33 protein-coding genes, 1 tRNA gene and 1 pseudogene (1 of these 35 cut by a window edge) are annotated in these 40,818 nt (G+C 44.4%); 19 read left to right on the forward strand and 16 right to left on the reverse strand.

Annotated features, from left to right (window positions below):
• The 4 genes from O9334_RS08980 to O9334_RS08995 form a co-directional block, all read right to left on the reverse strand.
• Positions 1-304, reverse strand: partial view of a hypothetical protein gene (locus O9334_RS08980; protein WP_238567909.1) — the 5' portion only. It extends 119 nt beyond the left edge of the window; only the first 304 of its 423 coding nucleotides appear in the window; it begins with the start codon at positions 302-304; its stop codon lies off the left edge, out of view.
• A 47-nt stretch (positions 305-351) separates the two neighbouring features.
• On the reverse strand, positions 352-2,013 hold the full coding sequence (locus tag O9334_RS08985; protein ID WP_287999910.1) for a purple acid phosphatase family protein: 1,662 nt from the start codon (positions 2,011-2,013) through the stop codon (positions 352-354).
• Between the two features lie 76 nt (positions 2,014-2,089).
• Positions 2,090-3,832, reverse strand: a complete 1,743-nt coding sequence (locus O9334_RS08990; RefSeq protein ID WP_045362621.1) for an ABC transporter ATP-binding protein — start codon at positions 3,830-3,832, stop codon at positions 2,090-2,092.
• Positions 3,833-3,903: 71 nt separating this feature from the next.
• The gene (locus tag O9334_RS08995; protein WP_190380135.1) at positions 3,904-4,041 is read right to left on the reverse strand and encodes a hypothetical protein; all 138 of its coding nucleotides are present in this window, start codon (positions 4,039-4,041) and stop codon (positions 3,904-3,906) included.
• An 856-nt stretch (positions 4,042-4,897) separates the two neighbouring features.
• Here O9334_RS08995 and O9334_RS09000 point away from each other — a divergent pair.
• From O9334_RS09000 to O9334_RS09015, 4 genes are all read left to right on the forward strand, one after another.
• The gene (locus O9334_RS09000; protein ID WP_287999913.1) at positions 4,898-6,220 is read left to right on the forward strand and encodes a CmpA/NrtA family ABC transporter substrate-binding protein; all 1,323 of its coding nucleotides are present in this window, start codon (positions 4,898-4,900) and stop codon (positions 6,218-6,220) included.
• Positions 6,221-6,407: 187 nt separating this feature from the next.
• Positions 6,408-7,235, forward strand: a complete 828-nt coding sequence (gene ntrB, locus O9334_RS09005; protein WP_045362625.1) for a nitrate ABC transporter permease — start codon at positions 6,408-6,410, stop codon at positions 7,233-7,235.
• Positions 7,236-7,490: 255 nt separating this feature from the next.
• Positions 7,491-9,497: an ABC transporter ATP-binding/substrate-binding protein gene (locus O9334_RS09010; RefSeq protein WP_190380138.1), complete on the forward strand. Its 2,007-nt coding sequence runs from the start codon at positions 7,491-7,493 to the stop codon at positions 9,495-9,497.
• Positions 9,498-9,748: 251 nt separating this feature from the next.
• A complete protein-coding gene (locus tag O9334_RS09015) occupies positions 9,749-10,747 on the forward strand; it encodes a nitrate ABC transporter ATP-binding protein (RefSeq protein ID WP_287999916.1) in 999 nt (332 codons plus the stop codon).
• 346 nt (positions 10,748-11,093) lie between these two features.
• On the opposite strand, the gene O9334_RS09020 is transcribed toward O9334_RS09015, so the two are convergent.
• Positions 11,094-11,720 (reverse strand): DUF2301 domain-containing membrane protein, encoded by a 627-nt coding sequence (locus tag O9334_RS09020; RefSeq protein ID WP_287999918.1) that lies wholly within the window; start codon positions 11,718-11,720, stop codon positions 11,094-11,096.
• Between the two features lie 244 nt (positions 11,721-11,964).
• Here O9334_RS09020 and thiO point away from each other — a divergent pair, with 244 nt between their 5' ends.
• Complete coding sequence (gene thiO / locus O9334_RS09025; protein ID WP_190380141.1) at positions 11,965-13,899, forward strand: glycine oxidase ThiO; 1,935 nt, start codon at positions 11,965-11,967, stop codon at positions 13,897-13,899.
• 80 nt (positions 13,900-13,979) lie between these two features.
• On the opposite strand, the gene O9334_RS09030 is transcribed toward thiO, so the two are convergent.
• The 4 genes from O9334_RS09030 to cofG all read right to left on the reverse strand — a co-directional run bounded on the left by O9334_RS09030 (position 13,980) and on the right by cofG (position 19,433).
• Positions 13,980-15,515 carry a TolC family protein gene (locus tag O9334_RS09030; protein ID WP_287999921.1) on the reverse strand — a complete coding sequence of 512 codons (1,536 nt, stop codon included), beginning with the start codon at positions 15,513-15,515 and terminating at the stop codon, positions 13,980-13,982.
• A 68-nt stretch (positions 15,516-15,583) separates the two neighbouring features.
• Positions 15,584-17,125: a gamma-glutamyltransferase gene (gene ggt / locus O9334_RS09035; RefSeq protein WP_287999922.1), complete on the reverse strand. Its 1,542-nt coding sequence runs from the start codon at positions 17,123-17,125 to the stop codon at positions 15,584-15,586.
• Positions 17,126-17,261: 136 nt separating this feature from the next.
• Entirely contained in the window at positions 17,262-18,293 is a 1,032-nt protein-coding gene (gene lpxD, locus O9334_RS09040; RefSeq protein WP_045362645.1) for a UDP-3-O-(3-hydroxymyristoyl)glucosamine N-acyltransferase, read from the reverse strand.
• Between the two features lie 252 nt (positions 18,294-18,545).
• Positions 18,546-19,433, reverse strand: a complete 888-nt coding sequence (gene cofG / locus O9334_RS09045) for a 7,8-didemethyl-8-hydroxy-5-deazariboflavin synthase subunit CofG (RefSeq protein WP_045362648.1) — start codon at positions 19,431-19,433, stop codon at positions 18,546-18,548.
• A 112-nt stretch (positions 19,434-19,545) separates the two neighbouring features.
• Here cofG and O9334_RS09050 point away from each other — a divergent pair, with 112 nt between their 5' ends.
• The gene (locus O9334_RS09050; protein ID WP_045362651.1) at positions 19,546-21,210 is read left to right on the forward strand and encodes a transglutaminase domain-containing protein; all 1,665 of its coding nucleotides are present in this window, start codon (positions 19,546-19,548) and stop codon (positions 21,208-21,210) included.
• On the opposite strand, the gene O9334_RS09055 is transcribed toward O9334_RS09050, so the two are convergent.
• Both O9334_RS09055 and O9334_RS09060 read right to left on the reverse strand, forming a co-directional pair.
• On the reverse strand, positions 21,207-21,473 hold the full coding sequence (locus tag O9334_RS09055) for a hypothetical protein (protein ID WP_045362654.1): 267 nt from the start codon (positions 21,471-21,473) through the stop codon (positions 21,207-21,209). The two genes, O9334_RS09050 and O9334_RS09055, sit on opposite strands and share 4 nt — an antisense overlap.
• Positions 21,474-21,641: 168 nt before the next feature.
• Positions 21,642-21,714 (reverse strand) — tRNA-His (locus O9334_RS09060).
• Between the two features lie 103 nt (positions 21,715-21,817).
• On the opposite strand from O9334_RS09060, the gene O9334_RS09065 reads away from it, so the two are divergent.
• Complete coding sequence (locus tag O9334_RS09065) at positions 21,818-22,204, forward strand: DUF4359 domain-containing protein (RefSeq protein ID WP_045362657.1); 387 nt, start codon at positions 21,818-21,820, stop codon at positions 22,202-22,204.
• 362 nt (positions 22,205-22,566) lie between these two features.
• Here O9334_RS09065 and O9334_RS09070 read toward each other — a convergent pair whose 3' ends face one another.
• Complete coding sequence (locus O9334_RS09070; protein ID WP_045362659.1) at positions 22,567-24,174, reverse strand: MFS transporter; 1,608 nt, start codon at positions 24,172-24,174, stop codon at positions 22,567-22,569.
• 161 nt (positions 24,175-24,335) lie between these two features.
• On the opposite strand from O9334_RS09070, the gene O9334_RS09075 reads away from it, so the two are divergent.
• From O9334_RS09075 to O9334_RS09090, 4 genes and pseudogenes are all read left to right on the forward strand, one after another.
• A complete protein-coding gene (locus tag O9334_RS09075) occupies positions 24,336-24,527 on the forward strand; it encodes a hypothetical protein (protein WP_190380500.1) in 192 nt (63 codons plus the stop codon).
• A 315-nt stretch (positions 24,528-24,842) separates the two neighbouring features.
• Positions 24,843-25,946: a glycosyltransferase family 4 protein gene (locus O9334_RS09080; protein WP_080754364.1), complete on the forward strand. Its 1,104-nt coding sequence runs from the start codon at positions 24,843-24,845 to the stop codon at positions 25,944-25,946.
• Between the two features lie 55 nt (positions 25,947-26,001).
• A pseudogene (locus O9334_RS09085) lies at positions 26,002-26,160 on the forward strand (RNA-guided endonuclease TnpB family protein); the annotation flags it as partial.
• Between the two features lie 135 nt (positions 26,161-26,295).
• A complete protein-coding gene (locus tag O9334_RS09090; protein ID WP_287999927.1) occupies positions 26,296-26,727 on the forward strand; it encodes an NUDIX domain-containing protein in 432 nt (143 codons plus the stop codon).
• A gap of 60 nt (positions 26,728-26,787) precedes the next feature.
• Here the strand turns inward: O9334_RS09090 and O9334_RS09095 are convergent, their stop codons facing one another.
• Positions 26,788-28,005 carry an ABC transporter permease gene (locus O9334_RS09095; protein WP_287999929.1) on the reverse strand — a complete coding sequence of 406 codons (1,218 nt, stop codon included), beginning with the start codon at positions 28,003-28,005 and terminating at the stop codon, positions 26,788-26,790.
• Positions 28,006-28,203: 198 nt separating this feature from the next.
• Positions 28,204-29,688 (reverse strand): efflux RND transporter periplasmic adaptor subunit, encoded by a 1,485-nt coding sequence (locus tag O9334_RS09100; RefSeq protein WP_045362669.1) that lies wholly within the window; start codon positions 29,686-29,688, stop codon positions 28,204-28,206.
• On the opposite strand from O9334_RS09100, the gene O9334_RS09105 reads away from it, so the two are divergent.
• Together O9334_RS09105 and O9334_RS09110 are read left to right on the forward strand one after the other, a co-directional pair.
• A complete protein-coding gene (locus tag O9334_RS09105) occupies positions 29,630-29,776 on the forward strand; it encodes a hypothetical protein (RefSeq protein WP_172456657.1) in 147 nt (48 codons plus the stop codon). The genes O9334_RS09100 and O9334_RS09105 overlap by 59 nt on opposite strands.
• Before the next feature lie 34 nt (positions 29,777-29,810).
• The gene (locus O9334_RS09110; RefSeq protein ID WP_045362672.1) at positions 29,811-30,692 is read left to right on the forward strand and encodes a tetratricopeptide repeat protein; all 882 of its coding nucleotides are present in this window, start codon (positions 29,811-29,813) and stop codon (positions 30,690-30,692) included.
• Positions 30,693-30,868: 176 nt separating this feature from the next.
• Here the strand turns inward: O9334_RS09110 and O9334_RS09115 are convergent, their stop codons facing one another.
• Positions 30,869-32,056 (reverse strand): glycosyltransferase, encoded by a 1,188-nt coding sequence (locus tag O9334_RS09115; RefSeq protein WP_287999932.1) that lies wholly within the window; start codon positions 32,054-32,056, stop codon positions 30,869-30,871.
• A gap of 151 nt (positions 32,057-32,207) precedes the next feature.
• On the opposite strand from O9334_RS09115, the gene O9334_RS09120 reads away from it, so the two are divergent.
• The 4 genes from O9334_RS09120 to O9334_RS09135 all read left to right on the forward strand — a co-directional run bounded on the left by O9334_RS09120 (position 32,208) and on the right by O9334_RS09135 (position 35,506).
• The gene (locus tag O9334_RS09120) at positions 32,208-33,431 is read left to right on the forward strand and encodes an NAD(P)/FAD-dependent oxidoreductase (protein ID WP_045362677.1); all 1,224 of its coding nucleotides are present in this window, start codon (positions 32,208-32,210) and stop codon (positions 33,429-33,431) included.
• A gap of 69 nt (positions 33,432-33,500) precedes the next feature.
• A complete protein-coding gene (locus tag O9334_RS09125; RefSeq protein WP_190380501.1) occupies positions 33,501-34,664 on the forward strand; it encodes an S-layer homology domain-containing protein in 1,164 nt (387 codons plus the stop codon).
• Positions 34,665-35,006: 342 nt separating this feature from the next.
• Positions 35,007-35,234, forward strand: coding sequence for a hypothetical protein (locus O9334_RS09130; RefSeq protein ID WP_002735837.1), 228 nt, complete (start codon positions 35,007-35,009; stop codon positions 35,232-35,234).
• Complete coding sequence (locus O9334_RS09135; RefSeq protein ID WP_004161552.1) at positions 35,231-35,506, forward strand: ParE family toxin-like protein; 276 nt, start codon at positions 35,231-35,233, stop codon at positions 35,504-35,506. The genes O9334_RS09130 and O9334_RS09135 overlap by 4 nt, the downstream gene beginning before the upstream one ends.
• Before the next feature lie 495 nt (positions 35,507-36,001).
• Here O9334_RS09135 and dusB read toward each other — a convergent pair whose 3' ends face one another.
• The gene (gene dusB / locus O9334_RS09140; protein WP_045362757.1) at positions 36,002-37,009 is read right to left on the reverse strand and encodes a tRNA dihydrouridine synthase DusB; all 1,008 of its coding nucleotides are present in this window, start codon (positions 37,007-37,009) and stop codon (positions 36,002-36,004) included.
• Between the two features lie 199 nt (positions 37,010-37,208).
• Between dusB and O9334_RS09145 the strand changes: the two genes are divergently transcribed.
• Together O9334_RS09145 and O9334_RS09150 are read left to right on the forward strand one after the other, a co-directional pair.
• Entirely contained in the window at positions 37,209-38,783 is a 1,575-nt protein-coding gene (locus O9334_RS09145) for a glucose-6-phosphate isomerase (protein WP_287999936.1), read from the forward strand.
• A 216-nt stretch (positions 38,784-38,999) separates the two neighbouring features.
• Positions 39,000-40,214 (forward strand): ABC transporter permease, encoded by a 1,215-nt coding sequence (locus O9334_RS09150; RefSeq protein WP_287999938.1) that lies wholly within the window; start codon positions 39,000-39,002, stop codon positions 40,212-40,214.
• Positions 40,215-40,818 lie beyond the last annotated feature (604 nt).

Below are 40,818 nucleotides of genomic sequence, written 5' to 3' on the forward strand. Positions count from 1 at the left end.
TAATTCCCCAACTTTCTCGATTAAATCGGGATTTTTTTGGGGTTAATACTGCTTGGGATTGAATTGTTCCTTCAATTTTAGCCGTGATAATTTTGATTTGCGTGATTTCTTTCTGTAGGTTAATAAATTGCTGGTTATTTTCTTCTCTCAGGCTTTCTAGTTGTTGGCGATTATCTTCCTTTAGCGCGTCAATTTGCTCGCGGGTTTCTTCTCGCAGGGAAATCATTTGCTTGCGGGTTTCTTCTCGCATTGCCGAGAGTAAGTCTTTCAATTCTTGAATATCATTGCTAGTAACAGTAGTCATACAATTAACCCCAAGAGAATCTATTTAACCAGCACTCTTTAATTCTATTATACTTCACCTATGCTAAAAAGGGAAAATTCATCAAATTTAATTACCTCGGAGTCAGGATAGCGAGTATCAAAACGATAACTGCTCACGGTTCCTTTTTCTGTATCTAAAATGCTAAAAACCGTTACATCATTACTGGCAATATAGGGTAAAGGTTGATTAACCCAATCCACTAGAGGAGCAATATTCGGGATAATTGCTTCTAATCCATTGGGATTACCGATGGCCGCATAATTTCTATCGAGAGGTACAGGACGTTTTTTATCCCCTAAATGAGCGCCATAACTATTACCAACGTTAGAAGATTCGAGAAAATTCATACCGTTAGGACTAAGAAAACGATTCCATAAATGAGAATGACCATAAAAAACCAAATTAACCTTGGCTGATGCTAATAAAGGAATTAGATCACGAATAATATAATCATTTTCTTGGGGATAATCATAACGTACTGATCTAACTTTTTCCGTGGCATCCCGTTGAATTGTCGGCACGGGATCGGTGTAGGGTGGAACGATATTGACCCCTAGGCTATGGGGAGGATGATGAAACATAACTACTTTATATTTAGCCTCTTGAAATTCTCGACTATTTAACTCTTTTTCTAACCATTGATATTGAGGACTATCCTGAGCAATTGGCTCAAAAATATGCTGACCATAACCCCAGCGTTCCGGTCTATCTAAATCTATTTGATTTTCGTAATATCTTCCCCTTGCACTGGCTTCTAAATTGGGATTTCTCCAGATATTAGTAACATATAAAACTACTAAACGAACATCGCCAAAGGTGAGAGAATAATATTTATTTTGAGGCAAAGAAAAAATTTCTTCGTAGGTTTCTGTGTTGAAAGCATGATTTTTTAACCAGTTTTCATTAATTGCTGCTGTATCCTCTGCTAGTTGTTTAGCGATCAACTGAGGAATAGCATCTTCAAACTGTTCATTTAAACCTGTAGAATTAGAAAATCTGCCCATAACTTCATGATTACCAATAGCAGGAAATAAGGGCGCATTTTGAATAATTTCTCCCCCCTTATAAATAGTCTGAATACCATTCTTTGTCAGAGTATAATTAGCACGACCTTGTAAACAGGGAAAGAATGCCCCACCGCGACTATCATCAAACCATTCGGAAGCTCGATCGGGTATATTAACTAAATCTCCTGCTAAAAAAACTGCATCCACATGTCCAATAGTTTCGCTAACTTTTTGCAAATTAGCGGCAGTCATGGGCATTAATTGATGATCGGAAGTGAGCAGAATTTTGAGATTAGTTCCTTTTTTTGGTCTTGGTGTAAGGGTATAAATATCACTTCTAATCGCTGTATTTTCCTGAAAACTGGTGACTTGATAGGGAATCCTTTCCCCAGGATTTAAATCAGTAATTTCGGCCTGATGTCGCCAGATTTCTCGCTCGCTTAAAGATTGATAAGCTTCAAGGGTTCTCGATTTGGCATCTTCTCTAACTCTAGTTAATTTGCTAGTACGAGCGAGGGCAATTTTCTCTAGTTTTTCCCCGTAGCGCACCTGATGACCAGTGCCAAAAAATTCCGTAAACCAAACCACTTGTATTGATGTTTCGGTGGGTAATTGTAAAAAAGGTTCGGTTAAAAGTTGATTCTTGTTCATTGTCGCTAAAAGATAACTGCTGTACTGCATTTAAACAGTCCTGACGAGTAATTGAGATAGTTCCCAGCTTAACTGGCAATAACTAGCAGATTCGCCATTTTATCGGCTAATGTAAAACCTTAGACTCTAACTGCTGCTGTTGCCAGAGATTTTGATAGACCCCAGGTATTGCGATTAACTCCTCGTGGGTTCCCATCTGGACAATTTCTCCGCGATCCATGACAAAAATGCGATCGGCAGTGGCAGCGGCCGATAATTGATGGGAGATAAAAATCACGGTTTTTTGGCTTTCTTGTCTGAGATTTTCCAAAATAGCCGTGGCTGTTTGATTATCGACGCTAGATAGGGCATCATCGAGGATTAAAATCGGCGCTTGGATGGCTAAAGCGCGCGCTAAAGAGGCCCGTTGACGTTGACCCCCGGAAAGAGTAATCCCACGTTCTCCCACTAAAGTTCCGTATTTTTGCGGGAAATTCTCGATTTCCTCCTCAATTCTCGCTTGTTTGGCCGCCGATGCCACTGCCGGAAAATTCAGCAGCGGATCGCCGTAACGGATATTATCTTCAATGGTGGTACTAAATAAAAAACTTTCTTGGGGAACATAAGCGATCGCTTTTCGTAGATCTTCAAGGGCAATTCGAGTGACATCTTGATCATCAATAAATAACTGTCCCTCGGCAATATCCAAAAGACGGGGAATAGCGTTAGCAAGGGTAGATTTTCCTGATCCGATCGCACCGACGACCGCTACCGTTTCTCCCGGATTAATGGTAAAAGAAAGAGATTTTAAGGCTGGTTCCTTAGCATCAGGATAGAAAAAAGTCAAGGCTTTGGCGGTAATTTTTCCTTGAATATTTTTTAGGTGAATACAATCGGCATTGTCTTTAATTTTAGCCTCAGCTAACAGGATAGTTTCTAGGCGATCGATACTCACTTCTCCCTGTTGGTAGGCCGTAATAGTGAAACCTAATAAAGCAGTGGGAAAAACTAATCTTTCCGCCAAAATTAACAGAGCAATAAAGTCCCCAATGGTGATATTATCCGATATAATTTGTCTAGTACCGAGGGCAAGCAACGCCAATAAACTCACATAGGATAAAGCTTCAATCAGGGGAAAAAGAAAATTACGAGTCTGGACTAAATCTAAATTAGCCTGTAATAATTTGCGATTTCTTTGTTTAAATGCTAGGCGCTCGTTACCTTCTTGGGCATAGATTTTAATCAGAGTAATACCACTCATATCCTCTTGAATTAAATCGCTCAGATGCGAGAGTTTTTCTTGTACTTTTTTCTGTTGCCGCTGCAGACGACCACTAAATAACTGCACAGCAATTAACATCAAAGGATAGACAGAAATAGCGGCGATTGAAAGGGGAATATGAATCGCTAACATTACGGGCAAAGTTAACCCATAGGCAAAAAAAGTATTGGCTAAACTGAGTAAAGCAAAACCCACCAGACGACGCACATTATCCACATCGCTAGTGGCACGGTTGATTAAATCTCCTGAAGTTTGCCGAGAAAAATAGGCAGGTTCAAGGGTTAATAAATGCTGAAAGATTTTTTGTTTAAGATCGAACTCTACCTGACGACCGATCCCGAATAATAACACTCTAGATATCATGCGGATAAACCACATAATCGAGGCTAAAGCGACAATTAAAGTCAGATAATAAATGATTTTTTGGAAATCAAAGGATTTACTCAAATCATCGATGCTATCCCGGATTAAAAGCGGTATGTAAACACCCAAAAGATTAACAATAAGCAAAGCAACTACCCCCCCAGTTACTATTTGCAAATGGGGACGTAGATAATTTGCTAGTTTTTTAATGCGAGAATAAGCCATATTCAGTTATCAGTTATCGGTAAGCAGTTAGAACAGGGAACAGGTAAAAGGGGGAATAGCCCCCCAAGATTTTATTTTTTCTCCTTGTCCTGATTTGGTGGCGGTTTAACATTAGAACCACCCTGGGGCGGTTTACCGGGTGGTTTATCAATTTTAGGTTGATAGCCGTGCTTAAATTTATCATATCGTCTTTCTTGTTTGTCCGACATTTAAGTTATCTCTGTTTGATCCTGCTAAAATTCAATATAGCGAATTTCCTCTGCATTAATCAAAATAAGCTGCCCGCGCATCTAAATTAGTCTAGGTCGATAAGGGAACACCAGAACACCGGAACACTGGAACAGTAAGGGTTATCTGCTTTTTAGCTAACTTAATAATGCCCAGTTTAAATTCGTCTTAGCTTATCTTCAATAGTTAAAACTACCCCTTCTAATTCGGCGACTTCATCTAATAAAAGGGAAGCATCGATCGATAATAATATTCTTTTGTCCTTGGCAAGTTCCAAAGCATAACAGAGATTGTCTCAAGCTGGTAGCATCGCTAATACTTGCGGGGATTTTTCAGTAATCGGTAAATAGTAACCAGTAATCATTGAACTGCAAACTCAAATCCGATAACTGAGTCAAGATAGCTAAAAATCCCCATCGCCCTACCATGCGTTTCAGACAAATTTTTATGCTTTTATTACATGGCTGGCAATATTTTGTAACAATCTATACGAATTTTCCCGTTGAAGACTGTAAATTTAAGTTAATTGCTTCGGTGATAACCCTGAAATAAACTGATCTTTCTAGCCCAGATGACTAAAAACCGACTCTATACATCGAATCCTCAAAACTGTTATGCTTCCGGAAAAAATCTCTTAGACAAAAACTATTGCTAAATCTCCCTAGATGGAGAAGCAAAAGCGATCGAGAGATACAAATAATTAAAGCACCCTTACTGAATCAACAGTTACTTGCAAGAAATTTTCTCGGTTATCACCGCAGTCAGTTAGGGTAAATAATGAGAATTTTTCACCGTTTCATCACCTTTGTTTAGTTTCTAATCACGATTTTTTAGTCCATGAGTAAACTTTCCAGACGTAGATTTATCTTCACTGCCGGGGCAACTGCCGTAGGAACAGCAATTCTCCACGGTTGCGCCACTCCCAATAATACCGCGACCAGTCCCTCCCCGGCCGGCAGTCCTGCAGCTTCCCCCGTTGCCAGTGGAGAAACTCCCGAAGTCACCACCGCTAAACTAGGTTTTATTGCCCTCACCGACGCTGCCCCCTTAATTATCGCCAAAGAAAAAGGTTTATTCGCTAAACACGGGATGCCCGATGTGCAAGTGATGAAACAAGCCTCCTGGGCGGCAACCCGGGATAACCTCGAATTAGGTTCGGCGGGTAACGGTATCGATGGGGCGCATATTTTATCCCCCATACCCTACCTAATGACCTTGGGCAAAATCACCAAACAGCCCGTACCAATGTATATTCTGGCGCGTTTGAATACCAACGGTCAAGCGATTTCCATTTCTAATGAATACATGGATCTAAAAGTTGCCCTCGATAGCGGTGTACTGAAAGAATCCTTCGCTAAAGCTAAATCTGCGGGCAAAGAAGTTAAAGCCGCCGTAACTTTCCCCGGTGGTACTCACGATCTCTGGATGCGCTATTGGTTAGCCGCCGGCGGCATCGATCCGAATAAAGATCTATCCCTAATTGTTGTTCCTCCACCACAAATGGTGGCTAACATGAAAGTCGGCACGATGCAAGCTTTCTGTGTGGGGGAACCTTGGAACGCCCAATTAGTTAACAAAAAACTCGGTTATTCAGCCCTGATTACTGGGGAATTGTGGAAGGATCACCCCGAAAAAGCCTTCGCTTTACGCGCCGATTGGGTGGATAAAAATCCCAAAGCGGCAAAAGCTTTAACTATGGCTGTTCTAGAAGCGCAGCAATGGTGCAATGATCCCGCTAATGTTAAGGAAATGTGCGAGATTATTTCAGGACGGGAATGGCTGAAAATTGACCCCGCCGATATCTTGGGCAGAATGCAGGGTAATATCGATTTCGGTGATGGTCGCAAAATCGAAAATAGCCCCGTAGCCATGAAATTCTGGGCTGATAACGCTTCCTATCCCTACAAGAGTCATGATACTTGGTTTGTGACTGAAGACATCCGTTGGGGCTATATTCCCGCCGATACGGACATCAAAGCTTTAGTTGATAAGGTTAACCGGGAAGATATCTGGAGGGAAGCCGCTAAAGCCCTCAATGTTCCCGCCGACCAAATTCCCGCTACCCCTTCTCGCGGTGTGGAAACTTTCTTTGATGGCGTTACTTTTGACCCCGAAAATCCCACCGCTTACCTGAAATCTCTCAAGATTAAAAAGGTTTAAATCAGTGAGCAGTAATCAGTAATCAGTAATCAGTAAACCGTCAACAGTTAAAGATGATTTTCTGATCACTGGTAATTAATAACTGATAACTGAAATTCTTGGGGAGCAAGCCAAGATCAATGCTGATAACTGAACCACTGACCACTCCACCACTGATAACTGAACCACTGATAACTGATAACTGATTATGGCTGTTTCTATTTCTCGTCGTTCTCAAAGTCCAAAATGGGTAAAAGACCTGCAAAAAAAATTACCCAAACTAGCAACTTCGGCGATTGCTTTATTAATTTTCCTTGCCATCTGGCAAATTCTCTGTTTTAGCCCCGATGCTCCCCTTCCTAGTCCCACCAAAGTGGTTAGCGATACCTGGGAATTAATTATTAATCCCTTCTTCAATAATGGTGGCACGGATGTGGGGTTATTCTGGCAAATTTTCGCCAGTTTACAACGGGTGGCCGTCGGTTTTACCCTTGCCGCTATTGTCGGTATCGCTGCGGGTATTTTAATCGGTAGCAACGCTCTAATTTATGATGCGATCGATCCGATTTTCCAAATCCTGCGTACCGTTCCCCCCCTAGCTTGGCTACCCATCTCCCTCGCCGCTTTTCGTAATAACGAACCTAGTGCCATATTTGTAATTTTTATTACAGCAATTTGGCCAATTATTATTAACACAGCCGTGGGAGTACAGCAGGTTCCCCAAGACTATAAAAACGTCTCTAGAGTGCTAAAATTATCAAAAATTGAATACTTTTTTAATATTCTTTTTCCCGCCACTGTTCCCTACGTTTTCACGGGATTAAGAATCGGTATCGGTTTATCTTGGTTGGCGATTGTAGCGGCGGAAATGCTGATCGGTGGCGTGGGAATTGGCTTCTTTATCTGGGATGCTTGGAATAGTTCCATGATCAGTGAAATTATCCTCGCCCTGATTTATGTGGGTATTGTTGGTTTCTTACTCGATCGCCTCATGGCCTACATCGCTAAATTAGTTGTACCCGAAGAAAATAAATAAGTTTAATTGTTACAAGTAAATAAAAGTGGGTGAGGTTCAAAACTAAATTATTAGCCACCCAACCCACCTCACCCCCGATAACAAGGGCCGAATCTAAAACCTAATTTGTTAAGCTAAAAGCTTTGATCTACCTAGTTTCTAACCTTCTTGTTAGATAGGAGAATTGCCAGATTCTTTCTTTTGCCTCTTGCCTGTTGCCTCTTGCCTTCAGAAGCTGATAACTGATAACTAATAACTAATAACTGATAACTGAAAATGTCTGCATTTATTGAAGTCGATCACATTGATAAGGTTTTCCCTCTCCCCGATGGCCGTCAATATATTGCCCTAAAAAATATCGATCTCAGCGTTACTCAAGGGGAATTTATCTCTTTAATCGGTCACTCCGGTTGCGGGAAATCTACCCTCTTAAATATGGTCGCCGGACTCGATCGCCCCACGGTGGGAGGGGTGATTTTAGAGGGAAGAGAAATTAAAGGCCCCGGCCCCGATCGCATGGTGGTCTTCCAGAATTATTCTCTGCTGCCTTGGTTAACCGTCCGGGAAAATATCGCCCTAGGAGTTAACCGTGTCCTGCGTCATCTGCCGGCTGCTGAACGCAAAAGTGTCATCGAACATAGTATCGATATGGTACACCTGCGCCATGCCGCCAACAAACGACCGGGAGAATTATCGGGAGGCATGAAACAACGGGTAGCGATCGCCCGCGCCCTAGCCCTACGGCCAAAAGTCCTGCTACTCGATGAACCCTTTGGGGCGCTGGATGCGTTAACCAGAGGCAATTTACAGGAACGTTTGATGGAAATCGTCGAAGAAAGCCACGTTACCTGTATCATGGTCACGCATGATGTGGATGAGGCCCTATTACTATCCGATCGAGTGGTGATGTTAACCACTGGTCCAGAGGCCCATATCGGTCAGATTCTCGATGTTCCCATTCCCCGGCCCCGGCATCGTTTAGAAGTAGTTAATCACCCTAGTTACTACGCCCTCCGTAACGAGATCGTTTATTTCCTCAACCAACAGAAGCGATCGAAGAAAGTCGGTCAACCCACCGGACCGGTGACGGTGATCGGCCAAGCTACCCGACTGAAAACCAATCCCACCATCGGTTTTATCCCCCTCACCGATTGCGCCCCGATTATTATTGCCAAAGAGAAAGGCTTCTTCGCCGAGGAAGGATTAGAGGATGTTATCCTGCAACGGGAACCCAACTGGAAAGCGCTCGCCCAAGGAGTGGCTACCGGTCGTCTCGATGCAGCCCAGATGGTGGCGGGAATGCCCCTGAGCATGACCATTGGGGCCGGCAATAAGCCCTCTGTCCCCGTGATTAGCGCTTTGGTACTCAGTCGCAACGGTAACGCCATCACCCTCAGCAATAAATACAGGGAATTGGGGGTAGAAAAACTGGAGGACTTGAAGGATGCCCTCCTGCAAAGTCCCGATAAAATCGCCACTTTCGGCATGGTTCACCCCGCCTCCATGCACAATCTACTGTTACGCTACTGGTTAGCTAGTGGCGGCATCGATCCCGATAGTGATGTCAATTTAGCCGTAATTCCGCCGCCTCAGATGGTTTCCCTACTAAAAGCGGGTAATATCGACGGTTATTGTGTGGGGGAACCCTGGAACTCCTACGCCGTTCAGGAAAAATTAGGCTACGTTATCGCCACCGATCTTGATATTTGGCCCGGACACCAGGAAAAAGTCCTCGGAGTCAAGGAAACTTGGGCGGCGAAACATCCCGAAACCCATATCGCCATGGTGAAAGCTTTAATTAAAGCCTGTGAATACTGCGATGATCGGCGTAATCGAGAAGAAATCGTCAATATTCTCAGTCAGCCCCAGTATGTGGGCGTGGATAGCGCAATTATTCGCCCCGGTTTCCTCGATGGTTACGATCGCGGTTTAGGAACTGCCCCCGAACCCCTATTCCGATTTAATCAGTTTTACGTCGATCAAGCTAACTGTCCGGGCCGGAGTGAGGCCCTATGGACCCTAACTCAGCTTGCCCGTTGGGGTTACGCACCTTTCCCCCGCAACTGGGTGGAAGTGATTGAACGCGTCCGTCGTCCCGATCTGTTTGGTGAAGCTTGCCGGTCCCTGGGCCTTCCCGATTTGGAACCCGATCGCCACAGTTTTGCCCTCTTTGATCATCTTATTTTCAGTCCCGACGATCCGATCGGCTATCTGGAACGTTTCTCGATCCGTCGCGATTATCGCGTCTCAGAAGTTCTCCTCGATGATCCCGTCGCTAATTAAGGTTGGCTGAATAAATCTAAAAACCTTGTTGGGTAAAACTTTTAGACTTTTTGGCAATCAAAAAGTACCAGATATGGGAGTGATCGGGGGGAAAATTCAGGGACTTTTTCCCTGAAAATTAGGTAATTGACCAGATGAAAATCGCTAAAACCCTAAACCCCACACCCTGTCCCCACGAAAAACTTTTTCAGCAGACCCGAATTAATGGTTGTGGTGGGCAAAGCCCACCTTAAAATAAATCTAGGACGAATATGCAAACTTTTACCGATAAGACCGTGAATTCCAGCACCACCACCCAGCCTTTTTTATTAGTTAGTAATGTTGCCAAAGAATACCCCACTCAAGCAGGGGTTTACACCGTTTTAGACGGTGTGGAGCTGCAAGTTAATGAGGGGGAATTTGTCTGCATTATCGGTCACTCCGGCTGCGGTAAATCGACCCTTTTAAATATGGTAGCGGGGTTTTCTTCTCCTAGTCGTGGGCAAGTGCTGCTACAGGATAAAGAGGTTAAGGAACCAGGGCCAGACCGGATGATGGTATTCCAAAATTATTCGCTTTTGCCCTGGAAAACCGCCTTTGAGAACGTTTATATCGGGGTTAATTCGGTTTATCCCGAAAAATCTCAGGCTGAGAAGGTGAAGATCGTGGAAGAAAATCTATCCTTAGTGGGATTGACAGAAGCAGCCCAGAAAAAACCCCCTCAATTATCGGGAGGTATGAAACAACGGGTAGCGATCGCCCGCGCCCTGGCCATTCGTCCCCAAGTCCTCATCCTCGATGAACCCTTTGGGGCCCTAGATGCGATCACTAAAGAGGAATTACAGGAAGAATTGCTGAAAATCTGGCAAGAACACCAGTTAACCGTGTTGATGATTACCCACGATATCGATGAGGCTTTGTTCTTGTGCGATCGCTTGGTGATGATGACCAACGGCCCAAGCGCCAAAATCGGTGAGGTGTTAAAGATGCCTTTTGCCCGTCCCCGGGTTCGTTCCCAAATTACCGAGGATCCCCGTTACTACGAACTTCGCAATGAAGCCCTCGATTTCCTCTACAATCGTTTTGCCCATTCGGAGGATCCCAACGAGGATGCCCCCGAACAACCCCCCACAGAAAATCTCGTGGGTAAAATTGTTACTGCTATCGGTGGGATAGCCTTACTCGCTTTTGTCGGTTTTAGTCTAATACAAATGTTCACCAGCAAGACTCCCAATACTGCTAATCCGGCTACCATCGAGGACTCCAGATAAGTAACAGTTATCAGTTATCAGTTATCAGATTTGAGTTTTAAGTGATACTAAATCCGCTGAGTATAGGCTACATATCAGGACAGGCAATAGGCAGAAGGCAATAGGCAAAAGGGAGAATGAATAATCAGTCTTTAATAACCGGATTTAGTATGACAGTCTTAAATAGAAGTTTCCTACTGTCTTTTCACTGATTACTGCTTATTGATTACTGACCAAGGATAAACCAGAAAGAGACAAAAAACAAAAAGGTGAAAACTGATCCCACAAAAGACAAGAGAGGCATTTAGATAAGCGGGCAGCCGACTTAATTTTCCGAATATTTTCCGATTAATCTCTGGAGAGTTCGTCAATGATTAAGATGTTCAAAGACGGATTTATCACCGATATCGTTGGGGAGAGGTTGGCTTAACTTTCCCAGGGCAAAGATAACGAATAAAGTCGCCCAGAGAATTAATAGCCCCTTTTCCCAATTTAAGGGCAATATCCCCAAAAGATGACCGAGTAAAAGGGCGGGAACTAGAGGGGTTAAAAACTTGGTTTCTAGACGATTAAAACAAAAGGCTTCTTTGAAATAAATCCCCGTGAGACTAGCAAAAATAAAGCCCACACCCAATAAACTCACCGGATGGTGATAGACAAATTCTAGGGGAGAAAGCTGATAATAAAAGCTTAAAATTAGGGAAGTAATCGCCCCGATTAGCCAAAAAACTTGCAGGAGACGATGAAGGGGAATTAAATAAATATGGATAGTCAATAAACTGATGCCTAACCCCAGACAAAAACCAATGTATAAAAGGTTGGTCAGGGGCAATAATTGCGGTCGGCTGAGAACTATAATTGTAGCGACAGCGAAACTAAAAGCCGCTAAATTTAACCCCAGACGGTAGAGATGCACCCCTAGGCGATCGCTATCCGTAATCGTAAACTCTCCGAATTGACCTTGATAAACTCGATCGACAGCAGGGGAAGTCATTATGCTCTAAAGAAAAAGGGAAGCTTAGAAAAGATTGACTACAAATCATCTTAAGCTTAAATTATGCCAGTATCCTCACTTCTCCCCTCTCTCGGCTGACTAATTGCGAGTTTAGTAGTCAATCAAGCTAAAAATTATGATTAATTGGGATAAAAAAAATATATATGTTATTTTACTACGTCTTTCTTGTTTTAACTTCTGATTCCTTGTCATTTCAGTAATTCTCTTTGGTGCCAGAGACTTTATGAACTCAACTAGCGAAATTTTGATCGTGGGCGGTGGTATCATCGGATTAGCGATCGCCGTCGATTTGCAATTGCGCGGGGCAAAAGTTACCCTCCTAGTTCGAGATATAGCTCAGGCCGCTAGTCGTGCGGCCGCGGGAATGTTAGCCCCCCACGCAGAAGGGATTCCCCCAGGTCCGTTTCTCGATCTTTGTCGGCAATCGCGCTGGCTATATCCAGAATGGACTCGCAAAATCGAGGATTTAACGGGGATAAACAGCGGTTACTATCCCTGTGGTATTCTTGCTCCCGTTTACGAGCTAGATCAGCCCGTTACTACCGAGGAAGTTAATAAAATTTGGTTAGACAGCAATGCAGTTCACCTCTACCAACCCGGACTAGGTAAAGATGTGGTCGGTGGTTGGTGGTATCCCGACGATGGACAAGTGGACAACCGGCAGCTAGTGACTGCGCTGCAACAAGCGGCCGAAAATTTAGGGGTAGAAATTCGCCAAGGGGTAGAAGTCCACGCCATACAACAAAAGCAGGGAAAAGTCAAGAGTATTTATACCTCAATTGGGGAATTAGAAGCAAAAATTTACATTTTAGCGGCCGGATCCTGGGCCAGTCAACTTTTACCCCTCCCTATCCATCCCGTCAAAGGTCAAATGGCTGCGGTAAAAATGCCCCCTAACCAGACCTTAGCTAGGATTTTATTCGGTCCGCAAACCTATCTAGTTCCCCGTCGTAATGGTCGTTTAATTATCGGGGCCACTTCCGAAAAAGTGGCCTGGCAAACTGGCAATACACCCCAAGGACTGCAAACCCTTTTTGAACGCGCCACCCGTCTCTATCCCCCTTTAGCTGACTGGGAAATCGAGGAAATGTGGTGGGGATTCCGTCCGGGTACAGCCGATGAATTGCCCATTTTAGGCCGCAGTAGCTGTGATAACCTGATTTTAGCCACCGGTCACTATCGCAATGGCATTTTACTCGCCCCTGTCACTGCTTCCTTAATCGCTGACCTGGTGATTAATGACAAAGTTAATCCCATTTTGACCCATTTTAGCGGCGATCGCTTTAAGCGACCATCACCCCTTACTATTCCACATAATATGTCCTTAACTATTATTGAAAATCAACCCCAGGCGCTTTTATCGCTCCAGAATGATAGTCTCACCATTGCCGGGAAAACTTTTCACTCCCGCTTGATGACTGGGACTGGCAAATATGCCAATCTGACCACTATGCAGGAAAGTATTAGTGCCAGTGAATGTCAGATTGTCACCGTTGCCGTTAGACGAGTACAAACGAACGCACCCGGCCATGAGGGATTAGCAGAGGCGATTGATTGGTCGAAAATCTGGATGTTACCCAACACTGCCGGTTGTCAAACGGCCGAAGAAGCGATTCGCGTGGCTCGTTTAGGGCGAGAAATGGCCAAATTATTGGGACAGGAAGACAATAACTTTATTAAACTCGAAGTTATTCCCGATCCTAAATATTTATTACCCGATCCGATCGGAACTTTGCAAGCGGCCGAACAATTAGTTAAAGAGGGTTTTGCCGTACTGCCCTATATTAACGCCGATCCTCTCTTAGCCAAACGTTTAGAGGAAGCCGGCTGCGCCACGGTTATGCCGCTAGGATCGCCGATCGGATCGGGACAGGGGCTGAAAAATGAGGCAAATATCGCGATTATCATCGAATCGGCCAAAATTCCCGTGGTGGTAGATGCCGGGATCGGTACACCCTCAGAAGCAGCCCGGGCCCTGGAAATGGGGGCCGATGCCTTATTAATTAACAGTGCGATCGCTATGGCGGCCAATCCGGCTATGATGGCCCAAGCCATGGGAATGGCGGCAAAAGCGGGACGTTTAGCCTATTTAGCGGGAAGAATGCCGATTAAGTCATCTGCTAGTCCTAGTTCCCCCCTGACGGGAACGATCGCCTAACCCGGTGATCTATCAAAACTCGTTAAAATAGGGGAGATTTGCCTATCTCCCCCCACACCACACCTCGATAAATCCCACAATTAACGCACTTCAAACAAACGATTATCCGGTAAATTACTAATCGCTCGCTGGAGACTATTCAAGGATCTATTGTAATCGACGATCGCCTGTAGATAACGGCTTCTGGCATCGGTTAAATCCCGTTGGGAGTTGATCACATCCGTTTGGGTTCCCACACCCGCCTGAAAGCGTAAACGGGCTAATCGCAGACTTTCCGTGGCCGATTCAATGCTTTTTTGCGAAGTTTTGATGTTTTCTTGGTTAGAAATCAAACTATAGTAGGATTCCTCCACTTGAAGGCGAATTTCATTGCGACGGAGGGAGAATTCCGTATCGGCGCGATCGATATTTCTTTCCGCTTGACGAGCGCGAGCAAAAGCACGACCACCATCAAAGAAAGTCCAACGAATCCGGCCACCGACGCTAAAACCATCGCCAAAACCAGCTTCATCACTGAGATCGTTGAGGACATTATACTGACCCAAAAGGTCCACTTGGGGAATCACCGCCGAAATGGCGATCGAGCGGTCTTCTGCGCTAATTTCCCGTTGTAAGAGTTGTTGTTCTAATTCTGCGCGATTTTTGTAGGCTAAAACGATACTATCATCAAGACTCAAGCCCCAAGTTCCCGCCTCGCGAATCTCATCGGCAGCGGTTAACTCAATGTGTTGGCCGACACTCAATATCTGTGCCAGTCGCCGTCGGGAAATACGCTGGTTAGAAATCGCCCGGGTTAAGTCTTGGTTAGCGTTAGCGAGGTCAACTTCCGCCTGTAGGACAGCAAATCGGGTTCCTAGTCCCGCTTGCTCCAATAATTGAGCATCGCGTAAACTTTGACTAGCATCTTCGATCGAGGCTTGGGCGATCGCTACCTGAGCGTCACCCCTTTGTAATTCATAATAGGCATCGGTGGCATCAAAACGAGTTTGTTCCGAGACTCGTTCCACCTCTAATTCCTGTTGCCGGATCACTTTTTCGGCCCTTTTGATCTGGGCTGCCCGTTCACCCCCTGTATAAACCCCATAGACAATCCGAACACTACCCTGAAGGGTGGTACTGTCTTCGGGTGTAACTGCTGGGATTCCCTGTTGACGGGCTAACTCATTCTGTCTTTGGGCAGCTGCCGATTGATCTTGAGTGAGACTGGTTTCCGCTTGGGCCGTGGGTAATAAAGCCGCCTGTTGTTCCTTTAATTGGGCGCGAGCGATTTCTAAATCGACCCGGGCTGTCTGTAAGGTCTGATTATTTTTTAAAGCTAATTCGATCGCTTGATTTAAGGTGATCGGTTGTACTACCCTAATATTCACCTCATCTGGTTTGGTGGGAAAAATTAGCGGATTGCCACTAGGATTAAGATAATTAGGGGCTTTGGGATCCGCTTCCGTGGTTGCCGGTGCCGCCGATGGACCGGGTAATTGAGAAACTGGATTGACAGTAGGTTGGGGTTTCTTCAATAAATCGGCAGCGGACTGAGTTTGTGCCTTAACCGAGGATTCAGCCAAGAAAATCAACCCAAGCACCGCACTCACGGTAATACCATAACGCAAGAGCAACATGAGTATCTCGAAAGTAAACAGTAAACGATAAGAAGTAAATAAGCTCACACCACTATGTTGGCCGATTACTAATTACTAATCACTAATCCTACTCCATCCCGACGCGGATCGCCCGTAGCGGTTAATTCCCCCCGATCATTCACGAACACCCCATGCACACCCCCAAAAAACATATTTTGTTCTTGCCACCGGGATACTTGAGTATTTGCGGGTAAAACCAGATTTTCGAGCATATTCTCCCGATCTTCTAGAGGTTCAATTCCTAATTGTTGATTTTCCCAGTGTATGCGCGAGGCAGCAATCGCATCGGGTAAAGATTGCCGAAAATCGATTAAATTGCTAATAACTTGCAAAATAGCGGTGCGAATGCGATTGGAACCCCCAGAACCGAGAACAAATCGCGGCTTTCCTTCCTCTAAAATCATCGTCGGGGACATCATTGAGGATAAACGACGATCAACGGGCCAATTGTGAAAACCAAAGGGATTTAAGTCCGCTTCCCCGATCATATTATTGAGCATAATTCCCGTCCCTGGCACGGTATAAGCCGAGCCTTCGCCGTTGGAAAAGGTGGCACTGGCGGCATTGCCCTCTTGATCGATAACGCTAATATGGGTGGTACTGCCCCATTTATTGGGATATTTGCCTAAAAATTCTGGCGAGAGGAACTTATCTTCGATTCCCTCCTGATGGATAAAATTATCGTAGCCTTGGGCGCGCGCTTGATTGGTTAAGGCCATCACTTCCGTTAAAATTTGCAGATGTTTGGCTCCTAGATGCTCTAAAGCCGATAAATTGACTGTTTCCAGTAATTTTAGGGCAAAAGCTAGGAGAATTCCTCCAGAACTAGGAGGCGGATTAGTCAGGATTTCGTAACCACGATATTGGGTTTTTAGGGGTTTTCTCTCAATGACTTGATAGTGATTTAAGTCTTCGAGAGTAAGATAACCGCCCTCCTGCATATCCTTGGCGATTTGGTGGGCGATTTCTCCCTCATAAAAGTCTTTTACGCCTTTTTTGCTTAATTCCTCTAGGGTGTTGGCAAAATCCCTCATCACACAGCGATCGCCAGCTTCTAATAATTGTCCCTGGGGAGCATAGACTTTTAAACCCTCTCTATCTTTGAGCAGGATCGAAGCGAGTAAACCCAGGCAAAAGCCGTTATATTGGCTCAAAATGTAGCCTTGTCGAGCATATTCGATCGCTGGCTCCGCTACCACGGCAAAGGGCAATTTTCCCAGTTTTTTCTGCACTGTTTCCAATCCTCGTAACGCCCCGGTCGTAGCGATCGCACCTCGGCCAATGTGAAAATCTTGACTAGCACCCCCAAAATTGATCGCCACTGGGTAAAAGTCGATATTTGTCAAGGATTTTTTAGATTTGGGAGTTTGACAGAAAAAATCAAAAAGGGTATTGACTTTTTCCTTGGTATGTGCTAGTAAAAAACCGCCGCCCCCCGCGGAAGCGAGGGTAAATTCGACCACGAAAGCCGCTAAGATCGAGCCAACAATCCCATCGAAGGCATTGCCGCCCATTTCTAAGATTAATTGTCCAGCTTCGGCAGTTTTTGGATGTCCTGCGGCGATAGCGCCCTTGGTTTTGCCAGTCACTTTGATCGGGGTGTGGGGTGTGGGGTGTGGGGTGTGGGGAAGTGGGGAAGTGGGGAAGTGGGGAGAAGGGAGAATAAATAGAAATAATCTCCTGAATCCTGCCTCCTGCCTCCTGCCTTCTGCCTCCTGAATAGGGCTATTTTTTTAATTGCTTAACCGCTTGATAGATTTCGGGTAAACGCTTGTAAGCGGCTGCTACCTTGAGGAATAGTTTATGAGGCATAGCAGGAGAGCCAGAAACCACTTCTCCTGCTCCGATATCGTTGTGAATGCCAGTTTGGGCGGTTGCGATCGCACCGTCACCGATTACTGCTTGATTGGCAATGCCCACCTGTCCCGCTAAAATAACGCGATTGCCCACTTTTACGCCTCCTGCCATGCCCACCTGTCCTGCTAGGGCGCAAGCTTGGCCAATTTGGCAATTATGGGCAATATGGACGAGATTATCGATCTTAGTCTGGCTACCGATGCGGGTTTCTCCCACTGCCGGGCGATCCACGGCGCTATTACAGCCAATTTCTACCCCATCTTCTAAGACCACGATACCCGATTGTTCCATCTTAAACCAGCCTTCGGGAACTGGCACAAAACCGAAGCCCTCGGCACCGATAACAGCGCCACTGTGGATAACGCAATCATTGCCGATTTGTACCCGTTCATGGATGGTACAGTTAGCGTGGAGAATTGTGCGATCGCCAATATGCACCCCGGGGTAAATAACGGCGTTAGGATGAATGCACACCCCATCACCGAGGGTGACATTGGCTTCTACCACGGCATGGGCCCCGATGGCGACTTTATGGCCGATTTTAGCCGATGGATGCACCACGGCGGTGGCGTGAATGTAGGGTTGGGGCTGAAAGGGTTGATAGAATAATTTGATGGCGTGGGCGAATAAAAGTCGGGGATTGGCACTAGCTAACCAAGCGATGCCGCGTTCGTCGGCCTGTTGTTGTAGATTGCTATCCAGGGGCAGAATTAGGGCAGTAGCGTCAGTTTTGGCGACAAAGGAAGCAAATTTTCCCCCTTCGATATAGCTAATGGTATCGACTAGGGCGGTTTCGATGGGAGTTATGGCTTTAATTTGGGGATTTCTGTCGGGATAGGCGGTCAAACTCTGGGATTGCACTAAAGGGCTTAATTTTTGGGCAATTTCACTAAATTTCATAAATATATATGGCGATCAAGATAGGGCTTATCATAGGATAGTCTAAGGCTATACCGATAATCTTGTCGTTATTATAGTCAAAAAAGTTGCTGGTTTTTTAGGAAATTATTCTTGAGTTTGATCGGGATATTATGCTGGGATAAATAGGGTTTTTGAGCAAGTTTTGTCTTGAGATTTATATTTAATATCAAGCTGTTTTTGCTACCGATGATGATTTGAAACTAGATTATAGCGATACTTTACCATTTCCTCTTACTTATAAACCGGTAGGCGCGCCTTTAATTCCCAGCCATAAATTGCTAAAAATTCCTTTAATTTATCGGGGTGTAAATGGAGGTAATCGGGATTAACTTCATCGATAATGCCAATACCGCCTAAATCCCGCGCTCCTGCCGCTAAACAATCCAAGAGAAAAAGAGGATCGGGTACTAGATTCGGGGGAATTTGAATGACAATATCTGGGGGCAAAATTTCCCTGGCTTGCCTAACCAGAGCGGGCAGTTTTTGCAGATCAAAAGGATTATTTTGCCACTGTTCTCTTTTGCCCGGATTATAGGGTTGTAGGATCACTTCTTGAATATGTCCCCAACGTTGATGAAGAGCGGCAATAGTTTCTAAGGTTACTAAGCGATCGCATTCCGTTTCACCAATTCCTAATAATAACCCCGTGGTAAAAGTAATTCCTAATTCTCCCGCCCATTGTAACTGTTCTAAGCGCAGGGATGGCACTTTACTGGGGGCATGACGATGGACAGTATTTAATAAAGTCACCGTCATTTGTTCTAACATTATGCCCATAGATAGATTGACATTTTTGAGTTTTTCCATCTCGGCAAAAGTTAAAATCCCCGCATTGGTATGGGGATAAAAACCCATATTTAAAGCCAATTCTGCTAAATTATAAATATGCCGAAACCATAACTCTCGATTGGCGGCTAAAGGATGAACTTCGCCGCTAAGAATTAAAATTTCCGTAATTTCCGAACCCTGCAAAGCAGTTAAAATCTCTTTTGCCTTGTCTAGACTTAACCAGCCATCAGTGCCTAAATCCCTGCGAAAATTACAATAACTGCAACGATTGAAACACTCGTAGGTAGGTACAAGGGTATGAGAGGGACTATAGGTGACAATTCTTGACATTTTTTTCAGAATTGGAGTTCATTACGAGCATTCAAGGGCGATAAAATTTGCTATCGTGGGAAGAATTGCTGTTTTATTCACTTAAAAACGCCTTCCCTTTTCGCTTCCTCCTATGATTTTCGATCCTGCCAGTCTTCCCTCCCATCGTCAAACGATTCGCCCGATTAGCGCCACAGCCCTGCACGGAATTGTATTTCAAGATAACAAATTAATCGCTATCGACGCAAAAAACGGCTATTTATACCAAATTGCCCTCGATACTGGTCATACAACCGTACTTAATTCCCATCGCTGGCAAGAATTCGTCGGGACGACGGGATTGGCAATCGATGATCAAAATAACCTCTGGTTTACTACTCGCGAAAATCTCTACTGCTGCACTCTCGAAGATTTTACCCCGAAATTTTTTACCCGTCTTCCCTACACCGCTAACGGAGTCGCCGTAACCAGTAACACAATTTATGTCACTTGTCAACGTTCTGGACAAATCTTTATATTTGATCGCCAATCGGGACAGGAAATTACTCGTTTGTACGCGCCGGGTATCGGCATCGAAAATATCACCATTCGCGGGGAAGAACTTTGGTTAACGGATACCCTAGAACAAACGGTTTACTGTCTTGATCGCGCCACGGGAGAACAGCTTTTTAGCATGATAACTCCTTTTGAATCACCGACGGGATTAGCATTTTATCGCGATGCAAACAGTGGCAAGGATATCTTATATGTGGCCTATGCTTTCCAAGAACCCTTTATCCGCGATAATCCCAATTCCGAACAGGTTTACGAACTTAGTTATCGTCCGCGTACTTTTGTCCATCCTCTATATTTTCACCACGATCCCGCTAAAAAATACACCCTTTCTAACGGTTATCTGATTGAATTATCCTACGTCGAGGAATTAGAACCTCTCTATAATATCGAATTAAAAGATGTGGAATGGCGCATCGCTTTACCCTTGGAAACACCGCGGCAAAAAATTCGCAGCGTCGAAGCGGTGGGATTGCCTTTTATTGAAGAAATTCAGGACGGGCAGCGGGTGGCAGTATTTAAGTTTGAGCAAATAACCAGCAAACAACGTCATATTTTTGGTTGGAAAGTAGTATTAGAAGTGTGGGGTATTAAATATCAAATTACTCCCAAAGATTGCGAAGATTTACCCACCTTACCCGCCGATTTTCCCGATCGCTATTTGATCGATAATGATGATCTGGCTATGAATACAGAAATTATCCTCAATGCTGCCGAAGAAGCGATCGGTCGGGAAACCAATCTACTCAGAAAAGTTTATAGTATTCGTAATTACGTCTATGATCAGCTTTCCTACGGCATCAAACCCAACATCGACACCCCCGATATTGCCCTGCGGCGCGGAGTGGGTTCCTGTGGCGAATATGTGGGTTTATTATTGGCTTTGTGTCGTCTCAATGGTATTGCCTGTCGCACGGTAGGACGCTATAAATGCCCACCCCATCCCCTTGAACGTAATTTACCCCTCGAACCGGATTACAATCACGTCTGGATGGAATTTTATCTTCCCTCTATCGGTTGGGTTCCCATGGAGTCCAATCCCGATGATATTTTTGAAGGTGGTCCCTATCCCAATCGTTTCTTTATGGGTTTAGCTTGGTATCACACGGAAATTGCCAAAGATATCCCCTTTGAACGAATGCTAAGTGAAGGACAACCGGTGTTAAAAACCCAAGTTCCCATCGGCGATTTAGCGATTAATCACGTTCAATTCATCATTCTTGAGGAATTAGCCCCAAAAGACTAGAATTCTGACCCATCATCTAGGATGCCCATTTCTCTATCTCTGGCTTCTTTGAGTTCTTTGACCATTTGCAAACTCGCACCCACACAGAAGCCCAGGGCTGCCCCGGCACCGGTCAAATAACGTCTATAGATGATTTGATAGTTATAGGGATTTTTATAGTTGACTTGGCTGGGATTGCGTTCAATGCGGCTAATGCCATAACCGATACCTGCCCCAACTAAAGCGGTGACTAGGCCTGAAAATAGAACTAGACGAAAGTTCATGATCTTATCTCCCGATCGACTCTGACTTTAGATTATCGCTGAAAGTTAGTTAATGGCAAGCGATCGCAATAATTTGTTAAGTAGTCGTGCCAAATTAATTTCCATTTTTGAGATCGGAGACAGGAGACTCCGGGTAACTACCTAGCGGATGGGAGTAGTTCATAAGAGGGCGAACGAGGGGACTCGAACCCCCGAGTGGTGGAACCACAATCCACTGCCTTAACCACTTGGCTACGCTCGCCGCACACCTTCCCTAGTATAGCACAAAACGAATGGTTGGCAACAGGTTTTTTATCCTCAATTCGGGCTATGGTTAGGGTAAGTGAGTGATGATTTGAGAGCTTATGAAATTGGCACGGTTAGGGGGAGTGGTGGTAGGAGTGGTTTTAGGGGGAATTGCGGGGATATTGCTGACAACTAACCCCAATCGTCAAGATTACGAACAATACGCTTCCCAGAGGTTAACTAGCTATCTTAGGGATAATGTCTGCGCTCGGGCGCAAGCTTCCCTCGATGTGCAACCTCTCTTGCGGGGTTACTGTAAAATGTTGGTGGATACGGGTCAACCTTTTTTACAAGAAGCGATCGCCAGTAAGACTACTAGAAAGAATTTTCTCATTTTCAGTGTTTATCAAACGGAATTATGGTTCCCTCCCCCTTTACCTAGTTACCACTTCAGCAGCGTCGGTTTTTTGAATAAATTATACATCTACGAAGCTTTAGAACTGTAATCAGGCAATGGGTGTGGGGATTTTTAAAACCTAGACCCAAACTAACTTTTGGATAAGATGCACAGTTGGCATTCATAAGTATCTAAGCACAATTAATTACACATCTAAGCCACTACTCCGTCAGACTTCTGATGTGAGGAAACAGTGAACTGAAAACTCAAATCCGATCCCTAATAGCTGTATCCCGTCTCCTGACGACCGTCTCCTGTCTCCCGTCTCCTGACGACCGTCTCCTGACGACCGTCTCCGTTCGGACCTCGGCGTGAGCTTTTGTCGAACGCAAAAGCTCACGGCCGAAGCCTGTCTCCTGTCTCGACTAGGAAATTAATTTTGCACGACTACTTAGCTTGATTCAGCAAGGCCTACTTTTCTTCTTGTCTTCTTGCTGCTAATTGGTCTAAAATTTCGGCGTGAACTTGGCGAGTAATTGGATAAAAATAGGCAAGAATTAAGCTAATGATCAGGAAAAATGCTGGTAAAGGGGCAATTGCTAGGCGAATTGCTATTAAAGCACTATCTGGCTGCACGGGAATTGCTTCTCCTGGGATTCTCGGTTTAAAACCCGATGTTTCTAGGGCAATACCGACAAGAAATAACCCCAAAGCTAAACCAATTTTTTGCAGAAGTACCATGAAAGCATAAAAAATCCCTTCTCGACGTTTTCCTGTTTCTAATTCGTCTAATTCAATCACATCAGGAACCATTGACCAAGGAATTAAATAGGCCACAGATACGCCAAATCCCGCCAAAACTGCCAAAGCATACATCAAAGTTATTTCTCCTGGTTGGAGCAAAAATAAACCGATTTGGGCAATAATCCAGACTGTCATCCCTAAAAAATAGACTATCTTTTTGTCTAATTTCTGACTAACTGCTTGCCAGAAAAATAACATCACTAAAGCTGTTCCCTGCACTGCTAAAGCGACTAAACCCGATGCTGCTTCCGATAGTCTCATGTAGCTGACGACGTAGTAAACCAAAATCGAGGCGGTTAATTGTACTCCTAACCAGGCACAAAGATAGATGCCAATAACGTATAAAAAGGGACGATTACCAAAAACTATTTTTAATTGTTCTTTCAGGGGAATAGTTTCGGTATTATTATCCGCTTCTCTCTGTTTAATTGCTGCGCTATCCTTGAGATGATTTTCAGTTTTGCCATAGTAAAGGGTTAACCCCGAAACTATCCCTTCTATTCCTAATAAAATTGTGGAAATAGCGATAAAGTCCCAGGGATTTACCCCAATTTTTCCCAGTCCATAGACCAAGGCAAGCGCACCGATAACTATACAAGCAATTGCCAAAACTTTTTTCTGAGGGGGATTGAGAATCGCTTTTGCTCCTCGTTCTTGCAAAACCAAAGCGCACCAAATAACTGCTATAATCGACATTAAAGCACAAACTACACCTAACAATAAAAAAGCTTGATGGAGATCGTTGGCATAGGACGATGAGACGAGAATATAGAGAATTAATGAGAGAATGCTGCCCCCGATAGAAAAGGCAAAACGAAAACTATTTAAGCGGGTTCTCTCATTATAATCATGGGTTAATTCAGGGGTGAGTGCCTGGTAGGGAAGATTGACTACTGTATAGGTTAAATTAAAGATAATGCCGATCAAAATATAATATAAAAATAACCATAATTGGTTATTAGTCGGGATTAACCACAGTAAAAAATAGCTAATTCCGAAGGGAATTGACCCCAATAACATCCATGGTAAGCGACGACCCCAAATAGTACGAGTTCGATCGCTCCACATGCCAATAATCGGATCGTTAATAGCGTCGAAAATTCTCACCACCATCAGCACACTACCAGCTAATCCTGCCGATAATCCTGCCACATCAGTGAGGAAAAATAGCAGGTAAAATACAGAGATATTAGCAGTTATAGCCGGTCCTAAATCGCCAGCACCATAGGCGATTTTTGTGGTTAAATTCAGTCTTTCAGAAGTTAAATGAGCCATAAAAGCAATTACAGAGATTAAAATAAGCTTAACCGTTCTCGGGGCATTTGTAACCTTTGCTAGAGCAGTTGAGGAAGTTTAATTTTTTTTGTCTCTAGTAATTCCTGAAAATATCTAGCATTAAAAGGGGAAGATTCCTCGATCACACTGGGGACAAAGAAATGGCTTTATCTGTGGCATCTGGGAAAATTCTGACTATTTCCCCGTCCTTCACTTTTTATCTATCTCCTTGGCCAGCATTATCAGCTAAACTGAGTAATATCAGTTATTTTAGCTATCAGCATCGGAATTATCCTGATTCTGGCAGTTATACTCAAGAACAGCGACCAGATTGTTCTTTTTCGGACTGTTAGCGGTTAGGATCTATTAAGTACCTGAGCAAAATTAATTACACATCCAAGCCGTCAGCAGTTACTCCGTCAGCTTTTTGCTGTGATCAGTAAACAGTGAGCTAAAAACTCAAATCTGATCCCTGATAACTGTCTCCCGTCTCCCGACGACCGTCTCCCGACGACCGTCTCCTGACGACCGTCTCGACTAGGAAATTAATTTTGCATGACTACTTACTTGGGGGACGATCGAGATAGATCAAGAAAGTGCAATAGTACAGATAAGAGATCAGGGAAAATTTTTTCGCCCAACCTAAACCTTTTTGACGCTGACGTTCTATCATGTCTCATATCTTCCTATTTTTAGAGATTTTTGCCCAAGAAGGCGGTATTCAATCGTATATCAAGGATGTTCTGCAAGCTTATCTCACTTTGCCCGGTTCCGAGGCGGCCGAGGTTTTTTTGCTGCGGGATGCCACTGATTGTCCTAATCCTTTCAAAAATCAAGGTATTACCTTTTATTACCTGAAAAATAAATCAGCAACTCTCGGACGCATCCAATTAGCCCTTAAGTTTTTAGTTTCTCTCCTCCGGAAACGTCCCCAACGGGTTTTTTGTGGTCATATAAATTTAGCCCCCCTCACCCGTCTTTACTGTCAAGCTTTAGGCATACCCTACACCGTCCTCACCTACGGCAAAGAAGTCTGGGAACCTTTAGCAAATTCCCAAAAACAGGCCTTGCAAGCGGCCGAATCGATCTGGACAATTAGCCGTTACAGTCGCGATCTTATGTGTGAGGCTAACGCTATTGATCCCAAAAAAGTAGCAATTCTCCCCTGTGTGGTGGATGAGGAAAAGTTTAATTTAGGTGAAAAGTCCTTGACATTAATCAAGAAATATGATATAGAAAATGCCAAAGTTTTATTAACAGTGGCCCGGTTGTGGTCGGGGGATATCTATAAAGGGGTAGATGTGACCATTCGGGCCCTGCCGACAATTCTAGAGACTTATCCCGAAGTAAAATATCTAGTCATTGGACGGGGGGACGATCGCCCGAGATTAGAAGCTTTAACCAAGCAGTTAGGAGTGGATAAACAGGTAATTTTCGCCGGTTTTGTCCCCACGGAGGAATTAGCCGACCATTATCGTTTAGCCAATGCTTACGTTATGCCCTCCCGGGAAGGATTCGGGATTGTTTACCTAGAAGCGATGGCCTGTGGTATTCCCGTGATTTCTGGAGATGAGGACGGTTCAGCAGAGCCGCTGCAGGATGGTTTAGTGGGGTGGCGTGTTCCCTATCGAGATGCCGAAAAGGTGGCTAAAGCTTGTCTAGAAATTTTGCCCGGTCAGGATCAACGTTGTCACCCGCAATGGTTGCGTCAACAAACTGTAACTAAATTCGGCAAAAAGACTTTACGGGCAAAATTACTCGATTGGTTGTAAGCAAGCGTATCCTAATTTTACACAACCGGGCAAGATGTCTGTTAAGATAAACGGCGTGGCAACTTTAACTCTCACACTTAAACTTCCTTTTTATCGGTTAAACCAGTGCCAAGCACAAGAATTTGAGCGACTAACTGAGTTGAATAAGGGTATGACTAATCAACTTCTAGAAACCCCTAAAACAGATAAAAGAAAGTGGGATGCCCCCACTTTCTTCCTGAGTATAAATACTTAAGTTTAAATAGAAGGTATGAATGCCAACTGTACATCGTATCCAAAAGTCAGTTTGGGTTTAGGGTTTAAAAATCCCACAAAAGAAGATTCAGAGATCAAATCAGCAACGCCAAAGATGACAACCTATCGCAATCCTGCTCCCACTGTTGATATTATCATCGAACTGATCGACTCGCCCCACCGTCCGATCGTACTAATTGAGAGAAAAAATCCGCCCTTTGGTTGGGCAATTCCGGGGGGATTCGTGGACTACGGTGAATCGGTGGAAACGGCGGCCATTCGGGAAGCTTACGAGGAAATCAGTTTACAGGTGCAGTTAATCGAGCAATTTCACGTCTATTCCGATCCTAACCGCGATCCGCGTCAACACACCATTAGTATTGTTTTTATCGCCACGGCAAAAGGCAAACCGATCGCTGCCGATGATGCCAAAAAAGTCGGGGTTTTTCATCTCTGGGAATTCCCCCAACCTTTATGCTTTGATCACGATCGCATTCTCAATGATTATCGTCGTTATCGGGACTATAAAATCCGTCCCACACATTAAACCCCAACTTAGCTATAAAAGCAATCCTTGCCAAAAAAGTCCCCGAAAAAACTTAAAAAATTATACACTTCTGAGGGCGACAATCGGTTCTAATTTAGAGGCACGATAGGCGGGAAAAACGCCAAAAAAGAGACCAATACCCGTGGAAACGCTCAAAGACAGGGCGACGGCGCTGGCGGAAACAGTGGCAGCCAGGGGAGAGAAACTGGAGACGAGAACGATCGCTCCTGCACCGAAGAGAATACCCAGCGCGCCGCCGGCGATGGAAACGAGAGTTGATTCAATCAGGAATTGTAAGAGAATATCCTGTTCTCTGGCTCCGATCGCTTTTCTTAGTCCGATTTCCCCGGTTCTTTCCGAAACCGAAACCAGCATAATATTCATCACCCCGATACCACCGACAATCAGGGAAATACCGGCGATTAGAGCCAAAAGTAGGGTTAGTCCCTGGGTAATCGTGCCGAAGATTTCGATCATCTGTTTAGCAGTTTCGACGCGAAAATCATCCTCAGCGACGATTTTATGGCGTAAACGCAGGAGATTCTGGATTTGGAACTTAGCGGCGCGGATTTCCTCCCCCGATCGCGCGGTGAGACTAATCCAACTCAACTCGACACCGTAGGGTCCGGTTTTGCCCACCAGTTGCGAGTTCATGGTACTAAGGGGAATAATCAGCATTTCATCCTGATTATTGCCAAAAAAGGAGCCTTTCGCCTCTAAAATCCCGATCACCTCAAAACTGAGATTTTTGATCCGCAGCTGTTGACCGAGGGGATTTTGGGTGGGGAAAAGTTGCGCCGCCACTTCAGTGCCGATCACCGTTACCCGTTTGTTGCGGGCTAGATCGATATTATTGATAAAACGACCTTTTTCCAGGGTAAAATTGCGGACAGAAGCGTATTCTGGGGTGCTTCCCGTGACTAGAGCCGTCATGTTGCGATTACGATAGGAAATCAGGAAACGAGCGTTTATTTCCGGGGCGACTTCAGCGACGGTGGGAACCTGTTCGGCGATCGCCTGAGCATCGGCTAAAACCAAGGTTTTCGGTAAATTAACAGTGGTATTGCGTGCTTGTCGCGACCCCGGCACCACAAAAATGGTATTGGGTCCCAAGTTAGCAAACTGGTCATTGGCTAAGGTTTGCGCCCCTTGGCCAATACCGATCATGGCCACCACCGAAGCGTTACCGATGATAATTCCTAACATAGTCAGGCCGCTACGCACTTTATTGGCCCCTAGGGTGGAGACGGCCATTTTTAAACTTTCGATGATAAACATATCAGTTATCAGTTATCAGTTATCAGTTATCAGTTATCAGTTATCAGTTATCAGTTATCGGTTATCAGTTATCAGTTATCAGTTATCGGTTAGATAGTTGTAGGGTTTTGGGGTATTAGTTGAATTCCCCCATTCCCCCATTTCCCGAATCCTGACCTAGCATAAAAAAGACAATTTAGGAATACTTGTTAAAGAAAATTATTGAGATTTTTTATTAGTTTTCGAGGTATCTTCGGCCCCTTCGGGGAGATCGATAAAGACCTTTTCTCCGGCTTCCAAACCTGATAAAATTTGGGTTTTATCGTCTAAGACCAGGCCGATCGAAACGGGTTTAAAACTGGGTTTATTTTCGGCATCGGCAACTAAAACCCCTGACTTGCCTTCCCGGGTGACAATGGCGACAGTCGGCACGACGAGAGCATTATCTAACTGCTGGCCGACAAAAGTTACATCCACATTCATTTTCGATTTGAGTTTGTCCCGTCCCGTCACCAAACCGATTCTGACCTCAAAAGAAGTAACATTATCCTCGATAATTGCTTCAGGAGCCACGAGAATAACTCGACCTTCAAAGACTTCTTCAGGAAAAGCATCGGCGACAATTCGCACTGGTTGGCCGCGCTGCAATAAACCCACATCTACTTCCGGCACTTTAGCAATCACTTCCAATCCCGATGCCAGGGCGATAATCGAGGTGGAAGTGGCGGAAGCGGTGCTAGAGGCCGAAGTGGTGGGAGTGACAAAAGAACCCTCGGTGGCGTATTTTTGGGTGACGATGCCATCAAAGGGAGCAGTAATGACTGTATCGCGGTATTGAATCTTGATTTGCTCTAAATCGGCCCTGGCGGCCGCTACAGATGATTCTAGTCGAGCCAGCTCGGTTTCTTGGGTTTTTTGGCGTTGTTCGAGGGCAAATTTCGCTTCTGCGATCGCTGCTGCCGCTCCTATCATTTCCTGCTCAATTCCCGCCACTTCTGGGGAAGCGGTTTTATCTGCTTGTTCCAAACGGCGGATCGATTCGTCTAAATTGGCTTTAGCGTTGAGATATTCATTGAGGACGGCATCAAATTGGTCTTGAGCGATCGCCCCTTCCCGGACTAAATTTTCATTGCGTTTAACCCGATTTTCTGCTAGTCGAAAACGGGATTGGGCTGCTTGTACCTGAGCTTGCAGCTGGTCTAAATCTTTCGGAATTCTTTCTTTGGCCTGAGCTAAACGGGCTTCTAATTGCTTATAACTGGCCTGTGCTTGATAAAATCGGGCTTGTAATTGCCGGATATCTTCGGGAATACTGCGTTTAGCCTGTTCCAGACTGGCTAGAGCTTCCCGCAGATGCGCTTCTGACTGCATCCCCTGGGCATACACCTCTAAATTATCCATGACCGCGAGGGTTTGTCCCCTTTTAACGATCATGCCCTGATCCACCAATAATCGCACTAATCGGCCGGGGTTTTTCGGGCTAATGTTGACACTTTGGATTGGTTCCACCCTACCACTAGCTTTAATTTCCACAGCGAGGGTTTCTCGTTGAGCAGGAACGGTCATTTTCGCCAATTCTAGGGCAGGAGGAGGTGTTTGCAGTAAGCGATAAGAAACCACTCCCACCGCCAAAAAACCACTAGCCATGAGTCCGAATATCCAAAATAGGGGGCGATTTGATTTTCCCAACACGGTTATTGCCATCGATCAGCCAAAAGTTAATTGGTTATATACTAACGTCTCTAGAGCTGCCTTTGTTGTTTCTTTAGCCAACAACTCCCAAGCGAGATAGACTGATTAAAAAAGGCCTATCGCGGGGGTAAACTGTGCCAAAACTTCAATTAATCGTTTCTTTGCTCATTTTTTTCGTCGCTGGCAGCCCGCCGGCTTTTTCCCAGGCACTACTCCCCTACGCCATCGAACCGGAGTTAGAACAGATGGAACAAGCGGGAATTGAAATGGCCGAAGATGCCATCCAATTAGCTCGTTTTCGCCGTACCGATGCGGCCCTCGGACGGGCTAAGTTAGCGGTGCAGTTAGCCCCCCATCTCTATCAAACTTGGTTTATTCTCGGTAGTTTATATCTGCAAGACGACCAGGTGCAACCCGGTATCCAGGCATTAAATCAATCTTTGTCCCTTGCTCCCGCCGATGCCCAAGCTAATATTAAATTTTCCCTCGGTAGTGCCTATTTTCAGAATCAGGATTACAAGTCTGCTATTGCCCAGATTGAAGCGGGTTTGCAAATGAAACCCGATATCTCCCCCGCTCTTTTTGATCTCGGTAATTCCTATCTCAAGTTAGCACAATATCCTGCGGCGATAGCAGCTTACGAAAAAGCTGTTAGTCAAGATAAAAACTTTTGGCCCGCTATTAATAATATTGGTTTAGTTAAATACGAACAGGGCGATAAGGAAGCAGCCCTTAAAGATTGGCGCGCCGCTTTGAAAATCGATCCTAAACAGGCGGAACCTCAGTTAGCTATTGCGGTGGCTATTTATAGTCAAGGGAAAACTGAGGAGGGCATCAAATTAGCTCAGGCCGCTCTCACTAGCGATAGTCGTTATGTCAGTCTAGAATTTTTAGGGGAAAATCTCTGGGGTCAACGTCTTCTGCAAGACACGGAGAAAATGTTTAATCATCCTAAAATGAAAGATTTTATCGCTCGTTTACCAAAACCAACCCCAGAACCAGAGGAAGAAAATTAATCTGATAGCAGCAAGCATTAATACTAAATCCGTTGAGTATAGGCTACATATCAGGATAGGCAAGAGGCAAGAGGCAAGAGGCAAAAGGAGGAATAGATAATCAGTCTTTAATAACTGGATTTAGTATAAGATAACCCCTTAGTCAATTTGCTAGAAATTCTTAAGGCTTGCTCTAGCTAATTAGGATAAACTCGCCCTTTCCAACTTCCCCCTTGGCCGCGCCAATAACGCAGGGCAGAATCGACAGTCATTAAACTATAAAAGAGGGCAATTAGGGGTAAAGTTAAAGCCCGCAGGGGGGATAATTTATATAGTCTTAAAGTCGGGCTATAGGAGAGGGCCATTAGTAGTAAGGTGACGGTGCTAATTATAATAATTAATCTTTCTTTTAATATCAATCCCCCGATTAAGCCCAAGGGGGCGGCTAAATAGGTTAAAAACATCCCGAAAATTGTCCCGATTAACCAAAGTATTGAGTAATTTAGTTGTGTAAAGGCGGTGCGGGCTACCATATTCCAAATGCTGGCTAAATCGGGATAGGGACGGAGACTATAGCTGGTTTCTGTTAATCCTAACCAGATAGATCTCTCGGTATTTTTGGGGTGATTTTGCAGATATTTTTTAACCGCAATCGCCAAGGAACAATCATCAATTAAAGCTTGTTTAAGAATCTCAATACCGCCAATTTTTTCCAGAATATCTCGGCGAATTAAAATGCAACCCCCAGCGGCGGCAGCTATCGGGGAATTAGGGTTATTAACTAGGGGAAAAGGATAGAGTTTCTCGAAGAAAAAAACAAAGGCAGGAATGAGTAATTTTTCCCAAAAATTTTCACAGCGTAGCCACACCATCAGGGAAACTAAAGCTTGTTTTTCTTGTACTGCTTTAGTGACTAATTGGGTTAAATTATCCGGCGCGTGGGCAATATCGGCATCGGTGAAGAGAAAATAATCGGGAGCGAATTTCTCGGTAGCCTCTGTTATTCCCTGTTTCATTGCCCATAATTTACCCGTCCATCCTATCTCTAAAGCTTGTCCAGAAATAATAGTTATCTGGCCAGATTTATGGTATTTATCGGCAATTTCTTGAGCAACTTTTCCCGTACCATCACTGCTTTGATCGTCAATTAAAACAATCGAAAATTCTCCTTGATAATCTTGGTTAAAGAGGGAGGTTAAACTGATAGGTAAAACGTCGGCTTCGTTTCGTGCGGGGATAATTGCCGAGACTTTTGGATAATTTGTTAAAGGAGAAGTGACAGGATTAATTTTTTGGTTAGATAGCCAAAATTGTCCCCTGGCTAAGATTAAATATAACCAAATTATTAGCGATAGGGAAGTAACTAATAATAAGAAAAATGTCATAAGCTAGTCGGATTTCGATGAGGGAATAGGGAACAGGTCAAAAAGAGTATCAAATTTATATGGACAACAGCTTCATAAGTTTGGGGTTTAACAAAAGGCAATTTAGGGTAAAATAGAGGCAAGTTAGCAAGATTAGGCGAGGGAGTAAATCATGGATTATGATGTCGTAATTATTGGGGGGGGACCGGCGGGAGGTCACTGTGGGAGATTATTAAGTGAAAAAGGTTATCGTGTGCTTTTAGTGGAACAACATTCTAGTTGGCAAGATAATAACTTTTCTAGTGCCGCTTCTCCCCTAGAAATTTTAGAACAATTCAATCTCCCCGAAACCGTAGTGGCTAGGTTTTGGAAAAATATCGAAATTGTCTCCACTAGCATACATCGTTCTTGGTCATCACCGCAACCTTTAGGGGTAGTTTTTGATTTTGCCAAATTGCGAGAGTTTTTAGCCGCAGAAGTGCTGCGTTGGGGGGGAGAAGTTCGTTTAGGTTGTCGTTATCTGAAATATCAACAGATGGAGAATAAGCTAACTGTTTTCTTGAAATCAAAAGGAGAAAAAATCGAGACAGTTACTACTCGTTTATTGGTTGATGCCACGGGATACGCTAGAGCAGTTATGTATAAACATAGACGAGAAAAACCTGATTTTTTAAAAGCAGTGGGTATTGAATATTTAATTGCTGTGCCAGAATTAGATTATCAAAAGTATCAAGATAATTTAGTATTTTTTCTCGGTCATAAATGGAGTCCTAAAGGTTATGGCTGGATTTTTCCTATGGATAATCAGCAATTAAAAATAGGAGCCGCTTGGTTAGAGGGAGAACATCCTTATATTTCTGAAGTTAAGCCTTTAAAAAGTTATATTACACAAATTATGCAAACCTACATGAATCTCTCTAAATATGATATAATTGACAGTCATGGTTCTATTTTAGAATATTCGCTCAATCTGCAAGATATTTATTATCAAGAACCGAATATTATAGCGATTGGTGACGCGGTTTCTACGGTTAACTTTTTAGGAGGGGAAGGTATTCGCCATGGCATGAAAGGAGCCGAAATTGCTGGTGAATACATGGAAGAATATTTACAGGGAAAATTGAGGAGTTTTGCCGCTTATCAACAGAGGATGCAAGAATATTTTCAACCAAAATGGAATTTATCCGATCGCCTCAGTCGCCAAGTTTATTTAGAATATAGTGATGCGCGTATCGATCAAGGAGTATCCTATCTCAAGTATCTTTCCACACAGGATATAATCGACATTTTATTTTACTACAAATTTGAAAAATACACAAAAGGGTTAGGCGGATTTCTGCTGGGGAAATTACGTCAATGGTGGCGCAAAATTTTCCCTAGTCAAAAACCTGGGTAAATAAGCTAGGATAAAGCTAAGGAAACAATATTAGTAAAGACCGTGAGTAAGTTTATTCGCTACAGTACAATGATCACCCTGCTGGGCATTTTAGCAGCCTGTAGTGGCAATCCTGTCCTAGAAAATCGTCTGGCTGCCGATCCTAATCTACAAACAAATCCCATACCAGAAAACTCTCCTAATAACAAGCAATTACCCGCAAATTTTCCCGCAGAAATTCCTCGATATAGTCAATCAGAATTATTATCCGTGCAGACAAATCCCGATAATACCGGTGGACAAACCCGTTGGCAATCCAACGATCCCAGCAATGCGATCGAGGCTTTTTATCAACAGGAATTAGTTAATAATAATTGGGAAATTATCACTCCCTTTTCTGGGGAAGGAGTCAATAGTACCCTGACGGCCCGTCGAGATAATTTAGAATTAACTATCACCATAACTGCCACTTCTCCCAATACCGAATATAGCCTCGATTATCGTCCAACAGGAACGCCGATTGCTTCCCCTAGTCCCTCCCCTAGTCCCTCCCCGTTACCCAATCTCAATCCCACCAGTTTTAACGATCTCGAATCCTTACCTAATCCCTTAAAGAGCCACATTCAAGACTTAGCTAGATTGGGAGTATTAACAGGTAATAACAATCAGTTTAACCCTAATGATACAATAACGCGCCGAGAATTTGCGCGCTGGTTGTTACGGGCTAATAATGCGATTTATGCTAATGTGGCGGGTAAACAAATCCGTTTAGCTACTCCCAATAGTTCCCCAGCTTTTAGTGATGTTAAAAATAACGATCCCGATTATATTTATATTCAAGGATTAGCGGAAGCGGGGTTAATTCCCTCTCCTTTAACGGGAGATAGTAGCGCCCTTTTATTCCGTCCCAATGCCCCTTTAACCCGGGAAGATTTAATCGCGTGGAAAGTGCCATTAGATATCAGAAAAGCTTTACCGAGTGCCAATCTTGATACGATTAAAAATACTTGGGGTTTTCAGGATACTAATAAAATTAACCCGCAGCTGGTGCGCGCTCTTTATGCCGATTTTCAAAATGCCGAACAAGCCAATATTCGGCGAGTTTTTGGTTTTACTACCCTATTTCAGCCAAAAAGACCAGTAACTCGCGCTGAAGCTGCCGCTACTTTATGGTATTTTGGTTTTCAAGGTGATGGTGTTTCCGCTGCCGATGCCGTACAAGGTCAAGATACGCAACAGAGTGGGGTTAATTAATAGGTAAATGTTGTTGTTTCCTAACAACTTAGGATGGGAGAGTAGTAAAAATTGTCCTTAAAAGGTGTCCAGCTATCATTATTTACCGAAGATTCAGCTCTCAAATCAGCAACGCCCAAGATTCTGCCAATGTTCAGCATTCAAGGGGATAGCCAATCATTGTTTCTTCCCCATTATCCCACTATTCCGCAACAAGTCTAATATACGGGAAGCGATCGAGCTTTATTTACAACCTGATGCTATCGACCTTCCACCCGGAGCAGTAATCCGTGAGGTTATGGTCCGATGACTCGACTCAGGAGGTGGTAAAATATTCCCATGCCTGTAAAACATTAACAAAACATGACTACTCTGTTGCAAAAAGCATTCACAGAAATCCAGAAACTGCCAGAGTCTCTTCAGGATGAACTTGCTCAACAATTGCTAGAAGATATTGAAAGTGAATTAAAGTGGCAGCAAAGCCTTTCTAACGAAGATCTGGAATTGGGAGCTTTAATAACAATGGCACAGGAAGCCCTGATAGAAGAACAAGAGGGGAGAACAGAAGATAAAGGCTTTGGGGAAGAATGAAGTCAGCCAGAACCAAGAGGTTTCGTCAACTTTTTCTCAGTTTGCCGCAAAGGGTACAAGAAACAGCCAAGAAAAATTACGAGATTTGGCAAGAAAATCCATTTCACCCCAGCCTAGAGTTCAAAGAGGTGAAACCAAGAGAAAAAATCTGGTCAGTCAGAGTCGGCATTGGATGGCGAGCATTAGGGATTAAGAAGTCAGACGAAGAAAAGATAGTTTGGTTCTGGGTTGGTTCACACTCCGAGTATGACAAGATTCTAGGTAAGAATTAGGAGCGATCTAACCAATCACTGCACCCGACCGAGAGTTAGACTAATAATATCATTCAAGGTTGATGATAGCGGGTCAGTGCGATCGTTATCTGTAAATATTCTCGTTTTCAAGGTTTAATTGGGCAATAGCTCTATCAATTAAATCACAGCCCTAGGCTGGTTTGACGCAAGGAAACCCAACCCCTTCGTTTAACTGAATATATCGGAATAGTCAGGAGCAGGCAAGCAAATTGCGCCATAAGGCTGAAACCCGTGAGCGGGCTTAGGTAGGGTTTGCTGAATAAATGTGAAATATAGACGAGGTAAGGTTTTAGGGGACTGTTTCGCGAAACAGGTGCAAGATTTTGAGAGTCCTGTAGGGGCGAAGCATTCGGGCATAACCTATCGCTGAAACCGTAGATTTCCTATCCGAATGCTTCGCCTCTACTTTTTCAGCAAACCCTACTTAGACTAATAATATCATTCAAGGTTGATGATAGCGGGTCAGTTCAACCGTTATCTGTAAATATTCTCGTTTTCAAGGTTTAATTGGGCAATAGCTCTATCAATTAAATCACAGCCCTCCGCCAGGGATTCGATCCGCGAAAACCGATCGCGCCAAACCGCCGCACCGGTAAAATTCTGACAATACCAAGCCAAATGTTTCCGGGCTTGCCAAATACCGCGTTGTCCCTTGTATAGCCATAGCCCCTGTAAATGCTCTTTAGCTAGGCTTAACAGGTCAATAGAGGTGGGTTTCGGCAACTTTTTGCCTGTTTTGAGGTAATAATCGATTTCCCCCACCAAATAGGGATAACCGAGGGTTCCCCGCGAACACATCACCCCATCGGCCCGGGTAAATTCCAAACAATTAATCGCCGCTTCCACAGAAACGATATCACCATTAGCAATGACAGGAATTGATAAAACCTCCTTCACCCGTTTAATCCATTGCCAATCGGCCGGCCCGTGATAACCCTGTTCCCTAGTGCGTGCGTGCAGGGTCAACATTTGCGCTCCCGCATCTTGCAAACGACGGGCAAAATCGATAATATTAATCTCCTGAGCGTTCCATCCCAAGCGAGTTTTCACCGTTACTGGCACCGATACCGCTCCCACCACTTCCCTAACAATTTGCTCGGCAATTTCTGGCTGTCGTAAAAGCGAAGAACCGCCGCCTTTTTTAGTAATTTTATTAACTGGACAACCCATATTAATATCGATGGTCATCGCTCCTTCTTTAACCGCTTTTTCCGCCGCCACAGCCATAAAATCGGGACGGCAATCAAATAATTGCATACTAATGGGTTGTTCTTTGTCCCCGATAACCATTAATTGCGGTAACTCTTGCAGCTGGGAGATTTCTGTCGCATTAACCATCTCGGTATAGAGCATGGAATCAGGAGCAAAGCGTCTCACCAAGCGCCGAAACACTAAATCGGTGACACCGGATAAAGGTGATTGCAAGACGCGGCTATGCACTTCTAAGTTACCGATTTTGAGGGGGGATGAGTAGATAGCCATAGGAAAGGTTAAAAAATCAACAGCCAACACCAGCAAACCGAACAATTAGGGGATAGTTCCGTCACTGTTAGCATTTTGCCAACCCCTAATATATGGTTAACCGTCATCTTCTAGTCTAAAACTACCTGTATGATGATTGGAGAGGATAGAATCCTATCTCCCCTAAACGAGTAATTAAACAAAAATTTCGCTTTTTTTTATGGATAATCTGCAACTCTGGCAACGTTACCAAGATTGGTTATACTATCACCCTAACCTAGAACTTTATCTCGATGTCAGTCGGATTCCCTTCGATGAGGCTTTTCTCAAAGGTCTAGAAGCAAAATTTGAGCGCGCTTTCCAAGATATGGCAGCTTTAGAACAGGGTGCGATCGCCAATCCCGACGAACAGCGTATGGTCGGCCACTACTGGCTGCGCGCTCCTGAACTCGCTCCTAACCAGGAATTGCGGGACGAAATCACCGAACCCGTAGCACAGATCAAAGAATTTGTCAAAAAAATTCACTCCGGAGCGATTAAGCCGCCCAATCGGGGAAAATTTAGCCATATTCTCTGTGTCGGCATCGGGGGGTCTGCTTTGGGTCCCCAATTCGTCGGTTCGGCTCTATCCCCCCTTAATCCCCCCTTAGAGATTGCTTTTATTGATAATACCGACCCTAAAGGCATCGATCGCACCCTAGCCCATTTACCCCTAGCTACCACCCTGGTTATCGTCACCAGTAAATCCGGCGGCACTCCCGAAGCGAGAAACGGAATGTTAGAAGTCCGCAACGCTTACGAAAAACAAGATTTAGACTTTCCGCCACACGCGGTCGCCGTCACTATGCCGGGTAGCCAACTGGACAAATACGCCCAAGATTGGCTAACTCGTTTCCCCATGCAGGATTGGGTCGGTGGTCGTACATCAGAACTATCCGCCGTCGGTCTTCTCCCGGCCGCTTTGCAGGGTATCGACATTGATGAAATGTTAGCCGGGGCCAAAGAAATGGACATCGCCACCCGCGTCCATAACCTGAAAAAAAATCCTAGCGCCCTACTTGCTCTAGCTTGGTATCATGAGGGCAATGGCAAGGGAGAGAAAGATATGGTGATTCTGCCCTACAAAGACAGTCTCTATCTCTTTAGCCGCTATCTGCAACAATTGGTCATGGAGTCCCTCGGTAAAGAAAAAGACCTCGATGGTAATAAGGTGTACCAAGGGATCGCCGTCTATGGTAACAAAGGTTCCACGGACCAACACGCCTACGTCCAACAATTACGCGAAGGTATTCCCAATTTCTTCGCCACTTTTATTGAAGTGTTAAAAGACCGACAAGGAGATTCCATGGAAGTGGAAACTGGCTCCACTGCTGGCGATTTCCTCTCAGGATTACTGCAAGGTACTCGACAAGCTTTATACGAAAATAGTCGTCACTCTATCACTATCACTATCCCAGAGGTTACTCCCCGTCAGGTGGGGGCCTTGATCGCCCTCTACGAACGGGCCGTTAGTTTCTATGCTAGTTTAGTTAACATTAACGCCTACCATCAACCCGGGGTAGAAGCAGGGAAAAAAGCCGCCGCTTCTATTCTGGATTTACAAAGAAAAATCGTGCAAGTTGTTCGGGAAACGGGAACTGCTCTCGACCTAACCACACTAGCGGCCAAAATCGGCTCTAGTGACCAAGTTGAGGCTATCTATAAAATCGTCCGTCATCTCCACGCTAATCAGCGCAGTTTAACTATTACCGGCGATTTAAGCAAACCGGAAACGATCCAAATCTCTACCCGCTAATCAGTTATCAGTTATCAGTTATCAGTTATCAGTTATCAGTTATCAGTTATCAGTTATCAGTTATCAGTTATCAGATGTAAGTTAATTAGTTAATTAGTTATTTATTTATCTTCATCTTTATCCCTGATAACTGATTACTGTTTACTTTTCACTGTTTACTGTTTACTTTTCACTGATTACTGTTTACTGATCACTGATCACTGAATGTAACTAACCATGGAAATGCTCGAAAACCTGAAAATGGCTTTTTCCGCTTTGATGGGCAATAAACTGCGTAGTGGTCTGACTATGCTGGGAATTGCTATCGGTAACGCCTCCGTCATTGCCCTAGTGGGAGTGGGTGAAGGAGCGCAAAAAGTCGCCCTCGAGCAGTTTGAAGCCCTCGGTCCGAATGTTTTATTTGTTTCCACCTCCTCGCGCAATGTCCGGCGGACAATTCCTAATCCCCGGCCCCTCACCTACGAAGATGCTCAAGCGATCGCATCTCAAGTTCCCGCCATTGCCGCCATTTCTCCCGAATTGAGCGGTAAAAGAATCTTATCCTTCGGTAATAGAACCAGTAATAGCCCCCTGATTGGGGTGGGAGCCGAGTACCTAAACGTGCGTAACCGTCAACTATCTAAAGGTAGATTTATTATGGAATCTGACCTGAAACGGGATAATCGCGTGATTGTCTTGGGATCGGAATTAGCCAAAAATCTCTTTGGTAATCGCAATCCCGTCGGCGAAAATCTTCGCATCGGCAATCTTAGTTTTCAAGTTATTGGAATTTTACAGGCGAAAGGCTCCTTATTTGAGGCTAATCAGGACGATCGAGCTTTAATTCCCCTAACTACCATGTCTAATCAGGTTTTAGGGCGCAATTCTATCTTTGGCATTCCCCTGACTCATATTTCTGTCTTGGCGAAAAACTCTGCCCAAATTAAAGCCGCCCAGTTTCAGATTAGCAACCTGCTGCAAATGCGTCATCAGGTCAGCGACGAGAATTATGTGCAGGTTTTCCTCCAAACCACAGTCTTAGAAATGGCCAAAGAGACTAACGATAGTTTAACTAGAATGTTAGCCTCGATCGCCAGTATTTCCCTTTTTGTTGGGGGAATCGGCGTAATGAATATTATGCTCGTGTCAGTCACGGAAAGAACCCAAGAAATCGGGTTAAGAAAGGCTTTAGGAGCCAAAGAAGGGGATATAAAAGGTCAATTTCTCATTGAATCGGTGATTTTAGCCACCACTGGCGGAATTATCGGGATTTTTGTCGGCATTCAAGGAATGTATCTAGCGGGAATTTTTGCCGCTTTAACCACCAGTGTCTCAATCCCTGCGATAATTCTCGCTTTAGGAGTTTCTAGTGCCATCGGTCTGATTTTCGGTGTTGTTCCCGCTCATCGTGCCGCTAAATTAGACCCAATCGTTGCTTTGAGAAGATTATAAGACTTCTGACCAAAGTAAGCTCTTGAGCTGCTATCAGGTCATACTCCCCTCTCCCACCCCCCCTGCCCCCCCGATGTCGGGGGGCAGGGGGCAAGGGGGGGGGAAATTTATCGACAAAGATGGCCAATAGATATTGAAGAAGTATTTGGCAAAAGCTTATTAGATAGGGCTTGCTGAAAAAGTTTGTTGGTGGGGTTAGGAGTCGGTCGTCAGTAGCCGGTCGTCGGTCGGGGAAGTCAGAATAACACAATGACCTCGCGCACTGGGAAGCAGAACCCTTTGCAATCGCCTCCGGAAAGTGCAAGGGTTTTGAGTCTCTCGGATCGATTTCTCAACCTTTGTTTCTTGCACTTTTTTGGCTAAAAAAGTCCCAAAACCGTTTTCTAGTAAAACTTCCAGTAATTTTCAGCAAGCCCTAGATAAATTGCGCTATTTACGGAGTTTTATGTGTCAACATATCAGCTAAGTAGTCGTGCAAAATTAATTTCCTAGTCGAGACAGGAGACAGGCTTCGGCCGTGAGCTTTTGCGTTCGACAAAAGCTCACGCCGAGGTCCGAACGGAGACAGGAGACGGTCGTCAGGAGACGGGGACTCCGGGACAGC

This window comes from Microcystis sp. LE19-8.1F, assembly GCF_027531715.1.
Lineage (GTDB): Bacteria > Cyanobacteriota > Cyanobacteriia > Cyanobacteriales > Microcystaceae > Microcystis > Microcystis wesenbergii_A.

Coding starts and splice junctions, on each gene's coding strand:
- O9334_RS08985 (WP_287999910.1), bottom strand. CDS start 2,013: ATGCAGTACAGCAGTTATCTTTTAGCGACAATGAACAAGAATCAACTT.
- O9334_RS08990 (WP_045362621.1), bottom strand. CDS start 3,832: ATGGCTTATTCTCGCATTAAAAAACTAGCAAATTATCTACGTCCCCAT.
- O9334_RS08995 (WP_190380135.1), bottom strand. CDS start 4,041: ATGTCGGACAAACAAGAAAGACGATATGATAAATTTAAGCACGGCTAT.
- O9334_RS09000 (WP_287999913.1), top strand. CDS start 4,898: ATGAGTAAACTTTCCAGACGTAGATTTATCTTCACTGCCGGGGCAACT.
- ntrB (WP_045362625.1), top strand. CDS start 6,408: ATGGCTGTTTCTATTTCTCGTCGTTCTCAAAGTCCAAAATGGGTAAAA.
- O9334_RS09010 (WP_190380138.1), top strand. CDS start 7,491: ATGTCTGCATTTATTGAAGTCGATCACATTGATAAGGTTTTCCCTCTC.
- O9334_RS09015 (WP_287999916.1), top strand. CDS start 9,749: ATGCAAACTTTTACCGATAAGACCGTGAATTCCAGCACCACCACCCAG.
- O9334_RS09020 (WP_287999918.1), bottom strand. CDS start 11,720: ATGACTTCCCCTGCTGTCGATCGAGTTTATCAAGGTCAATTCGGAGAG.
- thiO (WP_190380141.1), top strand. CDS start 11,965: ATGAACTCAACTAGCGAAATTTTGATCGTGGGCGGTGGTATCATCGGA.
- O9334_RS09030 (WP_287999921.1), bottom strand. CDS start 15,515: ATGTTGCTCTTGCGTTATGGTATTACCGTGAGTGCGGTGCTTGGGTTG.
- lpxD (WP_045362645.1), bottom strand. CDS start 18,293: ATGAAATTTAGTGAAATTGCCCAAAAATTAAGCCCTTTAGTGCAATCC.
- cofG (WP_045362648.1), bottom strand. CDS start 19,433: ATGTCAAGAATTGTCACCTATAGTCCCTCTCATACCCTTGTACCTACC.
- O9334_RS09050 (WP_045362651.1), top strand. CDS start 19,546: ATGATTTTCGATCCTGCCAGTCTTCCCTCCCATCGTCAAACGATTCGC.
- O9334_RS09055 (WP_045362654.1), bottom strand. CDS start 21,473: ATGAACTTTCGTCTAGTTCTATTTTCAGGCCTAGTCACCGCTTTAGTT.
- O9334_RS09065 (WP_045362657.1), top strand. CDS start 21,818: ATGAAATTGGCACGGTTAGGGGGAGTGGTGGTAGGAGTGGTTTTAGGG.
- O9334_RS09070 (WP_045362659.1), bottom strand. CDS start 24,174: ATGGCTCATTTAACTTCTGAAAGACTGAATTTAACCACAAAAATCGCC.
- O9334_RS09075 (WP_190380500.1), top strand. CDS start 24,336: ATGGCTTTATCTGTGGCATCTGGGAAAATTCTGACTATTTCCCCGTCC.
- O9334_RS09090 (WP_287999927.1), top strand. CDS start 26,296: ATGACAACCTATCGCAATCCTGCTCCCACTGTTGATATTATCATCGAA.
- O9334_RS09095 (WP_287999929.1), bottom strand. CDS start 28,005: ATGTTTATCATCGAAAGTTTAAAAATGGCCGTCTCCACCCTAGGGGCC.
- O9334_RS09105 (WP_172456657.1), top strand. CDS start 29,630: ATGAGTCCGAATATCCAAAATAGGGGGCGATTTGATTTTCCCAACACG.
- O9334_RS09100 (WP_045362669.1), bottom strand. CDS start 29,688: ATGGCAATAACCGTGTTGGGAAAATCAAATCGCCCCCTATTTTGGATA.
- O9334_RS09115 (WP_287999932.1), bottom strand. CDS start 32,056: ATGACATTTTTCTTATTATTAGTTACTTCCCTATCGCTAATAATTTGG.
- O9334_RS09120 (WP_045362677.1), top strand. CDS start 32,208: ATGGATTATGATGTCGTAATTATTGGGGGGGGACCGGCGGGAGGTCAC.
- O9334_RS09125 (WP_190380501.1), top strand. CDS start 33,501: ATGATCACCCTGCTGGGCATTTTAGCAGCCTGTAGTGGCAATCCTGTC.
- O9334_RS09130 (WP_002735837.1), top strand. CDS start 35,007: ATGACTACTCTGTTGCAAAAAGCATTCACAGAAATCCAGAAACTGCCA.
- O9334_RS09135 (WP_004161552.1), top strand. CDS start 35,231: ATGAAGTCAGCCAGAACCAAGAGGTTTCGTCAACTTTTTCTCAGTTTG.
- dusB (WP_045362757.1), bottom strand. CDS start 37,009: ATGGCTATCTACTCATCCCCCCTCAAAATCGGTAACTTAGAAGTGCAT.
- O9334_RS09145 (WP_287999936.1), top strand. CDS start 37,209: ATGGATAATCTGCAACTCTGGCAACGTTACCAAGATTGGTTATACTAT.
- O9334_RS09150 (WP_287999938.1), top strand. CDS start 39,000: ATGGAAATGCTCGAAAACCTGAAAATGGCTTTTTCCGCTTTGATGGGC.